Genomic DNA, 55,021 nt, shown 5'->3' with positions numbered 1-55,021 from the left:
TGAGACAGGTTTTTTCGTTCACTTTCCCCCAATAATCCGCTTATATAGTTCCTAAACTCCCGTTTTTGGGCTTGATGCGTCAATATATCATCAAAGCGTTTGCACCATCTATTAAAGCAAGGGGGCATGGCGGCGGGAGTTGTCTCTTTCATTTATCACACCATAACGTGAAATGGTTGCCATGTCTGTATTATACCTTTTTAGAGTCTTGTTTTTCGTTTAAGCACCGTTATTAGTAATTTTAGCCTCCAGTAAACGGTCTAGCACTTGAAATAGGAACACCTTACCGCAGCGAGTGATCGCGATCGCGTACTTATAGCAGGATCGACAATAGCGATATAAGAAGTCTAATTTAGGCAGGGATAGGGCAATGGTGCGATTAAAGGTGTGGCAGTGGGTTGTATTGGCAATGCCGAGTGCAGCTCATTTCCGAATTCGCTCAAGTTCCTCTCGTAAAACTCGCCGTAGCGTTTCCTCCAACGGTTCGCGACACTGTTGAATGTGCTGGCGAAGTACATCGTTGATTAATGTCTGATAGTTTCCTCCACCTGCTAGATGAACTTGCTCGCGAAACCATGCCAAAACATCATCATCTAATCGGATGGTAATACGGGTTTTCCCTGGCGGTGTTGGCTCGATTGCTCCCCGCTTCCCCTGACTAAAATCATACTCAGCTTCCATCAGTTATTCCTCCTCATATTGCTTTCGCTCATGGCGTGTAGCTTTGCGGGCAGAAATCAATCGAATCTTATTGTCACGCCATGTTAAACAACAACTAAAACTCGACCGAAGGCATCTATACCATCTGTGATAAATCGCTTGTTAAATCACCAACAATGGTCGAACACCCTGATTTGTGATGTTATCCCACATTACGGGGTCTCGCATCAGCGAAAGTTAGATCGACAATAACGGTATAAGCAGTCGAATCGAGACAGGTTTGGAACAATGGTGCAATTAAAGGTGTGGCAGTGGGTGGTGTTAGCAACGCCGATCGCAACGATCGTTGGTTTCTTGCTGATATCGGCAGGGTTGCAGATTCACGAGTGGCGGATTAATTGGATCTGGGGCGTGTTTACCGTCGTATTTGTGGGTTGGCGTTGGCTGCTGGTGAAGTGGACTCGACCGGCGATCGCGCAAATAGAATCTGTCATGGCGGAGGTTAGCGCCGAACTAGAATCTGGTACAGGCGACACTGTAGGGCTACCAGGGGGAAATGATGCTGTAAATCAAGCTGAAGTCGCCTATCAAGAGATCCTGAAAGCAGCACAGAGCGATCGCCCGATTTGGGAAGACTGGCAAACTTTTTGGCAGCGATGCCAGGATCTTGTTAGCGCAATCGCTCATGTCTACAATCCTGAAGTAAAGTATCCCCTGCTCAACATTCACGTTACCCAAGCTTACGGACTGATTCGGGGAACGGTGGACGATCTGGACGGGTGGATACAGAAGTTATCTCCTGCCCTCGATCGGGTCACGATTGGGCAAGCATACGAGGCATACGGAGTTTACCGCAAGCTGGAACCATCGGCTCGGAAACTCTGGCAAGCCTGGAATTGGGCACAGTGGTTCTTGAATCCGGTGGTGGCGGTAGCAAAACAAGTTACTCAGCGTTCCAGTAACCAGGCAAATCAGGAATTGCTGGGGAATTTGAGCCAGATGCTTCGGGAAGCGGCTCTGCGGAACTTATGTCGGCAAGCGATCGCTCTCTATGGAGGAACGACTACACTGCCAGAGTCAGAATCCTCTGTTTCCACACCGACACTACCCAAGGCAAAGACGCAAACCCTCCGAGACATCCTGGCTCAAACAGAACCCGTCGAAGCGGTTGAGCAAAAACCTGTCAATATTCTGCTAGTGGGACGAACCGGATCTGGAAAAAGCAGCTTGATTAATACGCTATTTCAAGCAGATCGAGCCGCTGTGGATGTGTTGCCCAGCACCGATAAAATTCAGAATTACCACTGGCAGAGCCAATTAGGGGAAACCCTGACGCTTTGGGATACGCCGGGTTACGAACAAGTGAACCGGGCGGATTTACGAGAACTGGTACTGGATTATGCCACCAATGCAGATTTGCTGCTCTTAGTCACTCCTGCCCTCGATCCGGCACTGCAAATGGATGTGGACTTTCTTAAAGATATGAAGGCAGAAGTTGCAGACTTGAGCGCGATCGCCATCGTCACTCAGGTGGATCGTCTGCGCCCCATCCGCGAGTGGGAACCTCCCTACAACTGGCAAGCAGGCGATCGCCCAAAGGAAAACGCGATTCGGGAAGCGACCGAGTATCGGGCGAAGCTTCTAGGCAACTTCTGCGATTTGGTTCTACCTGTCGTTACAAGTGACACGAAAACGGGTCGAACTGCGTGGGGAATGGACGCACTCTCATTAGCGCTGGTAGATGCGATCGCACCTACCAAGCAACTCCGCCTTGCCCGTTTTTTGCGGAACTTGGATGCTCGTACTGTCGCTGCTGCCAAAATCATCGACCGCTACACCTTTCAGATGACAACGACACAGGGACTGGCTGCACTACTCAAAAGTCCCGTTCTCCAGTTCATTGCGACGCTGACAACCGGACGACCAAATCTAGCATACGTGCTGGCAGACCAAATTCCCGTGGAGCAATTGCCCGTTGTGATTGGCAAACTCCAGATGGCGTATGATTTGTTCTCCCTCTTGAATCCAGGCGAAAACCCGATCAACTTTGACTTGCTCTCCCTTTGGCCTCTACTACTGGAAAACCCCTCTTCACCAGAACGCAATGCCTGGGCATTTGGTCACGCTTTAGTGGAATATTGGACTCAAAATCTGACAGTTGAACAATTCCGGGAACGGTTTGAGTTCTATCTCAAGCAAATTTGAGCCGATGCCTCTTTATCTGCTCTAGGCTTCTTAGCGAATTTTAAGCAGGCTATCAGACTTAATTCAGGGCGAACCAACAGGTCGGCGCTAGGCTAACGCCTCGCTTCGCATGAGCGTGATCGCGCATCCTAAAGATAGAGCCAAATAAACTCTTTCAAGGTTGAACTGGCTCGCCTCACACCAACAACTGAATGATGCAGCATGAAAAAACGTTATCTTTTAAAAGCTGGCGCTGTAATTGTAGGCGCGGCATGGTTATCACGCAATCTAATTGGGAAATCGGGAGATATGGCAGCTTCAAACAATAACTTTGAAATCAACAAAACCGAGGAAGAATGGCGTGAAATTTTGACGCCCGAACAGTTTAACGTCCTGCGTAAACACGGTACCGAACGTGCTGGAACTAGCCCGCTTGATAAGCAATACGGTAAAGGAATTTATGCGTGTGCGGCGTGTGACTTACCGCTGTTTACCTCTGAAACGAAATTCGACAGCCATACTGGTTGGCCCAGTTTTTATGCTCCCATTGAAGGGGGAATCGGCACCTCCACAGACAAGACGCTTTTTATGACTAGAGTTGAAGTCCATTGCCATCGTTGCGGTGGGCATTTAGGGCATGTATTTAACGATGGGCCACGCCCGACTGGCAAACGCTACTGCATGAATGGTGCCGCGCTTAAATTTGTTCAAGGCTAGCGATCGCTCCTATTTGACTGCATCGTTTGGCAGGTGTTCTAGTGAAGCTGGCGAATAGAATTCGCGCCTACATACACAAAACCTGCCTCCGCAGGTTTCAAAAGTCCGCGCAGGCGGACTTCGTTTGTATAGCCGCGATTTCTAATCGCCAAGGCTGCTATTTAACAATTACAAACGATAGAACTCAGTTGCTAATGGGAATACTTAGTTTGATGGGTTATTTATGGAGAATAATCATGAAATCCCTTCAAACAACCGTTTTCTCTACAATTGCCACCTTAATAAGTGGAATTTTTTTACCCTTACAGTCTCAAGCAACTGTTCCGTTGCAACAGCAGCTTGTAGCTCAAGCCAGCATTGAAGATATAATTCGCGATCTAGATGGCAACGCATATATCTTGGGTGCCGATAAACAGGAGCTTGGTGTGGTTTCAAGCAACCAGTATGCCACCGAGTCAATTTGCAACCAGTACGGAAAATATGGTAGCCGCTATTCTTCAACAAGTGTATGGAATGAATATGGAAAGTATGGTAGCCCTTATTCCACTATTGGTGCTTATAATCCTCGTGGACATAAACCTCCCTTAATCGTGTTTGAAGGAGGGGCATTTATTTTGAGTAAGAATCTTAACCTGGATAACCGAATAGATCCAGACTATCTGTTCGCTGTTCTATGCAGGTAGTAGAAGACATAACCCTTTTTCTCAAGGAAAGGGCGCACAGCCGTGCGCCCCTACAGTTAGTTCAAGGAGAAGGTACAAGCTTGTACATCTTGCCAAAGCTTGAAGAGGAAGAATCAAGTAGGTGAAGCTCCTAGTTCGCCATTTAACAATAAATCTGCTTGACCACAGCGACGAAACTACCTGCTATTTACGACTCTTTAATATTGTTGCCATTGGTAGGAAAAGCGAGAATTCATAATCAATTAAGGGAACGAAACCGTATTTCAGATAAAATTGCTTTGACTCATCATCCAGAGCATCAACTCTAACTGCAAAAATCCCTACTTCATCTGCAAGGCGAACTGCTTTACTAAGAGCATCCATTAGTAATCTTTTTCCCAATCCTCTCCCTTGCATTGAGGTGTCAACGGCAAGTTGTCCGATTAACATAGCGGGAACAGGATAACGGGGTAATCTTTTTCTTAGTTGCTCTGGAAGCGAGTCAAACGTAATGCTAGACATACTGATGGTGTAATAGCCAACAACTTCATTACCATCTTCTTTGGGAATAGCAACAAAGGTTTTGGCAATGCCTTTTCTATCGTTTTGTCCAGCGTATTGCTTCAGGTAATCGTTTAACTTGGGAACTCCGCAGTCGAAAGCATCCTTTCTTACACTGCTATCGAGAGGGTGAAAAATCCATTCCACAAAGTATTACTTTTCGTACTCCTGATATTCACACATCGCCGATTTTAAAGCTTCGTTCGGTTCAGGCGGATTCTCTAGTATCGACAAAAAGAGATCCCGATCTCTATCTGACAAAACCAGTGTTTCATGAAAGGCAATGTCCTTTCTGGCAGCATCAAGTGAGTGGCAAAGCACATAAGAACTTACACTGAGTCCCATCAGTGCAGCTGCCTTTTCAAGCGTCTTTTTTTGCTCTTGGCTCAGTCTCAAATCAATTCTGCTTTCTTTCGTATTGCTGCTGGCTGACATAACTAATGTTTAATCAATCTCAGTGTGGTATCCCGCTATGACATACCAATAGTTTGATGTATTATCCGGCAAATGTCCACACAAATACTAAGAAAAAGGGTGGGTTTTTCGACCCACCCCAAAAGTGATTTGATTACCTCAAGGAGGAGGTGCAAGCTTGTGCATCTTGCCAAAGCTTGAAGAGGAAGAATTCAGCGCGATCGCTCATTGCAGTCACAAAAACGCCCTCTCCATTTTTCGAGCCTCCGTCCACCCAGCTACCGTGCAGGCTGACTTCGACGTACTCGGCATCGCAAGCACACAAGCCAATAATTTCCGAACCTTCCTGCTGCGCTTCCTCTACCAACCGTCCGATTTCTGGCAAGCTAGCCGGAAGTAAGAAGGAAGCGGTGCTGGGTTCGACTGAGATGGGGGTACCCACTCGCAGCGCTAAAATTACCCGCCGTGTCACCCACTCTTCCAGAGATTGAGCCAGACACTCCAAGTAAAAGCCGTTTTCTGTGTAAGTTAATTTCAGCATTGCTTGGTGTCTCCTTACAAATCCAGGTGATCGTGCTGTTCGCGCCAGAACTGTTCGGCAAAGGCAACAGCAGGGTGCATGGGGGCTTTAGGCTGGGTGCGAAGGGGCATTCCCGCTTGAGTCGGGGTGCGATCGCCTTTGCGTTGGTTGCACCTTTCGCAGGCGATAACTACGTTGTCCCAGGTGTGTTTCCCGCCCTTTGATAAGGGAAGGACGTGATCGATCGTCAACTGTTTCGTGTTACCGCAGTATTGGCAGGTGTGGTGGTCTCTCCGCAGCAATTCCCGACGGTTCACTGGGGGAACCTTCCAAACTCGCTCTGCACTCGTGATGGTGAGGCGAATTTGTTCTGGCACCTCGATCACCACGCTGGGCGATCGCACTTGCCAGCCAGGTGCATCGCTAAACTGCAAAGGTTCGGCTTTCCCACCGATCAACAGAGCGATCGCTCGCTTAATATTGACCCGGCTTATGGGCAAGTAGTTCTGGGAAAATACGACTACCGACCTACCTAACACGTCAGTTGCGCTCGTCACGACTTGGCTCCTCATACAATTAACCCCCGCCTCTGGTAATTAGAAGCGGGGGTTGGAAAAACTTTTTGAGTCTTCTCGTCCTATGTTGGTACGGCTACTTTTAGCCTGTACCTCCCGCTTTGTTTGTTTAGTTTGAGTTCTGCAAACCGCAGACTCCCACCATTATTGCGATCCAAAATTTGATCGATCTCCGTACCTCGTCTCTGACAACCATATCCACCCATAAAAAGAAACTCCACGCCCGCGCCGGCTGATTCCCAACTCGTTAAGGAGTCGGAATCGCTGGCTGAGATGGAGAAAGCAGGTATATGTGTCACAGGAAGGCTTCTTGAACGGTTTAACTTGAATCTGGCTTTCAATATACTACACTTGTATTACTAATCTGTCCACAAATTTTAGGAGAAAAAATCATGCGTACCCTACCTCGCACCTCAACCACTGAAATGGAAGTCACCAGCATACGCTTGGAGAGAGAACTGAAGGAAGAACTCAAAGAACTCGCAGGTCATCAGGGATATCAAGCTTTGATTCGAGATATCCTCTGGAACTACGTGCAGCAGAAATCCGATGATTATAAACCTCAATTCTCTAGGTCTGATATCCTCTCTAGCGTCCCCGCTACAGCGCAGCAAGAACAACGCTGTGTACTGACAGGTAAGTTTATTCGACCGCAAGAGCCAATGTTATTAGGATTTACCAATCATGGCGATCTAGTTCCCTTAAGTGTTGAGAGTTTGTCATCGAGATAGGCTTTTGGTGTCTTCAAATTAGCGTCAGCGCAGCATAAACAAAAGCGATCGCACTTTATCCCAGTAAAAGGTAAAAAGTGCGATCGCTCTCCAGCTAATGACGAATGGCTAATTGTTCGTGGCTATCTGCTGCTTAGACATCCTGTTCGCTTAAATCGCGGGTCATGTGGTCAAAGGGCTGATCTACAAATGCTGTATTTGCAACTCCAGCCGCAACCACTTGTTCTTTCACAATGTCCTTCATGATTTGGATGCCCATTACGGTCGGGCCAATCGGCACTCCCAAAGAGTTGTAAGTTTCCCGAAGACCTTGCAGCACCCGCTCATCCAGCACATTCGTATCACCTGCAACCAACGCATAGCTGGCATAGCGCAGGTAATAGTCCATATCCCGCAGACAAGCAGCATAGCGACGAGTCGTATATGCATTTCCGCCTGGTCGAATCAGTTCGGGCAGTTCTTCAAACAGCCGTGACCCCGCCTGCTTCACAATCGAAGCTGCATTGGAGTTAATCACAGCAGCCGCTTGGACTCGTGCTGTGCCGGTTTCAAAATAAGATTTCAGGGAATCTACGGCATTGCGATCCAGGTAACGACCCGTAACATCGTAATTTTTAATCAGGTTTGTGACTGCGTCGCGCATGAAATTGCTCTCCCAACAACAAGCTATATAGATAATTTTCTATTGTTTAGTGTGCTGTTGCATACCCAGTTTCTAGGGTGTAGTTTACAACAACAAACACTTTCATTAGCATATATCCATCTCCACAAGCATCTCCACATTGTTGAGAGCGATCGCAGCAATTTTTAGCGGGCAATTTTTTCTGGGATGCTGCTGTAAGCCTTCTGACGCATCTGGTTGCCATCCCGTGACCGACCCGTAGAGCCAGCTTTTCGACGGCTCACCGGCTTCAACCAACAAACTCCTCTCATGGGCACTGGCAGTAATGTCAGCTCTTCTGGATATCGCGGCTGCGGATCGTTGAGCAACCAAATAGGCGGCACCATCATCGGGTCATATTCAGCAATAATATCAACCACCCCAGGACGCTGCTTTAGCTCCACTCTCGTCCCAGGACGATACTCAAATGCCTCTTGTTCGTCAAAATCTTGATCAAAATCCGTATTTAAATTAAACATCATGCTTCCCCCCGCACAAAAGTAGCCAAAGCTACTGATTAGTAAAATTGTTGCCGCCTATAAGATTTTTTTGTAAATCTCGCTACAATTTTTAACTTTTTCTCGCTTTAAGTCAAACGGCAACTGCCTTATTCTGTATAGCTGAATACAAAATCTCCTGGCACCTATCCCTAGGATGATCCAGTACATCGATGCCTTACGTCTTGAAAAAAGGCTGAAGACTGTTAGCGTAGCGGCGCGTAAGCGCCAACTGGGAATTGAGTGGGAGAGTTCTTGAGATGGGCAAAAGAGGAGACAAAAGATTTTCAGCCAGGAAAGTTGTACTTCTGGATCGGGAAGTCTCACCTGAAAATGCTTGCTTTCAATCCAGGTTCTCCCCCTCTTGACTTGACGATTCACCAACCCTGATGATCGCTCTTACTGTTTTTTCTGCTTTCCAGACTGAGCCAGCTTAGAAAATAAGGAGTCCGTCGTAATGTTCCAGACCCCGCAAGAATTTTTGACTTACGTCAAAGAAAAAAACATCCAGATCATTGACCTCAAGTTCATCGATATGCCGGGTATCTGGCAGCATTTGTCGATGTATCACGACCAAATTGACGAAAGTAGCTTTACCGAGGGCGTACCCTTCGATGGCTCTAGTATCCGGGGTTGGAAAGCCATCAACGAATCAGACATGGCAATGGTGCTAGATCCGACAACTGCCTGGATCGACCCATTTATGGCAGAGCCGACCTTAAGCGTCGTCTGTAGCATTATCGAACCCCGGACGGGCCAACCTTACAGCCGCGACCCCCGCACCATTGCTCAGAAGGCAGTAGACTACCTAATTTCTACCGGCATTGGCGATACAGCCTTCATTGGCCCGGAAGCTGAGTTCTTCATCTTTGATGATGTCCGCTTTGACCAAAACCAGCATGAAGGCTATTACCACGTAGACTCCGTCGAGGGACGTTGGAATTCTGGGAAAAAAGAAGAGGGTGGCAACCTCGGTTATAAACCCCGCTACAAAGAGGGTTATTTCCCAGTCGCGCCGACGGATACCTCCCAAGATATGCGGACAGAAATGCTGCTGACGATGGCGAAGTGCGGGGTGCCGATTGAAAAGCACCACCACGAAGTTGCTACCGGCGGACAGTGCGAACTGGGTTTCCGCTTCGCAACTTTGGTGCAAGCTGCTGACTATCTGATGACTTACAAGTACGTCATCAAGAACGTTGCCAAGAAATATGGCAAAACAGTCACCTTCATGCCGAAGCCACTGTTTAACGACAACGGTTCTGGGATGCATACCCACCAGTCGATTTGGAAGGATGGGCAGCCGCTATTCGCAGGCGATAAGTATGCTGGCTTAAGCCAAATGGCGTTGCACTACATCGGTGGCATCCTCAAGCACGCACCGGCGCTGTTGGCTTTGACCAATCCCACAACCAATTCTTACAAGCGCTTGGTGCCCGGTTTTGAAGCACCCGTGAACTTGGCTTACTCCCAAGGAAACCGTTCTGCCTCGATTCGGATTCCGCTATCTGGTACCAATCCTAAAGCGAAGCGCTTAGAGTTCCGTTGTCCGGATGCGACTTCTAACCCCTACTTGGCGTTTGCTGCCATGCTCTGTGCGGGTCTAGATGGTATCAAAAACCAAATTGACCCCGGTGAATCCCTGGATAAGGATATTTACGACCTAACCCCAGAGGAACTGGCGAATGTTCCTTCCACCCCAGGATCGCTCGAAGGTGCCCTGGAGGCGTTGGAAAACGATCACGCTTTCTTGACCGAGACGGGCGTGTTCACCCCAGACTTCATCCAGACTTGGATTTCATACAAGCTCGATAACGAAGTCAACCCGATGCGGCTGCGCCCCCATCCCTACGAGTTCGCTCTCTACTATGATTGCTAATTTCTTTTCTCGCTCATGGGAAGGCAAATTGTGTAGGAACAAAACTTGACGTTTTTGCTAAGCATTCCTGCCAAATCTAGAGCTTGCCTTTCTTAAAGCGTTCTAAGCTGTGGGGTGGGGTATCCCCTTCCTGGAAAACAACTCATCCCTAGCCCGCCACCCATAAGGGTGGCGCTTTTTCTTGTCCCACTGGAGACAGATGGCAGTTGTCGAAACTGAGTTAACATAAGAAATATGTCTTAACAAAAAGACATATAACCGCGCAGCATTTTCATAGTCGTACTCAGTTTTCAGCACCCATCGTTAGCCTCTATGCAGTCAACCTCAAACCTTGACCCAGCAACTACTATTACTGAGACTCTAACCAAGCTGACCTACCAGACTTTTCAGCAAGGCAAAAATTACTTTGGTTTAGCTCATAAAATATTAAATTCGCAGTTGCTGAATTTAATTTCTCCTCAGGTAGAGGTGAAAACTAAGCCGATTTCCCCAGAGCTTATACAAAAACTGAAACAAAGGCACGATCAGATTATTGAAGCCGATTGGCAGGATGCTGAGCGAGGTGTATATCCCGCTAGCTTACTGTTTGATAACTCATGGAGCGATTTTTTCCGCTATTATCCAATGGTTTGGCTGGATACGCTGCAAATACATCAGCGGATTAAACAGAAGCGATATCAAGAATTTTCGCCAAACATTTCCACGGATGGTTATCCAAGCTACTACTTGCAAAACTTCCATCACCAAACTGATGGTTACTTAAGTGACTGGTCAGCAAATCTCTATGATTTGCAAGTAGAAATTCTTTTTGGTGGTACGGCAGATGCGATGCGGCGGCGGATTCTCGCGCCACTGAAACAAGGGTTGAAAGCGTTTGATTCTATTCCACCCAGACAAGTTCGCATTCTCGATGTGGCGAGTGGAACGGGTCGCACTTTGAAATTAATTCGGGGTGCTTTGCCTGAAGCATCTCTGTTTGGAATCGATTTGTCACCTGCTTACTTGCGGAAGGCGAATCAGATGTTATCTGAAAATCCGGGAGAATTGCCCCAACTCCTCCAAGCGAATGCTGAGAAAATACCCTACGTGGATGAGCATTTCCATGCGGTTACTTGCGTGTTTCTCTTCCATGAGCTTCCGGCAGCGGTGCGTCAGCAGGTGATCGAGCAGTGCTACCGAGTCACAAAACCGGGTGGAGTCTTTATTATCTGCGACTCGATTCAGGTCAGCGATGCTCCAGACTTGATGCAAGTGATGGAAAACTTCTCAGCAACATTCCACGAGCCGTACTACAACCACTACATCACCGATGATTTGGTGAAACGGTTGGAGAAAGAAGGCTTTGAGAATATTTCGAGTGAAGTTCACTTTATGAGCAAGTATTTGATTGCTCATAAGCCGGTTTCTGAAAAGACAACGGCTTTAGATGGAGAACAAAGCGATCGCCAACTTATGGTTTGAAACACGGTGTCGAGAAGCAATAGACGGCATCGAGGCTAAGGCTCGTTACTAGGATGGATAGAGCTGTCCTAGTAACGAGAATCAGAAGAAGCGGCTGAAGGCGATCGCTGTATAGGCGATAATTAAACAACTTAACACTTGAAAATAAAAAACTAATCTTTAGAGGTGTCCTCCAAATGTGCCTCTAGGCGATAGAGTTGGTCTAGGCAAACCGCAAAACGATAAGCAGAAGGTATTATGACCACCAACCAGCCTGCTGTGGAAAGTGTTTCCACCCAAGGACTGTCAACAGAGGATCTCGTTACCAATGAGCTGATTGAGGATGCAACGGTAGTCAACTATGTTGATGTAATTCAAACCGTTATCTCCAGCTTGGATCAGGACGATACGGCAATGGTAAGCCGTGGCGAAGACAGCAGCTATCTTTGGAAATTTAAGTACGGTAGCGTTGAGGTGTTTGTGCAACTCACGGGGATTACCGAGGAGGATACTTTCACCGTTTGGTCTTATGTTCTCAAGCTACCTGCGACGAACGAACCGCTGTTGATGCGGAAACTCTTGGAAATGAATTGGTCGGACACGTTTGAATCGCGTTTTGGCATTGTGGAGAACCAAGTGGCAGTGCTGACATCTCGCACTGTCGCCGAGCTTTCTCCTGGAGAAATTTCCCGCGCTGTCACCGTTGTCGCGACGATTGCAGATAATAACGACGAAGCTTTACAAGCTGAATTTGGTAGTTAGTTATTGGTCATTGGTCATTAATTTTAGGCAAATGACAAATGACCAATAACTGCTACTGGCGTTTGATTCCGCTGCTGGAAGCGTCAGGTCGCGTCCAGATGGCAATCGACCGATGGTTACTGGAGCAGCACCATCTGGGTTTGCATCCTCCAGCTTTACGGTTTTATACCTGGTCTCCACTGGCAATTTCGTTGGGATATCATCAACACCGCTTACCTGCATCTTGGCAGCAGATGGCTGCGGCGGGTGTAGTGGATTTGGTGCGGCGTCCGACTGGCGGACGAGGGGTGCTGCACCAGGGCGATTTGACCTACATGGTGGTAACGTCAGGACTCGCTGGCAGTCGCATCCAAGCGTACCAGGAAATTTGTGAGTTTTTGATTCAGGGATGGCGATCGCTCGGTCTAGAATTGCACTACGGGTCGGCAGGACGGGGTTACATTCATAACCCCAATTGTTTTGGCACCGCGACGGGTGCCGATTTAGTTTTAGCGGATGGTTCTAAATTAATTGGGAGTGCCCAGATGAGGCGAGGCAATACCATCTTGCAGCACGGGTCGATACGTTTGTCACCAGATGCGACGCTGTTTGAACAGGTGTTTGGCGAGGCGGTAACGCCGGTTAAGCTAGGGATTAACCAGCCGGGAGAGGCGCTAGTTCCAACAGTTGTAGAAGCCTTAACGGTAGCAGCTAGCGATTGTTTTGGTATTGAGATGCTAGTGCAGCCTTTGTCAGAAGAGGAGTGGCAGGAAATTTTAGCGCAGCCAGAATTAACAATTCGCTCACAGAATCAAGATAGATAGTGCTAATGCAACTAACTCTAAGGTCGGATAACTCGGTGCATATCTAGAACTGGCGGGGCAATTTCAGTCTGCGTTAACAGATTGTGAACTTGTCCTCGGTGGTGGGTCTGGTGATTAAAAAAGTGTGCGATCAACAAATCAACTGGATCGATATAAATATTTCCTTGGTTATTGCGGTACTTGATCGTACCGCTCAAGAATTCGTCGTTTAAACTAGCTGCGAAGGCTTCAATACGCTCATCTTCTGATACACGCGCTTTGGTAAGCTTGTCGAAATCCTCATAGAGAATTGCGTCAAGTCCAGTTGAGGGGACTTCTTTGCCCTCAAACCGCGATAACCAGATGCGATCGCCTACCATGATGTGATTAAGCGTCCCGTGAATACTTTTAAAGAAGGCGGGTCTGGTACGTTTACGTTCTACATCGTCCAAACGAGTGCAAACTTCATAAAGTCTACGATTTGCCAGCGTGTTGTAGCGTGCGAGCATCTGGAAGTGCTGTATAAGCATATTCAGACTCGTTTTCTAGTGTCAATTAATCAGTGGTTGATTTTGCGATCGCTTGTAACTGCAAACTCGGCGGATAGGTGCCCTCTGCCTTAACCCGCTTGATTTCTACTTCCGTAATCAGTAAATTCAGCTTCGATGCAACAGCGCGGACAACATCGCCCCGGTCGATAATACCGGCGACTGTCCCAGCCGGTGAGAGGACAGTAATCCAATTTAACTGCTTGGCTTCCATGCAGTTAATTACTTCTACCAAAGGCATTTTCTCTTCAACAGTGGCAATTTCCGTCAGGGGATGCACAATACTATGCAGATTTTGCGTTTCCCACAGACTGCGCTCTACGAAATGCAAATCTTCAACAGAGACTAAACCGCGATAGCGACCTTCACTCGCCGCAAAGTAAACCGGAAAGTGGGAAGCTTCCAAAATGTACTCATCGGCAAACTGGCGCAAGGTCTTGTTCGCATCCACCACCCGAAATTCTTGGGTCATGGCGTCTTTCGCCACGATCTGGAGCAAGGATTCTTGGAGGGTGGTCATCTGGTCGTAGGAACGGGCGTTGCGAATCCCAAACCAGCCGAGTAAGGCAATCCAGAAGCCACTGAACCACTGATCCTTGAACGTAATAATCGCCAATCCCACGGCGATCGCGCCCCAACCTAAAATTAAACCGCTTTTGGCTGCCCAACGGACGCCCTGAAAGCGGTCTCCGGTGAACTTCCACACGGCTGCTTTCACAACTTGTCCGCCATCTAAGGGGAGACCAGGAATCAGGTTGAATAAAGCCAAGACTAGGTTAATCTTTGCTAAGTCTAATGCCATGACCTGCACGATACCGGAGATTGGCAGTCCATGAGCCACTAAGTAAAATAGCGAGTACAGCACTAGGCTGACCGCAGGGCCAGCGATCGCGACTTGAAAGGCTGCGCCTGGGGTTTTGGATTCCCGGTCAATCGCCGCAATCCCGCCAAAGAGAAATAAAGTAATCGAATTTACTTCAATCCCTTGCGATCGCGCGACTAAACTGTGACCCAATTCGTGCAGTAAAACCGAACCAAACAGCAATAAAGCCATTAATAATCCCGCACCCCCGCCGAGGACTGGACCCAAGACGGGTGAGAAATCCAGGGCATTCGCAAAGGCGATCAAAGCTAAAATAAAAAACCACGAATAATCTATAAATAGCGGAATTCCGAATAGAGAGCCAACTCGCCAAGCTGCCTGCATCAAACTTTCCCATCTAAATCCTTGCACTTACCAGGATATACGACGGCTCTTGTAGAAGCATGAATGATGGAAAATGAAGCGTGAAGTAGGAGAGTGAGCCTTGCCGACCTTTGGGGTAATTGGTGAGCAGCGCCCACTCTACTAACTTCACTGAAAAGACAGTTATTATCGAGCGAGGGCTTCTAAAGGAGACCCGTATTGGTCAGTCCTAAGATGGCACCTGTTCCCAGGATGTGTCCAAAACTCAAACCCGCAATAAATTGAGCGGCGCTAAAGTTCTTACCAAAACCGGGCAGTGGGAAAGGCAGTTTAGGGCCAACTCCCGGCTTTTGGACAGCGTTGCGGGCCAGAAAAAGACCCAGAATGTTGAAAGCAGTCATGACAATGAATACACCAGGGCCGATTGTTGGTGTTGAAGGAACTGTCTGCTGCAATGCTGCAAGTAAACTTAAGTCAATCAATTTCTTTTCTCCTGCTTTGATAAAATCAGCAACGAAGGGATTATAAAACGCGGAGGGAACTGTTGATTCTTCCTGATGGATGAGCTAAATTTTTAAGTCACCCAAAGCAGAAACAATGGCCTTTTAAAGGGCGCCTGCGTTGGTTAATCCGAGGATGACGCCTGTTCCAATAATGTGACCGAAGCTCATTGTCGCTAGGAGTTCAGGCACTGTAAAATTGCGTAACAAAGCGGGTTTAGCCAGGGGCAGGTCTGGCCCTACTCCTGGCTTCTGGATAGCGAAGCGACCGATGGCGATCGCCAACAGGTTGCACAGAATCATCACCAATCCGACCATTGGAGTCCACGATGGGGTCGCGGGAACGGTAGATTGTACAGCGGCGAGTATTGTCAAGTGAATCAAGTTCTTGTCTCCTGCTTGGACACAAATATCAAAACCCAAAGTATTATAGAAACCTCTTAGTAAAAAGTCGGAATTTGTTTTAACAGTTAACAGTTATATTAATTTTTGATACAAATCGAAAAAATTTAATGCGAGTCAAGATTTGCGGGATTACCAAACCAGATCAGGGGCAAGCGATCGCGCAACTGGGAGCAACCGCCCTAGGATTTATTTGCGTGTCCTCCTCCCCGCGCTACGTCAGTGCAGTTCAAATCCGCTCCGTGATGGAACGCTTACCCCCTGACGTTGAGCGGATTGGTGTCTTTGCCAACACAACGCTGGAAGAAATCTATCAATGTGTCGCCGTCGCTAACTTGACAGGCGTGCAGTTACATGGCGGAGAAACACCAGAATTTTGCCGTCAGTTGCGCCAATTGCTGCCCAGCGTGGAAATCATCAAAGCGCTGAGAGTGAAAACTCTAGAGGATTTAACTCAGGCGGATATCTATGCAGAGTGTGCGAATACCTTGTTGCTGGACGCCTATCATCCCCAAATGTTGGGAGGTACTGGCAAAACGTTGGACTGGAAGAACCTCCAACAGTTCAATCCTAGCTGTCCCTGGTTGCTTGCCGGTGGCTTGACACCAGACAATATTTTGGACGCGATCGCTCAATTGCATCCTAGCGGGATTGATTTATCGAGTGGTGTCGAGCGATCGCCGGGAGATAAAGATTTAAATCGAGTTGCGGATTTATTTGAGAAACTGCGGGGAACACGGTTCAAGTTGTAGGCAGCTTCGCCCTTTTGGCACGATCGCCTCCTGCTAATGGGCGAACAGGTAGAACGAGAGCAAACCAATCCAGTTAGTTTACCCGACTGTGCGAAGTGACAAGCACTTTCTTAAAAGTACTTTGGAGATGTAGAACACCAACAAATCCAAAGGAATCCACATCATGCTTGCTAACGAATCCAATCAAACCTTCACCAATCAAGCTCAGTTTAATAAACTCGTTCTAGGGTTAGGTAGCTCTGGATCGGCAGTTAGAGAATTACAACAAATATTAACGGAAAGGTGCGCTTATTTCGGAGCTATTCACGGAATTTTTAATCAAGAAGTAGAATATGCCGTCATTGTTTTTCAGAATTGGGTTTTCCTCAAAGAAGATGGTATTGTCGGGCCGCTGACTTGGCAAGCACTTTATACAGGCGCTCCGGTTAATATGCCTATGCTGAAGCGCGGAGCTAAAGGTGAAGCGGTAATTACACTTCAACAGGTACTATTTGTAGCTGGTGACTTTAATGATGAAATTAACGGCGTATTTGGGCCGCGCACCGATGCTGCTGTTAGATTCTTCCAAAAACGCAACGGTTTATTAGTAGATGGAATTGTTGGTGAAAAGACTTGGTATGCTCTTTCTCAAGTGCGCCAGCAAATGGGGGGATGCTGATTGTAAAGCCATTTTGTTCTCTTGTTTGCAACATCTAGACTTCTTAGCCTCCCAATTTATCGGGGGGTGGCGGAATTGTTAATGTAGCGCTTTATGAACCAAATGGTATAAAAACCCGATCCATTAACCGTTATAGGGACACGGCCTTGCCGTGTCCCTACTTTAAGAAATTAGGAGTTTTTCTCTTGATTAGGAGCGAAATCTCCCTGCTGTTACTGCCAACAACGCTTAAAAGAAAGCGGGTTGGTGACGAATTAAATTAAGGAACTCTTCACGAGTTTTTTGCTCGTCCTGAAATACGCCGACCATCGCACTGGTAACAGTCCAAGAACCGGGCTTCTGGACGCCTCGCATTACCATACACATATGGGTAGCTTCCATGACAACAGCGACTCCCTTCGGCTCAAGAATCGTCTGCACCGCTTCAGCAATCTGGCGCGTCAGCCGTTCCTGTACCTGCAAGCGGCGAGAATACATCTCAACAATCCGAGCAAGCTTGCTAAGACCTACCACTTTTTGGTTAGGGATATAGGCGACGTGCGCCTTACCCATAAATGGCAGCATATGGTGTTCGCAGAGGCTAAAGACATTGATATCCCGGACAAGAACCATCTCGTTGTGACCCTCATCAAAGATAGCTCCGTTGACAAGGTCTTCTAGCGACTGAGTATAGCCACTGGTAAGAAAGCGCATTGCTTCTGCTACTCGCTTAGGCGTTTTGAGTAAGCCTTCCCGTTCCGGGTCTTCACCCACTCCCAGTAGCAACGTCCTTACAGCACTCATCATCTCATCGTTGAGTTCTTCCGGAGGCGGCTGCAAATTGGGTTCTCTACCATTCATTGTGTTGCGGTCAGGTCGCGGCGGAGCAATTTTGGCGCTCAAATCGCCTGATGGGTTAGAGCCATTAGAACCGTGGGAAGAAGCAGTAGTCATGATTCAGTCTTTGTTAAGGTTTGGAGTGGTTAACGGAGTGATGAGTTCGTTAGGGATTTTTTGAGACTGTTGAGTGATGAATTTAGGTTTAATTCATCATTCAAAACTTACAACTCATAAAACGCCAGCGTTCGGCATTAAGGTTAATTCCTCAATCACTGCCTGTTCTGGCACTAGAGCCATATGCAGAATCGATTGGGCAACGATTTCTGGTGTTAACATGGCTGAACGGTTCAGTTCGACTTGAACCGTTTCTGTGTCCCAAATTGGGGTATTGACAGCACCTGGAGAGATCGTCACAACGCGAATGCCTTTGGCTCGTTCTTCTGCTGCCAGGGTTTTCGATAAGGCAATCAGAGCCGCTTTGCTAACGTTGTAGGCACCCCAGCCAGGAAAAGGTTGCTGACCGGCAATAGATGCCACATTAATAATTATCCCAGAGCCGCGATCGCGCATCGAGGGCAAAATTCCCTGGATACACTGAAACGCGCTGGTGAGATTTAGGTCAATCACTTGTTGCCATTCGGATAAAGGTGTTGACATAATCTCGCCGGTGTAGCCCATCCCGGCATTGTTCACCAGAACATCAATCGAGCCAAAGGAGTCAGCGATCGCGGCGACCTTTTCTCTTACCTGCTCAATATCGGCTAGATCCAGGGCATACGCTTTCGCTGTCACCCCGGTCTTCCGAGCAGCTTCAGCGACAGCCTCTAATTTAGACTCAGAGCGGCTGACTAAAGCCACATGGAATCCTGCTTTCGCAAATGCCAAAGCTGTCGCCTTGCCAATCCCACTACTGGCCCCGGTAATCAAGGCACGCCGTTCGATTGGAGAAGTCATCAATTCTTCCCGTATTTTTTGATTAGGTAGCCATCAGCTCTTTGCTTACTTTTCCTACTTGGTTTGGCTACCCTGTAGGAAAGCAAAATAAGCTCAAGCGATCGCCTAGGGGAACGCTTACTACGTACAGTTCTCATTTTTTGAGTCGTTGTCTACGATCGATTCGCTATCGCCGTTAATTGCTTGCCAGCTCAGCGCTAATTTCTTAAAAGACAACTCCTCTCAACTGAGAACTTGTAATAATTTGTTACCTTGTTGATTATACCACTCGTCACAGCGTCTTCTAAGGTAAACCCCCGCTAGGCAGAGATTTCCGTATAAACGCCAATACTCCGAAACTTTTGATAACGTAGCTCCCGCCGCTGTTGAGAGGTCATCTGGGAGAGTTCTTCTAAGTTTTGCAACAGAGCGTCTTTTAAGATGGCAGCTGCCTTTAGCGGCTCGCCATGAGCGCCGCCAACAGGTTCGGGCAACAGAACATCGAGAATGCCTAAGTTTTTCAAATCCCAAGCCGTAATTTTTAGTGCTGTGGCTGCTTGGGGAGCTTTAGAAGCATCTTTCCACAAAATTGCTGCACAAGCTTCGGGGGTCGCAACGGTATAAACGGCGTGTTCAAACATTAATAGTCGGTCGCCGACGCCAATTCCCAACGCACCGCCAGAACCACCTTCCCCGATAACGGTGCAGAGGATCGGGACATCCAGGCGGAACATCTCCCGCAAATTATAGGCGATCGCTTCTCCCTGCCCCCGTTGCTCGGCTTCCACACCCGCCCAGGCTCCCGGCGTATCGATAAACGTGAGAATCGGCATTCCAAAGCGATTGGCGTGTTCCATTAACCGCAGCGCCTTGCGGTAGCCGCCTGGAGCAGGCATCCCAAAATTCCGGGCGACATTATCCTTAGTATCGCGGCCCTTTTGATGACCCAGCATCACAACGGGACGCCCACCCAGACGAGCTACGCCGCCGACTAACGCTGGGTCGTCATTCCCACCGCGATCGCCGTGTAGTTCCATCCATTCATCGCTCATTGCCTGGATGTAGTCTAATGTACTGGGACGCCGAGGATGCCGAGCCAGTTGCAGCCGCTGGGACGGGGATAAACTATTGAAAATCTCCTCACGAAGTTGCACTGCTCGTGCCTCCAACTGACGAATCTGATCGGAGACATCGACGTCCTGATCTTCTGCAAGTTCGCGAATTTGGTCAATTCGTGCCTCTAGTTCGGACAGAGGCTTTTCAAAATCTAGAAGTAACGGCTTGCGCTCAGAAGAAGTTGACATAGTTCCTAGTCAGCGATCGGTGGTCAGTAGTGCAGCGACGAGCATAGGGGGGTCGCCCGTACAATGCTCAGTAGTCAGTCAGTTGTCAGTAGTCAGCCGTCAGGAGTTAGGAGTCAAAGAAAGAAGTAACACTAGACAAAAAATAACTAGCCTTTTTCTATCAACTGACTCCTGACTCCTGACTCCTGACTAATAAGTCAACAAAGGTCGGAATCCATGCCTCACGGAGGATTCACCGATTTGCTCCATCTTCTCCACGGTAATTTGATTGCGTCCCCAAGAAAAGTTGGTGTGCCACTTTTCAAATTCCAATAGCATCGATTCGGCAAAACAGGCGAATAACTGGCGTCCCGGAGCTTCCATCAAATTGACGATTTTCATAATCCGCCAGTCAATATCCAGGGAATGCTCAACAATCCCCCCATTGACGACATAGACGCCCGGATGCTGAATTTTTGTTGACAGGTTTTTCGGGTAGCCCCCATCAATCAGCAAACAAGGTTTTTTCAAAACCGTGGGATCAATTTCCATCCCTTTGGGCATACTGGCTACCCAAACTACAATATCAGCCAAAGGCAGCGCCTCTTCCAATCCCATGATTTTGCCTCTGCCGAGTTCCGCCTGCAAAGCTTGCAATCGCTCTTGCTTCCGGGCAATCAGCAACAGTTCTGGCACTTCAGTTCGAGCATCTAGCCAACGACAGACAGCGCTGCCAATATCGCCTGTAGCTCCACAAACCGCCACAGTTGCTTTACTGAGATCGATGCCCAGCTCTTTCGACACTTCTTCCAATTGGCGACAGATAATGTAAGCCGTATGGGTATTGCCGGTAGTGAACCGCTCAAATTCCAGTTTGATATTGCGAACCTGCTTACTTTCATGCAGGTTGAATTCTTCAAAAATAATCGAGGAAAAGCCGCCCAGCGCACTAATGTTAATGCCATGTTTTTGAGCATGAGCCATTGCGTTGAGAACTTTCCGGACTGCTGTCTTACCTCTCCCACTGGCCAGCATTTCTGGTACAAAGCAAGATTCCACATACCGACCTTCGATTTTTTGCCCGGTAATGCTGGTGACAGTGATGTGATCGACGATTTGAGGCGGAGCGCTACACCAAAAATCTAGCCCTTGATCGGCATATTCTGGGTAGCCAAGCTCTCTAGCCACAGATTGAGCGTGTTGCAAATTAGTAAGGTGACCGATTAAACCAAACATGAATGGTTCTAACTACGCCTCTGGATAGGAAAGGAAGGTGGAAGGGAAAAAATAGTTAAATACTCTTAACAATAGTACAAAAAATTGCCGCTCTTCTGAGCGGCAGGTTGATTTACATTGATAAATGGCTGTTTTCTTGCCTTCTAGCGAGCGGAAAGCTCGGATCAGACATTTACAAGCGCGGGTTTTTGTTCGGTTGAGGCTGGCGTAGCGATCGGATCGTAGCCGAGCTGTTGGGTAATCCGTTCTCTGGCTAAAAGGCGGTACTCCCAAAAATGCTCTCCAGCGGCACATAAGCCAAGATACATATTTAGGAATTGAGGCTTTTGGCGTAAAATCAGCCAAAGCTGTCGCCAAAATTGACCGCGAATTTCAGGTCGCCGAATGCCCTGATGCCAAATTAACTGGGCGACTAGCCGCAGTCCTTTGCCAGCGGGGAAGTACATATTTTGCGTTCTTCCTGGCGGTGGAACGATGTTGAGGCATTGATTAAAACAGCGTCTGAGATAGTTCTGGGGTTCGTACATTGTCCAGAAGCCTTCTACATACTCTCTGGCAATGTCTGCTAGAGGTCGGCTGGGCGTAAAATTCATCAAGGAATTCTGATCGCCAACTTCGGTGATGCCAACTCCTTCTAATAAACGCTGCTCTTTTTGGAGCCGAGTCCACAAAGCCGTATTCGGCAAGGCCTGCAAAATGCCGAGCATGGGTTGAGGAATACTGGTTTCTTCGACAAAGGCTTGAATGCGATCGCCAGCACCCGCGCGTTCTCCATCGAAGCCGAGAATAAATCCTGCATAAATTAGCATTCCGGCTTCGTTGATCTTGCGACACGCTTCTAAAAGCGGGTTGCGGGTATTTTGAAGCTTTCGAGTGACTTGCAGGCTGTCTTGATCTGGGGTTTCAATACCGAGAAAGACGGCGTAAAAACCGGCTTTTTTCATCAACTGTAGTAGTTCATCATCCTCTGCTAAATTAACAGAGGCTTCCGTCATGAAGGTGAAGGGATAGTTGTGTTCCTGCATCCAAGGAATCAATTCTCGTAGCAAGCGCTTGACGTTGCGCTGATTGCCAATAAAATTGTCATCGACGATGAATAGGGAACCCCGCCAGCCTAAGTCATAGAGGCTTTGCAACTCTGCCAACACTTGAGCCGGTTCTTTGGTACGCGGTTTGCGACCGTAGAGGCTGATAATGTCGCAGAATTCGCAGTTAAACGGGCAACCGCGAGAAAACTGAATTGCCATCATCAAGTAGGCATCTCGCTTCAGTAAATCAAAGCGAGGAAGGGGACTTAGGGTGACATCCGGCTTTTCGATGGAGCGAAAAACACCTTTTTCTTGACCCTGAGCGATCGCTTGCAGAAAGTCCGGTACTGTTAATTCCCCTTCATCCAAAATTAGATAATGTGCTCCAGAGGCGAGAGCGTCTTCAGGAACGGACGTTGGATAAGGCCCTCCAACTGCCACTTTTTTTCCTAACTCGACAGCCTTTTTGATCAGGAAGTGAAAATCTTCTCGTTGTGCCAGCATTGCCGATAGAACAACGATGTCGCACCACTCCCAATCGGCCTCCGTCTCAGTCTTCACATTGCGGTCATAAAACTTAATTTCCCAATCTTTTGGCAACAGTGCTGCAACTGTAATAATTCCCAAAGGAGGGATCACTGCTTTGAGTCCAGCGATTTCCATAAAACGGTCATATGACCAGAAAGACTGGGGAAAAGTGGGGGAGAGTAAAAGCGCCTTCATTGACTCCGTCCTCAAATAGATGACTTGGTTTCAGGCAATTCCCCACTCTTACTCTGCACTACCTGACTTGACATCCCCCACAAGTTATACTAGGCAACTATGCAGCGGCAAGCCCGTAGGCTGACATCCGCATGATATCGCGGGTAGTAAAGCCAATATTGCTCAGCGCTTCGCCGTATTGAATCATGAAGTCTTCAACTAAAGATTCTTTGTCCATTCCCAGAATACTGGCATCCTTTTCGACTTCGTTGAGCATCCGCCAGACGATGGGAAGGTTCTGACGATTAGCTGCTTCAAATTCTGCTTTGGATTCCTCGAAATGGTTTTTCAGCCAAACTTCGCCGTAGTTGAGATGGCTGTATTCATCTTTAACAACACCCTCAGTAATTTTACGGGCGAAGTCATCAGCAACGGGGATATAGATGTTGTAAGCAGCGATCGCAAAGCATTCGATAATTAATGCTTGAATCAGCAAACAGGTCACAATCCCGCCTTCTGCTGCCGCATCTTGGAAATTTTGGTGCAGTCCGGAGAAGAACTTGCGAGCAAATTCTATATCTGGCGTCACTTCGAGATTCCGCCCGCAGGCTTCAAATCCTTTCTTGTGACGACTCTCCATTTTGGATAAACGGATCAACTGCTCCTTATCTTCTGGTAGCAATTCTGCTAACTTGATGTAATTCTCATGAGCCTCTTGTTCGCCTTCAATCACAATCGCATTGATGCGGCTGTAAGCGTCCTTGTAGGTTTCACTGTGGAAGTCAATTTCTTGGCTGGTTTCAAGCGACGGCATAAATCTCCTGTCTGCTCCTCACGAATAGGTCGATCCTAGACCGACCTAAATTTCTGTGGAATAGTAACGTAACTTAATCTAATAATTGTACTGTACCTATCCTGGAGCCAAACGGGATCAGTCAATTTAAGTAAGTATTCATGCCTAAGAAAAATCCACAGGGTCGATTGTCAGTCACTCAGCTTTCCCAGTTTGCAATCCCGCTGTTGCTGTTGCTGGGCGCTTGTGTCGTGCTACTACCGCTTGGCATCGTCTTCCTTACCTCTTTTGACGAAGTGGGTGCGACACCTGGAGGAAGCTTCTTTCCATCTCACCCCGGCTTTGCCAATTACCGCGAAGCTTGGAGGCGCGGTAACTTTTTATTAGCGTTTGCCAATTCAACCCTAGTGGCGCTAGCTGTAACTGGGTTTCAGACGATCACCGCTGCACTCGCCGGTTATGCGTTGGCGCGGCTGAAGTTTGAGGGGCGTCAGGCAATTCTGCTGATTGTTTTGGCTACGCTGGTAATTCCCTTTCAACTGTTGGTAATTCCAATTTTTTTGGTTTTAAAGTGGGGACACTTGATCAACACTTACTGGGCGCTGATTTTACCTACGGCGGCGAATGGATTTGGGATTTTTCTGTTGCGCCAGTATTTTCAAACCATTCCAGTGGAGTTGGAGGAAGCAGCGGCGCTGGATGGGGCAAACCGCCTACAAATTCTGTGGCGGGTGATGCTACCGTTGTCTCGTCCGGCATTGGTGACGCTGTTTCTATTCACCTTTATTGGGGAATGGAACGATTTGTTTAAGCCCCTGATTTTTACAACGCGACCGGAATTGAGGACGGTGCAGCTAGCGTTGGCAGAGTTTCAGGAGCAATTTACAAATAATTGGCCTTTGCTGATGGCGGCTGTTGCGATCGCTACCGTACCTGTCGTGTTACTTTTTCTCGTCGGACAGCGTCAGTTCATTCGGGGGATTGCGGCGACGGGGATTAAGAATTAATCTGACGCTTGCAGGGGATGTCTTCTATATCCCTACAAGATATTGTGCATATATCCTGTCAATCTTGTTACAGTTTGTCACAATCAGGAATATGCAGAAACTCGGTATATTTTTAATTGTTTTCTCTTTCCTGCCTTGGGTGGCAATCCTCTTAGTGGTGCCCTTGCTACCGCTAGCGATCGCCCAAAAAGCCCTAATAGTTCCGATTCTTGCGGTTGTGGGAGAAATTGCCTTTTGGGTGGGTTTAGTGCTAGTCGGAAAAGAAGCCGCAACCAAATATCGGGCTTACTTAAATCCGGGCGCAATTTGGAGGAAAGTTAAAAAATTGATCCGCCCCAAGAAAAGATCGAATTGACCTATCTTGGGATATTTCTGGAGAAACGCGATTAATCGCCTCTGAAGAGAGCGTTTTAGGCGTTATCTGCGATGACTTTGAGGCGAATCGTGCGATCGCCTTCATCATCCAAACTCACCTCCACAACTTCACCCGCAAGGCGTTCCAAACAAGAAAGGAGCGATCGCAAATGAGGGCTACTTGCACCAGTATCTACATACAGCCTATCGGTCAGACTGCCCAGCCGCTTCCAGGTCATGTAAAATTTGGCAATCGTCTGTTCCAGTTGCGCCGCCTGCTTCACCATATCGGCGGCGGTATTTAGACAACCCAGACGCAAAGCTTCCTCTAATGCCATTTCCACGTCAATAGAGGTGCGCTCAATTGCCTGGACTTGGGCGGCGGCGTCTAGGTATTTAGATAAATTCCGGGCATCCGATGTTACCTGTTTAACCGTATCGACATCCGGGTTCCCGGCGACTTCCTCTTTCAGGGCGCTGATGTGAGATTCTGGTAATTTCTCCATTTCCCGCACCAGAGGAGACAGAAATCGAGGGGGAAGAGAACCCGCGGCTGCCTTTTCCTTGACTTCATCAGGTAGCAATTCTGAATTCATCGCTGTCCATTCGTCGGAGAGTTGCCGCACTTCGCGCCTGGTAATGCGATCGCCTTTATTTGCCGCATCTGTCACCAGTTGTTGGATTTCTGGAGAAGCCTTAGAGGTTTCGATGAAGGCGCGTTTGCTGAAGCTACGAATCGCATCCGGGTCAAGATGTCCCTCCTCTAAGAGGGTATCAGCACTATTTGCCAGTTGAATTAAGGAATATGCCTGACTTTTACTGATTTCCCGTTCTTTCAGCCAATTGAGAAATCCGGTACCGCGTCCGTCACCGCCTTGTTTCTCTCGATCGCGCACGATTCGCAAAATCCGCCCCCGCCAGATTTCTGTCTGCAAGTCGAAGCGATCGCACACCAGCCAAGCATTGTCTACCAGCTTCTGAAACTCAAACTCTGGAATCTGCTCATCCTCTGGATTGGGCAGATCGAAATTTAGATCGACTGGGTTCTGAAGGGCAGCAGCCAGTTCGCTGGGAGATTCGGGTGATTGCACCATTAGTAGCGCTCTATGGGGGTCGATCGCCTTATTATGACACAACCCGTAGCCGCAGACTCTCTAGCACAAAAGCGCGATCGCTGCAACGTTAAAATATAAGCCAAGTCTTACAGAGGTAAATATGTCAACTATCACCGACATCGGGACATTAATTGTGCGTACTCCAGAAACCTGTGGAGGTCGTCCGCGAATTGCAGCGAGGAGAGTTTCTGTTTAAGCAATCGCCCTAATCCAACCAGAGCAACAGCATATTTTAAGTGCAGGTTGCTTGCAGCAAAATTCGCTCAATTGCTACCGTTGCATCTGTGGCTAAGATTCTGGCGTTTGTTTTGATTCTTCAACCGGAGGTGTAGGGGAAGCTTGAGAAATCACGGTAGCGCCTCGATATTTTAATCCCGATGTCGGTTGAGACACCGGCATATTTTCTGTTTTGCGGACTTTACAAACCTGACCCCGGTATTTTCCTGTAACTTCAACTTCTGCTACTTCAACAGTTGAAGAGGTGGATTCGTAGTTAATCCCGCGATAGCTGAGTTGAGTCTTGTCGTCTTCCTGAAATTCAGGTTGAGGCTCAATCTTAGGCTCAGATTGCGTGTCAAATTGAGCATCGACTACAGGCTGACATTGCTGCAAAAGTCGTCTTGCGCTTAGCAGTACGACCAATAGCAGCAATACCTGAATTTGCCAAGGCGCTACAACCAAACTTACAAATAAACCAACAAGAGAAATTGCGGCGGCGAGATAGGAAATTTCGTCAGCAGAATTTTGAAGGATATAAACAGCTAGCAAGGTAATCGCTAGCGGCATGATGAAAGACAAGGACATATTTATCACTTCTGAAGTTACCTCTGAAACTAGAGTGCGAAGTGTATTTAAAAATATAAGCGAATTATTACTAATCAGCCTACTACTGGTGGATTAATTTGGCTCATCCTTTTGGTTGAACAGTTGAATCCTAAATCGGTCGTATTTAAGAACTGGCTGAGGTTCCAAGCAGAGAAGAAACTATCATAACTGGCGGGAAAGCGATCGCAACCTAACAATACGGCGACACATCTCTCTCATCGCTTGCCTTTGGCGACGGCGCGGACTTTGTTTATATAAGCTAGTAGGTGCGGGATCTCCCTGCACCTAGTGGAGTTTGGAATTAAATGGACAACACTTAGGGTAACTTTACTGCTAAAAACGATACAAAGATTCTGAATTTAGAAAATCTGTATCGCGCATAAACTCAAGAATCTCGGACGCGATCGCATCTGCGTGACTTCCCGCCGCATCATGACCGCAGTCGGGGATAATCTTAAACTTAGAGCTGGGCATACAGGCATGAAGTTTTTTGCCATCAGCAACTGGGAACCATTGATCTTGATCGCCCCAAAGAATTAGAGTCGGACAGGCGATCGCACTCAGGTTATCTTGGACGTTACGAATTAAATTCGGTTCATTCTTTACCAAACGCTGAATTTCTTGCGCTGCGTGTTGTAAATCCTCGGCAGTTTTTGTCAAAGCATTCGGAAATTCGACATACGGATAAGTAATCCAGTAAACTTCTTCGGGTGTAATTCGTGTCCAATCCACTACAACTTCCCGACGCCCGAAGGCTACAATTTGCCACAGTAGCGGTGCAAATAGTTGAGTCACGCGCAAGTGATCCGCTATCTTAACTAAATCTAACGGCAAATCTGCTAATAACTGCATCCCCCAAAATGGCAATCGTTTGAGGAAAATCGGTACATTAATTACAACTAATCGATCGAACAAATCTGGATGCGCTTGGGCGGTGGCGAGGGTCACTAATGCCCCCAAAGATAGGGCTACCACAACAGCCGGTTCATCGCATAACGCTCGCACGATCTGCTCTAGTTCGAGCGATTGATGACCGAGTATTTCCGGGTGTGATGGCATCTCGGAAAAACCGTGTCCTTTCGCATCGAAACAGATAACGCGAAAATGTTGTGACAATGGCTCAATCGCGTAACGCCAATTGTAGCTCCAGCTCGCCATTCCATGCACTAAAAATAGCGGTTTACCTGTACCTTTTTCGCCATAAGCAATTTTTACAGGATTCCCGTTAGCATCAGAAATGGTTATCGTTTGACGCCCGTTTGGAAATGTGGCTTCCCACCAGTCTTTCTTACTCATCTGTTGTACAATTCCCTTGAGAATCGAATTCAAGGGTTAGCCAATAAACTTTGCTTGCAAGGAATTAAAAATATCAGATTGGAAAGGAGAAACGAATTAAAGTTTTTAATTTTTAATTTTTATTTAGTTATCGTTTGCCACAGCAGATTCAGGATAAAAAGACTGAAAGCAGCAATGCAAATCACAAAGAGCATCAACCCACCCAACAGCAGAATGATAAACCACCAATCTGCCTTTTGACTCTGCCGAGGAGAAGCGAGATGAGCTTCTAGAAGCATCATGTTTTTAGCATTCGCTTTCCAGGTAGCGTCAAAGAAATCCCCCAACACCGGCACAGTGCCAACTAAAGTCTCAAAAATAATATTTAGCACCATCCGCACCAAAGCTTCGCGCGGTAGTCCCAGCAGCGCTGCCTCCAGCACGATATAGCCTGACAAGGCACTTCCTAGTATATCTCCGCCTCCAGGGAGCAGTCCAAGTAGAGGATCGATGCCCACGCGGTAGGAAGTTCCCGGAATCGCGATCGCATTATCCAGAATATAAGTAAGCGATCGCAGGCGCTTAATTCTAGCTGACTTGGCGTCCGTCGATCTTATAGGAGGCTTGGGAGGAGGCTGAGACATCAGAATCGATAATGGGGTAGTGAGTAGCGGATAGGGAAAAAATCGTTACCACCTACTACTGACGGACAAGGAACAAAGCTTCGTCTTGCTATTGGAACGTCTTGCTGTTGGCATTAGTGTTCAACACCTCAAACCCATCCCTTCTGGAGGTGTGGAAGACATTTCTTGCTCCATATCCGTTAGCGTTGTCAGCGTTGAGCTAGGAGTCGCAACTTGTTCGATTTGAGTCAACAGGGTTTGCGCTTGTGTCTCTCCCTGATCAGCCAGTTGCTCTAGGTAGAGCTTGAGTTCGTCGGCAAGGGCAGTGGGAAGGTACATGGCTACCACTCCATCTTCCGGTGTGAGCTTCTTTTATGCATCATAGCTTCGTCGGGCACTAGAATTCAGCCCCGATTCTTGCAAGTTAACAACTTGCAAGTTAAATGTTTAAACTAACCTAAAATTTCTCCTCCTTTTAAGCTTCAATCTTCTATTCCCAAAGACGGTTGACATCTATCAGTGTGTTTGATAGCACCTATCTATAGGTTGAGATTGTTTAATAGACGACAGACAGCTTAGAAGAACTCGCTAGAATTAAGAACAGAGGAGGTTCAAAATTTCCCCTCTTTTCACTGTTTCATTTGATCGTGTTGAGTTTGCAATTATCTTTTTATGGAATTAAGTAGCCAGTCCTCTAACTCTTCTGACCAACCTCCTCCGCAAAGGTGGGCAGAGTTACTAGGAACTGCAATTGCTTTGTTGACCTTGACCTTACCTGTGTTTGCGATCGCTCACTACTCTCCAAGCGGCGCTCAAAGCTTGCAGCAGCAAACCAGCTATTCAATCCCGATACCCGAAGACTGACCTTCAAGATACAACAAATGGATATCGCGTAATCCTGGAATCTGGGTAAACAGAAGATTCTGTGTTGACCTTCTTCCCGTAGAATGCTCACAAGGGCTATCTGAAAGGATGAAGGATGAAGGAGGAATATTCTGATTCCTCCTTCAACAACGGGTGCGATTCGTAGCGGCTGTAAAGTAACTACGTTAAGCCTCTACAGCCTTCAAACTGAACATCAGGGCACCCCCAATACTTTGTGTTGCTTGGAGAAACTGGAGAAACGTTTTGGATTTAACACGCATTCCTGCTCAACCCAAACCAGGTCTCATTAACGTTCTGGTTGAAATTACCGCTGGTAGCAAAAATAAGTACGAGTACGATAAGGACTTACAAGCCTTTGCCCTAGATCGGGTGCTTTATTCTTCGGTGCAGTACCCCTATGACTACGGCTTCGTACCCAACACCCTAGCAGATGATGGCGATCCCCTGGATGGCATGGTGTTAATGGAAGAGCCAACATTTCCAGGGTGTGTTATTCAAGCGCGACCTATCGGAATGTTAGAGATGATTGACGGGGGAGATCGGGACGAAAAAATTCTGTGCGTTCCCGACAAAGATCCGCGCTATGCCCAAGTCAAATCTCTCAAAGACCTTGCGCCACACCGACTAGACGAAATCGCAGAATTTTTCAAGACCTACAAGAACTTAGAGAAAAAGGTCACAGAAATTCTGGGTTGGCAAGATGTCGATAAAGTGATGCCGCTGGTGGAACAATGTATTAAAGCTGGCAGCAAAGGGTAGGTCTACGAGCGCTAGGTGAGCGAACTAGGAAAAAATTGAGGGATGAAGTGGTTTGAGAACGTTAGAATCAGCTTTAGCTGAGAAAACTTTTCATGCGCCGAACCCTAGTGCTGATAGATACAACATGAGGAAAGTGCAGGCATAGCAGGAGAAGCAATCAGCGCCTTGCACTTTCTCAATGGTGTTAATTACCTTTCTTGTATGCAGCGATCGCTTCTTCTATCAAAAATTCATAGTTGCACGCTTACTAGGGCAAATCTTGACTATGTAGGGAGTATCAGTATTGATAGAACCCTGTTGGATGCCGCAGGTATACTACCTTATGAACAGGTACAAGTCGTGAATGTCTCGAATGGAGAGCGCTTGATTACTTATGCAATCGCGGCACCGGCAAATTCAGGGGCAGTCGAACTCAATGGTGCGGCGGCTCGTTTGGGCATGAAGGGCGATCGCTTAATCATCATGACCTACGGGCAATTTAGCCCAGAAGAACTGAAAACTTATCAACCTAAAGTTGTCCTCGTAGACGGACAAAATCGGTTAATAGAAGTCCGCCGCTACGACGATCTGCTAAGCGTGCAGCTAACTTCTTGAGCGAATATATGTCTTCAAAAGAACCAGCGGCACCAAATCCTCAAATCTCCAATCCCACAGCAAGTCAGTCAACCCAAGCTGACGCAGAGTTTGTGGTGCAGTTTTGGGGTGTGCGGGGCAAAATTGCCGCCGCTGGCAAGGAGACGCTTCGCTACGGCGGCAATACTCCCTGTGTGGAAATGCGGGTAGGCTCCAAACGATTAATTTTTGATGGCGGCACCGGCTTGCGGTTACTGGGTAATCAATTACTGCGTCAAATGCCGGTGGAAGCTTACGTATTCTTTACCGACTCCCAAAGCGATCGCATTCAAGGCGTTCCTTTTTTCGTTCCTGCCTTTATTAAGGGCAATTGTTTTCATATTTATGGGGCAGCAGGATCTGATGGAGCATCGATTCAACAAAGTCTCAGCGACCAGATGACGCCTCCGAATTTTCCAGTCCCTATACAGGTGATGCAATCAGAACTACAGTTCTACGATCTAACTCCCGGCGAGACGCTCGCGGTAGACGATATCACGATTGAAACCTGTTTAACCAACAATTCCCTGCGGACAATAGGCTACCGAGTTACCTGGCAGGGACACACGGCTGTTTACGCTACGGGTGCAGACAACGATCCGAATGCCCTTGATGAAAATCTGCTGCACTTAGCCCGTGAAGCCGATTTACTCATTTGCAATGCGACTTCCCCGGAACTAGACCAAGGTTTGGGGGCAAACGGTGAGTCTTCTCATGCAGGTGACTTTGCGATTCAACCCTGCGAAAATCCCTTCTGGCAAACCTGCGTTAAAGCCGCTGATGCGGCTAACGTCAAAAAATTGGTGATGTTTAGCTACGAACCAGACTACAGCGATGACTTTCTCGACCAAGTAGAAGGACAAATCCAGTCGGCGTTTCCGAATGGATTACTCGCCCGTGAAGGAATGATTTTAGCCGTTGAGTAATCGGTCATGAGAGTGTAGAGTTTTGAGCCACAAAAGAGTTCTCTAATTCAAAATTCAAAACTTTTTTCTGGTAATCAGAGTTTTTATCCCTCTTTTGTTACTTTAGGAAAAGAGGAATGAGTGAAAAAAGAGTTCTTAAATTCAAAACTCAAAACTCAAAACTCAAAACTATTTTCCTAATCCTCCTTCTACCGACTGCTGAAGACTGAAGAACTTAAAGAAGAAATCACCTGACTAATATCCTGTAGTTTCTGGGCAACTTGACCGCTACCCAATAAAGTTTCTGCCTGAGTTAAACCGGATGATAAATCTGGGGCGAGACCGCAATGCCACAGGTAAAAACCACCGTTCCAGATGGCTGCTTGCATAAGTTCGCTCTTGTTACCTTGCAGCACTGCTTGCATTTCTTGTACCAATTCAGTTGCGGAGTCTAGGGCGACTTCCTTTCCCTCAAAGCCGTAGTCACGGGGATGAAGCAGGAGGCGTTGCGGAGACGAACCGGGTTGCCAAGTTCCAATAATCGCCGTGCGATCGCGCGGTAAATCGCAGCTACCTTCTAATCCTTTCACCGCTGTGAAATACTGGGGGTTGCCTCGCAATGCCGAAGAGTCTTGAAACATCCCTTCCGTGGGAGGATGGACAAACCCCGCCACAACGTGAGCTTCCCCTGCATAGGGACACCACATTAACTCCATCGTTGCAAGGGGTGGACGTTTGCCAATTTGGTCGCGGTAGGGAACCAGTCCTGCCGCTTGGGGGAAATGCTTGGGCAAATAAACAAATCCGAGTTGGGTTGCCTCAAACACCTGCTGGACGACAGGGAGGGATAACTCAGCCCAATTGACACCCAACGCCTGCCAAATCTCAATCAGTGGCAAGCCTTCCTTGGTAGGCATCCGGTCGCCCCCGTGCATCACCACCGCCTGTCCAGCGGTTGCCAAGATTAAAGCTGTCAGTGGCGTTATGGGTGCCGTGCGCGATCGCCCATCGTAGGGCGTCCCCAGAACGATAACCGGGCGTTCTGAGCCGATGGGTTGCAGTTTTGGCCCTAGTGCGTCGTAGGCGTCTAGCATCCCTGCCAATTCTTCGCCGGTGGGACGCTTAATCCGATGGGCGATCATAAATGCTCCAATCTGCGCTGGTGTTGCTTCCTGTAGGAGCATCATCCGTGTCGCTTCCTCAGCTTCGGAGCGACTTATATTTTCGCCCGTATGGACGCCACTACCCACTTTTCGCAGAATTTCCCTGAACTCATTACTCATAGTATTTTGTCGTAGTCAATCGTTATCAGTTTTTGCGAATGGCTAATTCCCAAAAGATTTTTTGCAATAGCCATTAACCATTAGTTAACAGGTATAGAAGCATCCGAACAGATTATTGTGTTGCCCATCGCTCCTGCAAATTGCATCGGGACTAACTCGCGTACCATCTGGCAAAAGTGCTGAATGGGGGGAATCAGCAAGCGATCGCGCGTTGTTACCATCACTACCTGACGAGACAAGCTGGGATCTGCCAGCGAGTCGGCTAAGTTTGGCGTCCCTGGCGCGGGTGTGGAATCAATGACTCGAATCGCCAGCGTTGCATCCTGGCGCGCATCTACCAAAGCTGACTGGGGCAAAAGGGCAATCAATTCTCCTTGCCGCACGACACCGCGAAAGGCATCAAGCGTATTTAACTCCATCACCGCCTGAAGATTAGCGCCTTGCCGCAAAAATCGCTCTTGTACCAAGCGTTGCATCCCGTACCCATCCTTAAATACCACTTGCGGGTAGTGAACGAGTTCTGACCAGGGCACCTGTTGGTACTTAGTCAGAGGATGATTTGCCGCCATCAAGATTTCGATGCGTTCATTGTATAAGACATCGACCACCATATCCGGGCTAGCCGTTAAAAAGCGGTTATTCATCACGATCGCGACATCAACCATTCCGTCTCGCAAGACTTTGAGAGCGCGATCGCTTCCAAGCGAAGTTACCCGCAGCTGCACCGCCGGGTAATCTCGGCAAAACTGCTGCAACACGGACGGCAAGTATTGGGCGCAAACCGAGTGAATCGCCGCTACACAGAGTTCGGGTTGCTTTCCTGCCAACAAGTCTGCTAATTCTTGCGTGGCTTGTTGCCACTCTTGACAAATTTTGCGGGCGCGGGGCAAAAAGCGTTCGCCTCCGACTGTTAGCTTTGCCTGAGCCGTGCGATGAAACAGGGAAATACCGAGATCCGTTTCCAGAGACTGGATTTGCCTGCTAATAGTGGACTGAGTGAACCCACACTTTCGCGCCGCTTGCTGAAAACTGCCGGTTTCAGCAACTGCTAGAAAGGCTTGCAACTGCTCTAGTCGCATGATATGTAGCCTAAATTACATTTAAAGCCGATGAAATGAATTTAGCGGATTTGCTTAACTGTTTTGGTAGGGCTTGATACAGCAGCTTAGTCAGGGTGGCACAAGCGGGTCTTACCATAGCATGAACGGGAAAACCCTTGGAAATAAATACGATATACGCCAATCGTATACTCAGCGAAGCGATCGCCTACGGCATCGCATCAAAATGAGTGATGAAAAAGATACCCCTTAGCAGTCTCTGATGAATCAGCATGAAGAAACAAACCTCGCTCCTAGTCGCCAGCCGAAACCACCACAACTTGCAACTGATCGCACAACTTTTGATTCAGGAAGGATATCCAATCCTCACCGCTGACAGCTTGGAGGAGTTTGAGCAAGCTTTGAGACATTCTGCACAAATCAGTCTCGCTATCGTAGATATCTCTAGTCTAGACAGTCGGATTTGCGAATGGCTGCGGCACGAGGCAATCCCCATTCTGATGCTTTCTAACCAGTCTGGCTCAACGGACTGGCAGTTTACACTGATCGCTGGTGCTGCCGATCATCGGATCAAACCCATCGGTAAAACAGAACTACTGACGCGAGTTAGTTCGATTTTGAAACACAGAGCTAAATTTGAGCTTGAGAAAGCCCGCGACAACCGGCTATTAAAAGCGGCACCCGATTTACAGAAGTCTAACCCAAAGGTAGATGACCTAGTTTTTAGAGACGCGCTGACAGGAATTGCGAATCGCCATCATTTTGAAGAAATTTTAGAACGGGAATGGAGACGTGCAGCAAGAGAGGCAAGGTTTCTGTCGTTGATTATGATTAATCTTGATTTTTTTAAAGATTTTAAGGATACCTACGGACTTCAGCGAGGCGATTATTGTCTGAGAGAAGTTGCAAAAGCTTTAAGTGCTGCTGTGAAAAGATGTGGAGACGTTGTCGCCCGATATGGGGGTGAAGAATTTGTGACACTTCTCCCCGATACCAATCGCTCTGGGGCGATTGTCGTGGCAGAGGCAATGCGTTTAAATGTGGCAGATGTAAACATTTCCTACGTGAATTCTCCGATTGGCGACCGAGTAACTATCAGTTTAGGGGTTGCCACGTTAATTCCTGAGAGAAATTCCACCCCACAAGCCTTGATTGCTGAGGCGCAAAAGATGCTATCTGTAGCAAAAGAGGAAGGAAGCGATCGCTTCAAAATTTATCCGATTTCAGGCTAACCGCAAGATCCAAATAACTGAATATTGAGCCATTGTGAGCCATATCACGGCACTTATGACTGAATTACGATAGCACTAGAGAGAACCCAAAACAAAGGGGGAAATTTGAAGGAGCGACCGTTTATTTTGGCGGCAGAGCGAAACCCGTGCTACCTGGAACTTGTGGCTCAATTCCTCGGCAAAGAAGGGGATTGTGTCAAAAGTGCTAACCTTTTAGAGGCACTCGATCTAGCCCTATGCCAGTCAAAAGCAATCGGTTTGGCGCTGGTGGACATAGACGGTTTTTACCGGCGTGTTTGGAAATGCTGCGAACGAATTCGGGATCGGCAAATACCCTTTCTACTACTCTTGCCTAAGCAAAGTGTCGCGATTGAGCAGCAAAACCTAGCTCACGGAATGCAAAGTACATTAGTTAAACCGCTAGTCGTCAAAAAGTTCCTAGTGATCGTTCGCAGTCTACTAAGAGATTAAGTATGAGCCGGATTTTGTTGCTTGTAGAGCAAAAAGAAAACCGCCGCCTGCTCTCAGAGTGGCTTGCTGGGGATCACGAAGTATTGCTACCTGACGAAAAAGAGACGGGGAGCCGAGGAGCTAAGGAGCAGGAACACAACAGAGAAATTTTACTCAATCCTCAGTCCTGTAGAAATGGGATAAATTGGCGTCTTCTCAGTTCTCAGCCGGAACGGGGTTTCCCCACCCTGGCTGCGCTGCTCAGCACTCAGCACGGGCAGGGTACTGTTCTACCCTTACCGCTTAGCCCTCAGTCTTTAATCCTGAACACAGCTTTTGACCTATGCGTCTTAGATAGCGTGGCTCTAAAGCAGTTTTGGGAAGAGGTGCAAGCTAGAAAAGCCACTGAATTACCAGTTTTTCTGCCATTTTTGTTGATCGTTCCTCGTCAGGATGTGGGGTTGATGACTCGACACCCGTGGAAGAGTGTTGATGAGTTAGTCACAATCCCCATCGAGAAGATGGAGTTGCAGACGCGGGTGAAGATGTTGTTGCGGACGCGACAACTCTCGTGGGATCTCAAACAGCGCAATGCTGAGTTAAAGGAGACAAATGAGCGATCGCAACAGGAAATAGTCAAGCATCAGCAAGCAGAAGCCCAACTCCGACAAAGCGAAGAAAAATTCCGGCAATTTCTAGAAGCAGCACCAGACGCGATCGCGATTGTTGGCGCAAGCGATCGCATCGTTCTCGTTAACACTCAAATTGAGAAAATGTTTGGCTATGAGCGCGATGAATTGCTTGGCAATACTCTGGAGATGTTGCTACCCGATTACATCCGGCGCGTACACGATCGAGAACGCACTGATTCCTGTTGTGAACCTCAAGTCCCACCGATGGGAGTGGGGTTTGAGCTATTTGCCCGACGCAAGGATGGCACTGAGTTCCCCGTAGATGTCAGCCTCAGCCACATCGAAACCCCGCAAGGATTTCTCGTTACTAGCATTATTCGCAACATCACCGTTCGCAAGCAAGCAGAAGAAGAAATTCACAAGGCGTTGGAACAAGAGCGACAATTGGGTGAATTGAAATCTCGCTTTGTGTCAATGGTTTCCCACGAATTTCGCAATCCGCTGACCTCAATTTCTCTTTCTGCCCATATGTTAGAACATTGCTCTAATGAATGGTCTCAGGAGAAAAAAAGCAAATATTTGCTGCGGATTAAAGACATCGTTAGAAATATGACCGACCTGTTAGAAGATGTGCTTTTAATCGGCAGAGCAGATGCCGGAAAATCAGAATTTAATCCAGTCCCCCTCGATCTAACAGAATTCTGCCGCAATTTGGTAGAAGAAATCCAACTGAGTGCTAGCAATCAGCACGAGATAAATTTTGTCAGTAATCAAACGCCATTCAAACTTGAAAATTTCAATACTGATAATTACTCTCTTCAAGGTTCTAATCTGGAATGTTTGACCGTCACTGAAAACGAATTTGAGACAATCGTTTCTATAGATGAAAAATTGCTGCGACAAATCTTGAATAATTTGTTATCAAATGCAATTAAATATTCCCCCCAAGGCGGCATTGTTCAGTTTGAATTGAATTGCCAGCATGGTGAGGCAACTTTTCAAATTCGAGATGAAGGGATTGGCATTCCTCCAGCAGATTTAGCGCGACTCTTTGAAACATTTCATCGAGCCAAAAATGTTGGCAAAATTCCTGGAACTGGCTTAGGGCTGGCGATTGTAAAAAGGTGCGTAGAAATACACGGAGGCAAGATAGCGGTGGATAGCCAAGTTGGGTTAGGAACAACTTTTACCGTAACGCTTCCGTGTTAATAGTGAATAGCTAATAGCGAGTGGCTATTAACTATTCACTGTCCATTCTTTTAAAGCGATCGCTACCCCTTCTTTTAATTCTGGGGTGATATTTTCGGTGGTAGCGAGTTGCTGTAATTGCTGGTAAGCAATGGGAAATTTTTTGAGAGCAGCGATCGCGTGCAGTTTTACCCCTGCATCAGGATCTGCTAACAGTTCAATTAACTGGTTGATCGCAATGGCATCTCCTAACTGTCCCCATGCCATTGCCACCGCTTGTTTAACCTTGGGATCTTGAGCAGTTGAGCTTTCTGATTCAAGTGCTGTCAGCAGGATTTTAGCAGATGTTGGGACTAATTTTGGAGAATCCACTCGCCCCAAAACGGTGACAATTTCCTGCCATAGCACCGGAGACTCAATAGAAAGAGCTTGTTGCAAATACTCCAAGGCGGCTGCTGTTTGGGGGAGCGATCGCACGATGTCTACTTGCAAGCTAAGCGGTGTATTCGGGGATGAGAGTACCTGAAACAAGGCAGCGGCGGCTTCATCTGTTCCCAGTCGTCCTAATGCGATCGCACTATGCTGACAAACTTCCAAATTAAAGTCAAATAGCAGGGGTTGTAGCTGAGTTACTAGATTCAATTGTTCTAGCAAATCAGAGCGCATCCCCAAGCCAATTACCGCTTCTTTTCTCACTTGTGCGGCGGGATCTTGCAAGGCATCCATCAATACTGGTGGAATCCGGCTGTCGTGAAAGCTACCCAGTGCTTCAATCGCAGCGGCTCGAATCGCAGATTGGGGATCTTGAACCACGTTCAGGAGAGGCGCAATCGTTTCCGAACGGCGGATCTGAGCAAGCGATCGCACGGCTAACAGCCGTGTCTCTGACTCTGCTAATAGTTCGCTCAAAGCCTCTACAGCCGGAGATCCGATATTCGCTAAAGCAGCCGCTGCTGACACGGTGAGTTCTTCCTCCTCAGATGTTTTCAGCAGCTCTACTAAGGCGGTGATGACAGCAGGATTGTCAAATTCGCCCAGGATGCGACCCGCAAACCAGCGCTCCTCCAAGTCGGCGTCTTCGTCTTTCAGGATCGAAATCAAAGGGGCGATCGCGCCTTTCCCTAGTTTGGGTAACACCTTCGCCACTTCCCACCGTTCCTGAAAATCCCCTGCGTCAAGTACATCTAAAGCCAGATTCAGTAATTGCTCTAAGTAAAGCGAGTTAGAATCTTCTCCTGTTAACGGCTCTCCCTGCCTTCCCTCTTCTTTGTTAAGTGGCAGTTGCTGCAAGCATTGGTTTAGCAATGACCAGTTTTTTTGCTGTGCGGCAACAGTAGCCTGCTCTAAAATACTTATTAACATCATTTAAATCACTTTTACTCAATTTTAACCCGACACCCTTGACCCACACTAACTAACTTTGTTTCCTGGCTTGTTTTCTAAACGTAGACGGCTTTAAGCTTCACAAGCCAGTTTACCGACCTAGGTGGCGATACTAAATTTGCTGATAAATCAGTATAGAGGCTGTGCGTGCTTTATTTTGAATAATAGAAACTTTTCTCAATCAACTCTTACCCCAGATTAAAATGTAAAGCAAGCATTGATTTAATGCATTAAGTTCATTTTTAAATGCTCCTATTACTTAAAAAATAAATTCCAGCTTTTACCTCTATAGCCGTCCTATTTGAGTTGTAAGATTCCAACGGTTCAGATTCCTGAGCTTTAGGAAAAGTTGGGAATCTCGCATTTTGGAGCTATTTAAAATTACTATAGTTTTATGAAATTTCTACCCCTCTTTACAATCAATATGGCAATAAATTTTTTCTCGTTCGCAGCGCCTCAAAGTCGGCAACTCAACATTTCGGACGAGACAAACTGATGCTAAACACGATAGAAATGCGCTGGTTTTATCCCAGCAAAATCCCCATAGAGATTGAACGCTGGTTCAATCAAGATAGCCTCGGTGGACAGATAAAGTCACCAGAAGACCGAGAAGATTGGTATTTATACTTACCTAACAGTGATTACCTAGGTATCAAACTGCGGCAAGGAAAGCTGGAAATCAAGTGGCGTCAAGCCGAATTAAAAGTGCTGCGTTTTGGGGATTTGGTAGAGGGGAAAGCAGGGAAATGGGCGAAGTGGACTTGTGAAGATCCCATCTCAAAATGCTTTATTCCCGCAGAGGTGGTGGGAAAAGAGTCGTGGCTGAGTGTGAAGAAGAAGCGATCGCAGCGTGTTTACCAAGATTGTACTGTTGAACTCACTCAGCTACAGATTAATGGCAAGGATTGGTGGAGTCTAGCTTTTGAAGCGACAGGCGAGGATGACAAGTCGATGGATAATCTTCAAGCGGTAGCCAGCCAAGTATTTCAAACTTATCGCGGAGCGGGATTGCGATCGCAGGATTCTTATGCCTATCCCCAGTGGCTTTGCTCAGCAATTATACATAAGTAATATCACTTAGCTCTAGCGACTTCTACCAAGCTTCCAGACTTTCACCTCCGCAAATTTCCGGAACCGTTCTAAGCCATCTGGAAGTACCTGAACAGCACTTCGAGGCGTAATCTATGTCAACCAAACTACGCATCGTCACATTCAACCTAGAGAACCTGGACGACAAGCCTGGAGAAACGCCCACACTGGATGAGCGCATCGCCGTGATGCGTCCTCAACTGGTTAGGCTGAATGCCGATATTTTATGCCTCCAAGAAGCTAACGGACAAGAGCAACCGGGACAACCTCGACGGCTGCTGGCTTTGAAGAAACTTTTAGAAGGAACGCCCTACACAAACTATCAACAAGTATCCACAACGATAGCGAACGGGGAGCAAGTCTTTGATGAGCGCAACTTGGTAATTCTCAGTCGCTTCGAGATTATCGAATACCAGCAATACAAGCACAAATTCGCCCCTGCCCCTTTCTACCAAAAGGTGACAGCAAACCCACCTGAAACAGAAGCAGAAAAAATCACCTGGGAACGCCCCATCCTGCACGCCAAGGTTCAACTACCTGACAATCAAGTTCTCAACGTCATTAATGTCCACCTAAAATCTAAACTACCAGCGGACATTCTCGGACAGAAGATAAACAACTCCACCTGGAAGACTGCTTCTGGCTGGGCTGAAGGTTTCTTCGTTGCTTCCATGAAGCGAGTTGGACAAGCTTTGGAAACGCGGATACTGATAGATCAATTGTTCGATGCCAATGAGGACGCCCTCATCGTCGTTTGTGGCGATTTCAATGCCGAAGTTGATGAAGTGCCTCTGGAAGCGATTCGCGGAGATGTAGAGAATACTGGCAATGGCAAGCTAATCAAGCGTGTTATGGTGCCCTGCGAACGAAGCATACCTGAGCCTGCCCGGTTCTCCTTGTTACATCGTGGCAAAGGCAGGATGTTAGACCATGTGCTGGTATCTCGGATGCTGCTGGCACACTACAAAGGTTCGGAAATTCACAACGAATTGCTGCACGACGAGTCAATTGCTTTTGCCACAGATAAGCAGTTTCCAGAATCAGATCACGCACCAGTTATTGCAGAATTTGAGTTGCCCTAACTCAAGCATTCAAGTTTCGCATCAGTTGATATTTAGCCAAACTTTGGAAAAAGTTTGGCTAATAACTAATGACCAATGACTCTGACTCATAACTTTTTACATAGGAGACACATTCATGATTGACATCTATCAAAGAATATGGGAAAGCGACAAAAACGGGTGTTCTGTTAGCCCTCGTCAGGATGTTGACAGTTGGGAAAACCCGCAGGCAGACATTCTCTTGGACGTGCAGGTGCAGGCAGAGGGTAAGCGTAACATCGACCTAGCTACCCGACCTTTGTTTCATAAGGTGAACGAAGAAAAGTTCGATTTGCCTACCTATGCCAGTTTTATCAAGTTATTGAACAACTACGTGGCAAATTACCGTACCCAGGAGATCGTAAATGAAGAAGAAAAAAGAGAAATAGATAATTTTATTGATACAGTTTTGCCTACAGAACCAATTAAAATCGCACGCGAATATATCAATAAAGAGCTAGGCGAAAACCTTTCAGAACAACAATTCCGAACCAAACTGCAACAAATCTGGTTTGAATTATTCACCAATTACTATAAAGGCAAGTCAACTCATTTCTGCTCAGGTTTTGAACACGTTTTTGTCGGAGAAGCCAAATTTGACGCTAACTTCAGAATTACCAGAGATAGAACACCAACTCTGGGCGAAATTTCCGGCTATCACTCCTGGATAAAATTTTATAAGGACGAGAAAGTTCGGGATGTCAACTTCCTTGGTTATAAATTTGATTTGCAAGGCAACCAAGGCCCTGACAATCCTAATGTTGTCACTTTACAGATGTTATGGAATCTTACCGACATGAATGGTAAGGTGATTGCTCAGTTGTTCAAGAAGAAAGGCGGATTCTTTGTTGGGCCGAGTCCTGAGTGTGAAATTGCGATGGGAACAGTCGCCTACTACGAAAGCATTCACAACAAGTTTAAAAAAGACGATCGGCGATTTACTACTATTAACGGCGCTAATTACAATATAGTGCTGTATCGGAGTATTACTCAAGAGGGCAGTCGTGGAGAATTCATTCGCTCGTTCTACCCAGAATTTCTCGGCAGTGACGGTAAACAAGAACCGGAAATTGATGATACGGTAGTTGTGCCAGTAGATGAAATCAAAAATGACGGTGCCGTCCTCATCGTAGCAGCGTTACCTAATCCACAAGGTGCCGATGGCGCAAGGGATGAGTGGGTTGAATTAAAGAATGTAACTAACGAATCAATTGACTTGACGGGTTGGGAAATGCGGGATAAATCTGCTCGACCTGAGCCACTCAGAGGCACCCTGGCACCTAACGAAATCAAGCGCTTTTTTGTCAGTCGGTCAAGTCCTAATTCGATGCAACTTACCAACAAAGCTGGATTTATTTCTGTATTCAATCAACAGTTCGACCTAGTGGCAGCAGTCAACTATTCGCGTGCCAACAATGGTGAAATTTTACGCTTTGACTGAAGGAAAACCGATTAGCAATTCAGGTAGATATCTAGACAATTGAGTAATCTACTTAGCCCAAACACCACGATTCCCTGGCAGCAATGTCGGGGATTTCTTGTAGTGTCAAGATTTGAGTAAAGCGATCGCACTTGTCTTTACGTGCAGATAGAAAATTTAAATGTCTGCTCGTGGTGGAATCTTTGGTAGAAGATTGATGAGAGAAAGGATAGGCGAGCTGCATAAAGACAACATCTTGGAGTCGTTAACGCGACAAATGGCAGTAAGCTATTTTACGGCGTTCGTGGCGATTCAACATGGCAACGATTAACGATAACTACCTCAAACTCAAAGCTGGCTACCTGTTTCCCGAAATTGCGCGACGGGTGAATGCCTTCGCAGAGGCAAATGCTGACGCAAAAATTATACGGCTGGGGATTGGCGATGTCACCGAACCCCTACCAGAAGCGTGTCGCACGGCGATGATTAAAGCCGTTGAAGATATGGGCGATCGCGGTTCCTTCAAAGGCTATGGCCCAGAGCAGGGTTATGCTTGGTTGCGGGAGAAAATTGCGGCGCATGACTTCCAGGCGCGTGGATGCGAGGTTGATGCTTCCGAAATCTTCATCTCTGACGGTTCTAAGTGCGACACGGGTAACATTCTCGATATCTTTGGCGACGATAACGCGATCGCTGTCACCGATCCGGTTTATCCCGTGTATGTAGACACCAACGTGATGGCGGGACACACTGGCGCTGCTAACGATAAAGGCGAGTTTGGCGGCTTGGTGTACATACCTATCACCGCAGAGAACAATTTCACCGCCGAGATTCCTTCGCAGAAAGTTGACTTAATTTATCTCTGCTTCCCCAATAATCCTACGGGAGCAACTGCCACAAAGGAACACCTGAAAGCGTGGGTAGACTATGCGAAAGCTCATGGCTCGATCATTTTCTTCGATGCGGCTTACGAAGCATTTATAACCGATCCAGCACTTCCCCATTCAATTTACGAGATTGAAGGTGCAAGAGATTGTGCGATCGAGTTTCGCTCGTTTTCCAAGAATGCAGGCTTTACCGGAACCCGCTGTGCGTTGACGGTTGTGCCGAAAACCCTTAAAGCCAAAGCCGCCGATGGTTCCGATGTGGAACTGTGGAAGCTGTGGAACCGCCGCCAGTCTACCAAGTTTAATGGCGTGTCCTACATCGTGCAACGCGGAGCAGAGGCGGTTTACTCCGAGGAAGGACAAGCGCAAACTAAGGCTCTAGTTAGCTTCTACATGGAAAACGCCAAAATTATCCGCGAACAACTGACAGCAGCCGGATTAGCGGTTTATGGTGGCGTAAATGCGCCTTACGTTTGGGTGAAAACGCCCAATGGTTTATCAAGTTGGGATTTCTTCGATAAGTTGCTGCAAACCTGCAATGTTGTCGGTACTCCTGGTTCTGGTTTCGGTGCTGCGGGTGAAGGTTACTTCCGCATTTCGGCATTTAATAGCCGAGAAAATGTGAATGAGGCAATGAAGCGGATTACCGAGAAGTTTAAAGTGTAGGCAAGAGAAGCCGCGCTTGTGGGGCATAAGTTACGCGATCGCTTTTGAGCATCAATTCTCGCTGCCTTGGTTAAACTCAATCTATAAGTCTCAAAGGTTGCGGTGGGCAATACCTATCGCAACCCTAGCTTTAACCGCTAAGTAACAAGCAATCTTACGAATCTTGATGGCTACCACTACCCAACGGCTCACACTGCAAGACTTCCTGAAGCTGCCGAATATTGAGGAGTCGCCAGCTTGGGAGTTAATGGACGGACAAATAAATCAAAAATCTATGCCCACAGCTTTCCACAGCATCTTGCAGAAACGGCTGACGGCTGCAATTGACCAAGCGGATTCACCCTATGAAGCTTTTCCAGAGCTACGCTGCATCTTAAGTAGTAATTCTGTTGTTCCTGATATTACCGTTATTCACCAAGACCGAGTCCCTTCTGAGAATATCGCTGTTGAAGGTGCCCCTGATTGGATGATTGAGATTCTCTCACCCGATCAAAGCACCACTAAATTGATTGCTAAAATTCAAACTTGCCTGCAAGAAGGAACTCAATTAGGGTGGCTTATCGATCCGACAGAACGAGTGATTATTGTGCTGTGGTCAGATGCTCGGATGGCATTGCTGAGAGATAGCGATCGCTTGCCTGTCCCCCAAGATATCCCATTAGAATTGACAGTTGAGCACGTATTTGGCTGGTTACGGCGGGTAAGTTGAGGATAGGTAACGATCAGTCTCAATGGTTTTGGTAGGTAAGGCTCACCCTGCGTAGCTATATTTGCATTCAGCATAAATGGGAGTAACCTCAAATGGTACAAACACCCGCTAAACCTCTTACTTTAGAAGAGTTTTTGGCTCTACCAGAAACTGAACCCGCCAGCGAGTACGTTGATAGTCAGATTATTCAAAAGCCAATGCCGCAGGGAGAACATAGTACGCTCCAAGGTGAACTAATTATTGCTGTTAATGCTGTTGTTAAGCCCCAAAAACTTGCACGAGCATTTCCAGAACTGCGGTGTACGTTTGGTGGACGGTCAATCGTACCAGATGTAGCAGTATTTACCTGGGAGAGAATTCCCCGCAAGGAAAATGGCGGTGTAGCAAATGTATTTCAAGTAGCTCCTGATTGGATAATTGAAATCTTATCTCCAGACCAAAGTGCTACGAAAGTCACAAAAAAAATCCTGCATTCTCTCAGATATGAAACACAAATGGGTTGGCTAATTGACCCAAACGAACAAACTATATTTGTTTATCAACCCAAGCAAGAACCAGAGGTGTTTGACGAGCCAGAACAGCAACTTCCCGTCCCTTCATTTGCTAGCGAACTCCGCTTGACGGTAGGCGAAATATTTGGCTGGCTGTTAGAATAACTGATTATGGGAGTCTATTCTATAGACTACTGCCGTATTTCAAAATTTCACAGTTGGAAAATGTAGAAGGGGCAATGAAGGGAATTACAGAATAATTTAGCCCCAAGCGTGCTCGTTATCTGTCCAATGTTAGCAAAATACTCTCTTGGCACTTTGCCCACAAGCATTAACAAATCCCGCGTCAAAAGTAGCTCCGACAATTCCGCCAATTATAGGTACGAATTTCATAAGGTTAATCACTCCCTTCTCTCCAGCTTTTGTAATTAACCGGAATCCAACTTTTTTGTTAATTTCAATTAGAACTTTTCCAGGAATCTGATTAATTATATTTTTAGCAACTTTAGTTCCTATCGCGATACCTGCTGTACGTAGAACTTCTTCTCCAGCTTCCCCGATCAAAGATAGCAGTACCATAGTCCTTACTTGATCCGAGTTGATATCGTACCCAGGAAGTTTTGCAATTGCAGCAGTATTTGCTCCTAATGCATAAGATATCGCTAAACTAGCTGGGATACTTAATGGTAATGTAGCAATTCCTCCTAAGCCAGTTATAAATCCTGTTCCAGCAGCAGAAGTAGTACGCCATGCAATTACAGAGTTAATTGCATCTTCTACACTACTAGCTTTTGCTAAGTGATTTTGTGCTACTTGTTCTGCGGAAGGAAGAAAACCGAAGCCTTTAATTCTAATATTGGCAATCCATTGCAGGAGCTGCTCTATTTCTGAATTCATACTATTTTTATTTTTGAGTTAATTCTTGTTGCACATAGTGTATTTTAAAGGTAAACTCTTAGACCACCGTAATATTACCGAGGTTGATTTCTTGATAACTGGTCAACATTCATAATTCATAGAAAAGGAAGGCAAACAGCGGACTCTCACAATATTCAAGTGGATACCGATGTTATGCAGTGAGTCTTGAATGGAGTTAGCGGCAAATTCGATAAGTGCGAGCGCTTCCGCACGACAAACCTAACCGTTTAACTTCTCATTCTTAACCAGTCAAAAATTTGCTCTGCGGTCAATTCCAGGTCAATGCCGTCTAAAACAGCTAAGCGATCGCTTCCTTGACATAATTCTGGTTGTTGGTTAGGTAGGAAAATTAGTACAGAGCGATCGCTCGGATCGATTAGCCATCCAAGCCGGGAACCATGCTTGAGACAGTGCAAAATATTACCCGTTACTCGATTTGAACTTTGTTCTGGAGATAAAATCTCAATCGTCCAATCTGGAGCAATTAATACATCATCTACAGGTTCGCCGTCATCATCAAATTCAATTCGGTTCCAGCGAAGAACGGCAATATCAGGAACAACTGACCGTCCTCCAAATGTACACCGTAGTTCCGGAAAAGCATAGGCAATCCGCTGTTCCTCAACAACGTCATTGATTGTACCCGTTAACTTTCCCTGAACCCTGGAGTGGCGAGTTTTAGGCATTGGTTTCTGAATCACCTCACCATTGATATACTCTTTGGCAGGCTTGGTCTCTGGGAGTTTCAAAAACTCTTCTAAGGTGAGGGATTTAGAGGGTATTTGTACCATTGCGGCAGCCTCCAAGAGCAGAATCAGACAAGCTTTACCTTTTATTCTAGGTTTCCCATCAAGTCTAAAGTACCAGAGGAGCCAGAATAAGCGATCGCTCTCACAAATTCATGGAAAAATGCGATCGCAAACTATATCAGGGGGTAGAGCTTGGTGTGGCGGGGTGGTCTACCTTAAGGTTCTATCCAGTTCATGAGAAATTTCTTAGCCTGAACATATAGCCCACTCGTGCATAGAAAAAAAATTTGTATGACAACCGACGTTTCTACTGACATCAACAAGAACAAAGGTATTAATGGATCGCTCTTGACGGGCGCTCTTTTGATTATTCTGGGGATAGTTGCGATCGCTGTACCGAATGTCTCGACAATTGTCGCTGAGACTTGGATTGCTTTGATCCTAGCTAGCGCGGGAGCGACCAAGGCGGTCTATGCCTTTCAAACTCGCGAGCAAGGCGGTTTCATTTGGAAACTCCTGTTGAGCGCCCTCTACATTGCCACAGGCGTGATGCTATTTTTCTACCCCTTAACAGGTGTCTTGACGCTGACTCTGTTGCTAGGTAGCTTTTTGCTGACAGAAGGTGTATTCAACCTGATCCTGGCATTCCGGGTGCGTCCGCAACAGAATTGGACATGGGTATTGACAGACGGCATCATTACGCTAGTGTTGGGCGCAATGATTTGGTTCCAGTGGCCCTTCAATGCCCCTTGGTTGATTGGAACGCTAGTAGGTGTCAGCGTTCTGTTTACAGGAGTTTCGCGCGTGATGCTATCGCTGAATAAGCGTTCTGCCTTGAATGAATCTAACCAAGCTGCTTAAGTTTCAAGCGCTGTGGTCTGGTGTAAGGCGGGTAATCTCTTAAGCAAATTGCCCGCAAGTTCCCTAGAAGCGATCGCATCCTGATGGCGATCGCTTTTATCTCAGGAAAAGTGCGATCGCGTCCTTAATTAAAATAATTACTCAAGCGAATCCTGATACAAAGTTTGCAATAAATTTTCTAACTTCTCTTCAGGACAGCACTCAATCAACGCTTCAAAAACTTCTAACAATTTTGCAGCACTTTCTCCCAAAGTGGGACTCAATCCCCAAACATCTTGTACCCAATCTTTAGGACGTTCATCTTCAAAAATTAAGCGTTCTAGAAGTTGCTTTGATTCTGTCTTGGAGGTAGGCATCGGGTTTCGCTGATGGGTAAAAATATCATCAAAATCTCTCCATCATTAAACAGCATATAAGTGATTTGCTCGCCCGCATAGCATGAGCGGGCAGTACCAATCTACTGCTCAGATGATTTCAGTTTGTGCGCCGTTCTCAAAATTTGTCCAGCTAAGATAGCCGCACCGAAGCCATTATCAATATTCACTACGCCCACCCCTGCTGCACAAGAGTTTAGCATTGTCAGGAGTGGCGCAAGTCCGCCGAAACTCGCACCATAGCCGACACTGGTGGGAACTGCAATCACGGGACAATCAGCCAAACCAGCGACGACGCTGGGTAAAGCACCTTCCATCCCGGCAACGACGATTAGCACATTCGCCGATTCAATGACGTGACGGTTACTTAACAGGCGGTGGATACCCGCGACGCCGACATCCCAGAGGCGCTGCACCTGGAAGCCACAAAGTTCTGCTGTAACCGCTGCTTCCTCAGCGACGGATAAATCGGCAGTACCGGCACAGAGGATGGCAATTGTGCCCGAATACTGGGGTTCTAGAGTGGCAGGAGAAATGGCACAGATTCGCGCCGAAGCGTAATATTGGAGACCTGCCACTTTTTCCTGCAACTGGGCATAGACTGCCGGTTCAATCCGCGTTGCCATGACGACAGGGTTGCGCGATCGCATCGCCTCCATAATCCCCGCAATCTGTTCGGGTGTTTTTCCTGGCCCCCAAATCACCTCTGGAAAACCCGTTCGCAAGGTGCGGTGATGGTCAATTTTGGCAAAATCGCCCACGGGTTCAAAGGCAAAATGCTTGAGTTTTTCTAACGCCGCTTCTGGGCTAACGTCACCAGCGGCAACCGCTGCTAATAAGGATTGCAAAGCTTCAGGTTGAGTCACGACTTTAAATTAAGGATAGAAAATGCAAAAACAAGAATTGGCGATGTAAATTTTGCCGTTAATCGGTTACTTTCAGCTCATAAACATTCCAGAGGGCACCGCCGAGAGAAGAGTATTTGATGCCGGTAACGCGATCGCGCACGGCTGACATTGACAGCGGGTTGACTAGATAAATCATCGGCAAATATTCCTGCGTAATCCGCTGCGTTTCGGCATAGATAGCTTTGCGCTTGATCTCATCCAATTCTTGGGCAGCTTTAATGTACAGATGCCCAATTTCCGCCTCCCAAGCAGCCACCTCTCGACCCTGAATCGGCTTTGACCCCGATACGGCATCCTGATTGAAGCTGTGTAATCCGCCATCTGGCAACCAGACATTCGCACCATTATGGGGTTCAATGCCCCCGGTAAAGCCGAGCAAATAACATTCCCAATCTAAAGTGTTTGCGAGTTTATCTACAAGCGTGTTGAAGGCAATTGGGGTAAAATCTACTTGAATGCCAATTTTGCTCAAACTTTGCTTAATTTGCGCTCCCAGTGACACGCGGGTTTGATTTTCAGCATTCGTTATTAATGTAAACTGCACCCGATTTCCATCAGCGTCTAACAACTGACCTTGATTATTATATTTAAACCCTGCGCTTAATAGTAATTTCTTAGATTTTTCGGGATTATATTCGTATACTTTCAGACCTTCTGCCGAAGTTATATAGTAAGAGCTTTGTACAGAAATTGGTGAATTTTGCATTTCACCCAGACCGCGCAAAGTGTTGTTAATCATCGCTTGCCGATCGATGGCATAAGCAACCGCTTGTCTGAATGATAGATTATTGAACCAGCGAGATTTAACTGGATCGATCAAAGGGCGTCCGTTCCGGCGTCCTTTATTTAGATTAAAAGAAATAAAAGTCGTGCCCGATCGCGGTCCACCTGTATAAACTGTAAATTTTCCGCGCTTTTCTTCTTGCTTTAAAAGTGGAAAATCTTCTGGACGCAATCGCCCCCACCCGTCAGTCGTATCTAAACCATTAGAGCGGAACTGAAGCAGCTGAGTATCCATATTTTCCGTAATTTGCCACACGATCCGATCGATGTAAGGCAACTGATTGCCTTGTACATCTCGTCGCCAGTAATACGGGTTACGCCGAAATACGACCCGTTCGCTAGTGGTGTAACTTTCTATTTTATAAGGGCCATTAACAATTATTTCCGCTGGATTGGTATCCACTCCCCAGATAGACATCAACCTGGGTTTTCCCTCTGAGTTTTTCGACTTTACCGCGTCCTCAAGGGCGTGTTTTGGCAAAATCACGATCGCATCGTTTTTTGAGCCAGTTGTAGTTCGCAAAAAAGGAGCAAACGGTTCTGGCAGAATAAATTCAACCCGCCGTGCATCTAGCTTTCTGACTTGCGGAAAAGCACCAGATGTGCCAATTTTTAGGCTATCTCTGGCATCGGTAAGAATCTCTTTATTAAGAACCACATCTTCATACGTGAAGACAACATCATCCGCTGTCAGTGGCTGACCATCCGACCATTTCAATCCTTCTCGGAGGGTAAAAACGATTCGCCGTTTATCCTCTGATATTTCCCAAGATTCAGCTAATGCAGGCTCAATTTCACCCGTAACGCTATTTTCAGACGTTAATCCTTCGTAAGTGAATAGAAAAACATGGGGAAATTCTTGATTAAGTACCCAATTAAAAGTTTTGGGATCGCTTAATGTAGCTGTCACCAACTGGGATACTTTCTCAGATGCCTGCGTTTTGAGTAAAGTCGGGTGACAGCCGAATAAAGCAAAAGGAAAAAGCAAAAAGTAAAAAGATAGAAAAAGAGGAAGCAGGAAATTACTCTTTTCCTTCCCTTTACCTAATTGTTTTTTGCCTTGTTTACGGAATGTTTTTGTTTTCTGCGACTTTGAGTTCATAAAGATTCCAGAAGGCTCCACCAAGGGCAGAGAATTTAACGCCCTGAACGCGATCGCGCACTGCCTCCATTGAAAGCGGATTTACCAGATAAATAAAGGGTAAATTTTCCTGGGTAATGCGTTGGCTTTCGACATATATTTCTCGCCGCTTACTTTCATCAAGTTCGCTGGCACCTTTAATGTAAAGGTTTTCGATTGCCAATTCCCAGTCATCAACCTCCCAACCCTTCAGCGGAGGTTCTCCAGCTTGCGGTCCTAGGTTAAAAGTGTGTAAACCCCCTTTAGTTGTCCAAGTGTTTGCCCCACCATTTGGCTCAATGCCGCCACCGCCAATTTTGCCAATATAGCTATCCCATTTCCGTTGGGTATAAACTTTTTCAATCAACGTATTGAAGTTAATCGCATTAAAGTCTACCTGAATCCCAACTGCGCCAAGGTCTTCTTTAATCTGAGCACCGATAGCCTCCCGCAGCTTATTCCCTGAATTGGTCAGCATACTAAAACGAACTCGATTGCCATCTGCATCGAAAAGTTGACCCTGTGGGTTATATTTAAATCCAGCTTTTCGCAGCAATTCTTTCGCCTTTTCTGGATTATAGTCGTAGACTTTGAGACCTTGCTCTGGGGATAAATAGTAAGGACTTTGCTTATAAATCGGTGAGTTTTGCGGTTCTCCCAGCCCTCGATAGAGATTGTTCAGCATTTTCTGACGGTCGATGGCGTGAGCAACCGCTTGGCGAAACTCAAGCTTATTGAACCAGCGAGACTTAATTGGGTCTACGAGGGGCTGATTTTGAGAATTTTTGGCTTTATTTAAATTGAAAACCAAAAAAGTCGTGCTGAGTTCTGGGCCACCCGTGTAAATTTTAAATTTTCCCCGATTTTCTTCTTGCTTAAGGAGAGAATAATATTCCGGCGCGATCCCCAGAGTATCTAAACCGCCAGAACGATATTGGATAAAAGATGTGTCGGTATTTTCGACAATTTGCCAGACAATACGATCGATGTATGGCTGTTGATTACCCTGAGTATCCTTGCGCCAGTAATAGGGATTTCGTCGAAATGTCACCCGCTCGCTAGTTTGATAGTTTTCTAGCTGATACATTCCATTGACAATAATTTTTTTGGGATCGGTGTCGATTCCCCAGCTAGACAGAAACTTGGGTTTTCCATCTGAATCTGTAGTGACAATGGATTCTCGCAGCGCATGAGCAGGTAAAATTGCAAGTCCGGTGTAGCGCAAAAACGGGGCAAAAGGTTCTGGAACTGTAAATTCAACCCGTCGTTCATCAAGTTTACGGACAGTGGGCAGCAGGCGATCTTTGCCAATCTTTAGAATGTCTCTAATATCAGTAGGAATTTTTTCGTTGAAATAGAGTTCATTGTAAGTAAAGATGACATCATCAACGGTCAGTGGTTGACCATCAGACCATTTCAAGCCCTCCCGCATGGTAAAAACAATTCGCTTTTTGTCTGGGGCGACTTCCCAAGATTCAGCTAAGGCGGGTTCAAGTTCACCATTGCCGTTTTCAGTAATTAACCCTTCGTAAATTAAGCTAAAAACGTTGGGTGATTCTTGACTTAGAACATAGTTAAAAGTTTTGGGATCTTGCAGAATACTGTCCACCAACTGCGGCACCTGAGCGGCTTTTGTATTGAATTGATTCAGGCTACAGCTATGGAGCGCGATCGCGCTTATCATCGCCAGCATGACAGCGAACAAACGACGCCAGATTAGGGGAATAGTAGCAGATAATTTCATAATGATTGTCTGTACGAGTATTAATTAAAACTTACTGAGACTCTAACCAACCGAGGAAATCCTGTGTGCGGCTAAAATATTTATCCGCGCCAGCATCACGCAAAGCGGCTTGAACTTCCGGCGGATTAAATTCTTTAACATTGGCGCTGAGGAACACTTTCCTATCTGTGGTATGCAGCCGTGCATGATTAAGAATGCAGTGCAAAATCAAGTTATCCGTTGGGTCTTTGTTGATAAAACGTGTATCTAAGCTTGCCTGAAGCATATCGCCAGTTAAGGGAATTATCTCTGCCTTGGTGTTGAGACGATCGAGGGCTTGGAAAAGACGAGTTTCGACATCGTTTAGTAGCGCCTCATTCTCAATCAGCGACTGTTCTAAATGTGAAAGGAGAGACTGGGCGTGGGATGAGGTGACATCTCGTCGTAACTGGCTGATTTGAATATTCAGTTCATTCATAAAACGATTGCGGCGCTTTACTTCATCCTCTAATGCAGAGAGAGCTTCCATACAGCAAATGCTTGGTATCGCTATCTGGACTGATGCGGTCGGATTCTCTAGCAAAGTATTCGCTTGGGAGTCGCGTCCTGTGGCAATGCTCATCAGGAAATTAGTCTCAACGTAAAGTATCACCAAGAAGCGCCACCTTCAAAGTAAGTCTCTGCATCTTCCAGCGCCTGCAACAAACCGATATCTGCCAATTCCTCTGATGCTGGCGGCTTTTCCGATTTCCAGTGATAAGCTAAGTCGCGCACCCAAGCTTGCACGAGCGTCGCCAAGTATCGCTCAAAGATCCGTTTGCTGCTAAATTCGGGGTCGTAATGATTAAGTATGGCTGCCGTTTTCAGTTCGCTAATGGGTTCCGATAAATTAGCACCGTCCCATTGAAAAATCTCGATGTTTTCAATATCAGCCAGCATAGCGAAGGGAATTTTCACGTTTGCAGCTTGCAACTGAGATTTGAGTTGTGCAAGCGCCGATAGATTAGCTTTACTACTTTGGGGTTGAGTAGCTTTGACTTCAACTAATAGAACGGTTTGCCCTTCACGACTGCGGACAATAATATCAGGACGATAATGCAAAGAGCGATCGCCCTGAGCAAGTTCAAATCTTCCAGCTTCCATTGCCTTAATGCTCCCAGCGTGTTGAGAGTCTCTGTCTTATCCGTTTCTCGTTCATTCCTATCCTAGACATTTTCAACCTTTTGACTCGATAGCTTTGAGCCAAGTTAATCAGAAGCTACCAGTAAGGCTACAGCATAAGCTGCGATTCCCTCTTCGCGCCCAACTGAGTCTAACTTTTCATTTGTAGTGGCTTTGATGCCTACTTGATCGGGTTTTAATTCTAGGACATCGGATAAGCGATCGCGCATCTTATCAATATGCGGCTTCAGTTTCGGACGTTCCGCCACAACTACTGAGTCAATATTCTCAATTTGCCAACCTCGTTCCCGAATTAGCTGATGCACCTGCTTGAGCAGTTCCAGACTATCAGCCCCTGCCCACTGGGGATCTGTCGGGGGAAAATAATGACCAATATCGCCTAAACTCAGGGCACCGAGCATCGCATCCATAATCGCATGAGTCAGCACATCGGCATCGCTGTGCCCCAGCAATCCTAATTCATGCTCAATCTTCACTCCTCCCAGAATTAAAGGACGCCCAGTAACTAAGCGGTGAATATCGTAACCGTTTCCGATGCGAATCTTAGCCATTTATCCGTTTTCAGCAAAA

Annotated in this window: 61 protein-coding genes and 3 pseudogenes; 27 read left to right on the top strand and 37 right to left on the bottom strand. The window is 46.8% G+C overall.

Annotation, left to right across the window (positions count from 1 at the left end):
- The 3 genes and pseudogenes from NC997_RS01515 to NC997_RS01505 all read right to left on the bottom strand — a co-directional run.
- Positions 1 to 152, bottom strand: a pseudogene (locus NC997_RS01515) (IS701 family transposase); the annotation flags it as partial.
- Positions 153 to 423: 271 nt separating this feature from the next.
- Positions 424 to 681: a BrnA antitoxin family protein gene (locus tag NC997_RS01510; protein ID WP_190528768.1), complete on the bottom strand. Its 258-nt coding sequence runs from the start codon at positions 679 to 681 to the stop codon at positions 424 to 426.
- Positions 682 to 684: 3 nt separating this feature from the next.
- Positions 685 to 821: pseudogene (locus NC997_RS01505) on the bottom strand (BrnT family toxin); the annotation flags it as partial.
- A 127-nt stretch (positions 822 to 948) separates the two neighbouring features.
- Between NC997_RS01505 and NC997_RS01500 the strand changes: the two are divergent.
- The 3 genes from NC997_RS01500 to NC997_RS01490 all read left to right on the top strand — a co-directional run bounded on the left by NC997_RS01500 (position 949) and on the right by NC997_RS01490 (position 4,244).
- Positions 949 to 2,865: a GTPase family protein gene (locus NC997_RS01500; RefSeq protein ID WP_190528767.1), complete on the top strand. Its 1,917-nt coding sequence runs from the start codon at positions 949 to 951 to the stop codon at positions 2,863 to 2,865.
- Positions 2,866 to 3,066: 201 nt separating this feature from the next.
- Positions 3,067 to 3,561, top strand: coding sequence for a peptide-methionine (R)-S-oxide reductase MsrB (msrB, locus tag NC997_RS01495; protein ID WP_190528765.1), 495 nt, complete (start codon positions 3,067 to 3,069; stop codon positions 3,559 to 3,561).
- Between the two features lie 236 nt (positions 3,562 to 3,797).
- Positions 3,798 to 4,244 (top strand): hypothetical protein, encoded by a 447-nt coding sequence (locus tag NC997_RS01490; RefSeq protein ID WP_190528763.1) that lies wholly within the window; start codon positions 3,798 to 3,800, stop codon positions 4,242 to 4,244.
- 183 nt (positions 4,245 to 4,427) lie between these two features.
- On the opposite strand, the gene NC997_RS01485 is transcribed toward NC997_RS01490, so the two are convergent.
- From NC997_RS01485 to NC997_RS01470, 4 genes are all read right to left on the bottom strand, one after another.
- Complete coding sequence (locus NC997_RS01485) at positions 4,428 to 4,931, bottom strand: GNAT family N-acetyltransferase (protein WP_190430712.1); 504 nt, start codon at positions 4,929 to 4,931, stop codon at positions 4,428 to 4,430.
- A gap of 6 nt (positions 4,932 to 4,937) precedes the next feature.
- On the bottom strand, positions 4,938 to 5,219 hold the full coding sequence (locus tag NC997_RS01480) for a DUF1778 domain-containing protein (protein WP_190430711.1): 282 nt from the start codon (positions 5,217 to 5,219) through the stop codon (positions 4,938 to 4,940).
- Positions 5,220 to 5,352: 133 nt separating this feature from the next.
- A complete protein-coding gene (locus NC997_RS01475; RefSeq protein ID WP_190412376.1) occupies positions 5,353 to 5,739 on the bottom strand; it encodes an alr0857 family protein in 387 nt (128 codons plus the stop codon).
- Between the two features lie 14 nt (positions 5,740 to 5,753).
- Entirely contained in the window at positions 5,754 to 6,275 is a 522-nt protein-coding gene (locus NC997_RS01470) for an HNH endonuclease (RefSeq protein WP_190412857.1), read from the bottom strand.
- A 410-nt stretch (positions 6,276 to 6,685) separates the two neighbouring features.
- On the opposite strand from NC997_RS01470, the gene NC997_RS01465 reads away from it, so the two are divergent.
- The gene (locus NC997_RS01465) at positions 6,686 to 7,024 is read left to right on the top strand and encodes a hypothetical protein (RefSeq protein WP_190412375.1); all 339 of its coding nucleotides are present in this window, start codon (positions 6,686 to 6,688) and stop codon (positions 7,022 to 7,024) included.
- Positions 7,025 to 7,157: 133 nt separating this feature from the next.
- Here the strand turns inward: NC997_RS01465 and apcB are convergent, their stop codons facing one another.
- Positions 7,158 to 7,667: an allophycocyanin subunit beta gene (apcB, locus tag NC997_RS01460; RefSeq protein ID WP_190528761.1), complete on the bottom strand. Its 510-nt coding sequence runs from the start codon at positions 7,665 to 7,667 to the stop codon at positions 7,158 to 7,160.
- 164 nt (positions 7,668 to 7,831) lie between these two features.
- On the bottom strand, positions 7,832 to 8,167 hold the full coding sequence (locus NC997_RS01455; RefSeq protein WP_242030399.1) for a hypothetical protein: 336 nt from the start codon (positions 8,165 to 8,167) through the stop codon (positions 7,832 to 7,834).
- A 472-nt stretch (positions 8,168 to 8,639) separates the two neighbouring features.
- Between NC997_RS01455 and glnA the strand changes: the two genes are divergently transcribed.
- From glnA to NC997_RS01435, 4 genes are all read left to right on the top strand, one after another.
- Complete coding sequence (gene glnA / locus NC997_RS01450; protein ID WP_190412373.1) at positions 8,640 to 10,061, top strand: type I glutamate--ammonia ligase; 1,422 nt, start codon at positions 8,640 to 8,642, stop codon at positions 10,059 to 10,061.
- Positions 10,062 to 10,409: 348 nt separating this feature from the next.
- Positions 10,410 to 11,522 carry a methyltransferase domain-containing protein gene (locus tag NC997_RS01445; RefSeq protein WP_190528784.1) on the top strand — a complete coding sequence of 371 codons (1,113 nt, stop codon included), beginning with the start codon at positions 10,410 to 10,412 and terminating at the stop codon, positions 11,520 to 11,522.
- A 237-nt stretch (positions 11,523 to 11,759) separates the two neighbouring features.
- Positions 11,760 to 12,263 (top strand): YbjN domain-containing protein, encoded by a 504-nt coding sequence (locus NC997_RS01440; RefSeq protein WP_190430709.1) that lies wholly within the window; start codon positions 11,760 to 11,762, stop codon positions 12,261 to 12,263.
- A gap of 38 nt (positions 12,264 to 12,301) precedes the next feature.
- Positions 12,302 to 13,066 carry a biotin/lipoate A/B protein ligase family protein gene (locus tag NC997_RS01435; protein ID WP_190528759.1) on the top strand — a complete coding sequence of 255 codons (765 nt, stop codon included), beginning with the start codon at positions 12,302 to 12,304 and terminating at the stop codon, positions 13,064 to 13,066.
- A 17-nt stretch (positions 13,067 to 13,083) separates the two neighbouring features.
- On the opposite strand, the gene NC997_RS01430 is transcribed toward NC997_RS01435, so the two are convergent.
- The 4 genes from NC997_RS01430 to psaK (NC997_RS01415) form a co-directional block, all read right to left on the bottom strand.
- Entirely contained in the window at positions 13,084 to 13,575 is a 492-nt protein-coding gene (locus tag NC997_RS01430; RefSeq protein ID WP_190528756.1) for a DinB family protein, read from the bottom strand.
- Positions 13,576 to 13,600: 25 nt separating this feature from the next.
- Positions 13,601 to 14,800 carry a site-2 protease family protein gene (locus NC997_RS01425; RefSeq protein ID WP_190528754.1) on the bottom strand — a complete coding sequence of 400 codons (1,200 nt, stop codon included), beginning with the start codon at positions 14,798 to 14,800 and terminating at the stop codon, positions 13,601 to 13,603.
- A 182-nt stretch (positions 14,801 to 14,982) separates the two neighbouring features.
- Positions 14,983 to 15,261: a photosystem I reaction center subunit PsaK gene (gene psaK, locus NC997_RS01420; RefSeq protein ID WP_190412368.1), complete on the bottom strand. Its 279-nt coding sequence runs from the start codon at positions 15,259 to 15,261 to the stop codon at positions 14,983 to 14,985.
- A gap of 123 nt (positions 15,262 to 15,384) precedes the next feature.
- Complete coding sequence (gene psaK / locus NC997_RS01415; RefSeq protein ID WP_190412367.1) at positions 15,385 to 15,663, bottom strand: photosystem I reaction center subunit PsaK; 279 nt, start codon at positions 15,661 to 15,663, stop codon at positions 15,385 to 15,387.
- A 128-nt stretch (positions 15,664 to 15,791) separates the two neighbouring features.
- Here psaK (NC997_RS01415) and NC997_RS01410 point away from each other — a divergent pair, with 128 nt between their 5' ends.
- Both NC997_RS01410 and NC997_RS01405 read left to right on the top strand, forming a co-directional pair.
- Positions 15,792 to 16,433, top strand: coding sequence for a phosphoribosylanthranilate isomerase (locus tag NC997_RS01410; RefSeq protein ID WP_190412366.1), 642 nt, complete (start codon positions 15,792 to 15,794; stop codon positions 16,431 to 16,433).
- Between the two features lie 163 nt (positions 16,434 to 16,596).
- Positions 16,597 to 17,091, top strand: coding sequence for a peptidoglycan-binding protein (locus NC997_RS01405; RefSeq protein WP_190528752.1), 495 nt, complete (start codon positions 16,597 to 16,599; stop codon positions 17,089 to 17,091).
- A 228-nt stretch (positions 17,092 to 17,319) separates the two neighbouring features.
- On the opposite strand, the gene folE is transcribed toward NC997_RS01405, so the two are convergent.
- The 6 genes from folE to NC997_RS01375 all read right to left on the bottom strand — a co-directional run bounded on the left by folE (position 17,320) and on the right by NC997_RS01375 (position 23,906).
- Entirely contained in the window at positions 17,320 to 18,024 is a 705-nt protein-coding gene (folE, locus tag NC997_RS01400; protein WP_190412364.1) for a GTP cyclohydrolase I FolE, read from the bottom strand.
- A gap of 114 nt (positions 18,025 to 18,138) precedes the next feature.
- Positions 18,139 to 18,864, bottom strand: coding sequence for an SDR family oxidoreductase (locus NC997_RS01395; RefSeq protein WP_190528750.1), 726 nt, complete (start codon positions 18,862 to 18,864; stop codon positions 18,139 to 18,141).
- A gap of 299 nt (positions 18,865 to 19,163) precedes the next feature.
- Entirely contained in the window at positions 19,164 to 20,147 is a 984-nt protein-coding gene (accA, locus tag NC997_RS01390) for an acetyl-CoA carboxylase carboxyl transferase subunit alpha (protein WP_190412362.1), read from the bottom strand.
- A 189-nt stretch (positions 20,148 to 20,336) separates the two neighbouring features.
- Positions 20,337 to 21,362, bottom strand: a complete 1,026-nt coding sequence (locus NC997_RS01385; RefSeq protein ID WP_190412361.1) for a long-chain acyl-[acyl-carrier-protein] reductase — start codon at positions 21,360 to 21,362, stop codon at positions 20,337 to 20,339.
- 164 nt (positions 21,363 to 21,526) lie between these two features.
- Entirely contained in the window at positions 21,527 to 23,113 is a 1,587-nt protein-coding gene (locus NC997_RS01380) for a B12-binding domain-containing radical SAM protein (RefSeq protein ID WP_190412360.1), read from the bottom strand.
- 97 nt (positions 23,114 to 23,210) lie between these two features.
- Positions 23,211 to 23,906, bottom strand: a complete 696-nt coding sequence (locus NC997_RS01375) for an aldehyde oxygenase (deformylating) (RefSeq protein ID WP_190528748.1) — start codon at positions 23,904 to 23,906, stop codon at positions 23,211 to 23,213.
- Positions 23,907 to 24,046: 140 nt separating this feature from the next.
- On the opposite strand from NC997_RS01375, the gene NC997_RS01370 reads away from it, so the two are divergent.
- Positions 24,047 to 24,892, top strand: a complete 846-nt coding sequence (locus tag NC997_RS01370; RefSeq protein WP_190528746.1) for a carbohydrate ABC transporter permease — start codon at positions 24,047 to 24,049, stop codon at positions 24,890 to 24,892.
- A 91-nt stretch (positions 24,893 to 24,983) separates the two neighbouring features.
- Positions 24,984 to 25,247, top strand: a complete 264-nt coding sequence (locus NC997_RS01365; RefSeq protein WP_190412357.1) for a transporter suffix domain-containing protein — start codon at positions 24,984 to 24,986, stop codon at positions 25,245 to 25,247.
- Positions 25,248 to 25,302: 55 nt separating this feature from the next.
- Here the strand turns inward: NC997_RS01365 and NC997_RS01360 are convergent, their stop codons facing one another.
- On the bottom strand, positions 25,303 to 26,340 hold the full coding sequence (locus tag NC997_RS01360) for a hypothetical protein (protein ID WP_190528744.1): 1,038 nt from the start codon (positions 26,338 to 26,340) through the stop codon (positions 25,303 to 25,305).
- A gap of 121 nt (positions 26,341 to 26,461) precedes the next feature.
- Here NC997_RS01360 and NC997_RS01355 point away from each other — a divergent pair.
- A pseudogene (locus NC997_RS01355) lies at positions 26,462 to 26,554 on the top strand (DUF433 domain-containing protein); the annotation flags it as partial.
- A 95-nt stretch (positions 26,555 to 26,649) separates the two neighbouring features.
- Here the strand turns inward: NC997_RS01355 and NC997_RS01350 are convergent.
- From NC997_RS01350 to NC997_RS01335, 4 genes are all read right to left on the bottom strand, one after another.
- Complete coding sequence (locus tag NC997_RS01350) at positions 26,650 to 27,165, bottom strand: DUF4278 domain-containing protein (protein ID WP_190528742.1); 516 nt, start codon at positions 27,163 to 27,165, stop codon at positions 26,650 to 26,652.
- A 354-nt stretch (positions 27,166 to 27,519) separates the two neighbouring features.
- Positions 27,520 to 28,482 (bottom strand): alpha/beta hydrolase, encoded by a 963-nt coding sequence (locus tag NC997_RS01345; protein WP_190430697.1) that lies wholly within the window; start codon positions 28,480 to 28,482, stop codon positions 27,520 to 27,522.
- A gap of 119 nt (positions 28,483 to 28,601) precedes the next feature.
- Positions 28,602 to 29,105, bottom strand: coding sequence for a DUF4112 domain-containing protein (locus NC997_RS01340; RefSeq protein ID WP_190412352.1), 504 nt, complete (start codon positions 29,103 to 29,105; stop codon positions 28,602 to 28,604).
- A 120-nt stretch (positions 29,106 to 29,225) separates the two neighbouring features.
- Positions 29,226 to 29,423 carry a hypothetical protein gene (locus NC997_RS01335; protein ID WP_190528739.1) on the bottom strand — a complete coding sequence of 66 codons (198 nt, stop codon included), beginning with the start codon at positions 29,421 to 29,423 and terminating at the stop codon, positions 29,226 to 29,228.
- A 333-nt stretch (positions 29,424 to 29,756) separates the two neighbouring features.
- On the opposite strand from NC997_RS01335, the gene NC997_RS01330 reads away from it, so the two are divergent.
- From NC997_RS01330 to NC997_RS01315, 4 genes are all read left to right on the top strand, one after another.
- A complete protein-coding gene (locus NC997_RS01330) occupies positions 29,757 to 29,948 on the top strand; it encodes a hypothetical protein (protein ID WP_190412350.1) in 192 nt (63 codons plus the stop codon).
- Positions 29,949 to 30,212: 264 nt separating this feature from the next.
- Complete coding sequence (locus NC997_RS01325; protein WP_190412349.1) at positions 30,213 to 30,728, top strand: inorganic diphosphatase; 516 nt, start codon at positions 30,213 to 30,215, stop codon at positions 30,726 to 30,728.
- A gap of 201 nt (positions 30,729 to 30,929) precedes the next feature.
- A complete protein-coding gene (gene panD, locus NC997_RS01320) occupies positions 30,930 to 31,322 on the top strand; it encodes an aspartate 1-decarboxylase (protein ID WP_190412855.1) in 393 nt (130 codons plus the stop codon).
- 8 nt (positions 31,323 to 31,330) lie between these two features.
- Positions 31,331 to 32,266 (top strand): MBL fold metallo-hydrolase, encoded by a 936-nt coding sequence (locus NC997_RS01315; protein ID WP_190528737.1) that lies wholly within the window; start codon positions 31,331 to 31,333, stop codon positions 32,264 to 32,266.
- A gap of 188 nt (positions 32,267 to 32,454) precedes the next feature.
- On the opposite strand, the gene NC997_RS01310 is transcribed toward NC997_RS01315, so the two are convergent.
- Entirely contained in the window at positions 32,455 to 33,528 is a 1,074-nt protein-coding gene (locus NC997_RS01310) for an anthranilate phosphoribosyltransferase family protein (RefSeq protein WP_190528735.1), read from the bottom strand.
- An 80-nt stretch (positions 33,529 to 33,608) separates the two neighbouring features.
- Positions 33,609 to 34,607 (bottom strand): LysR family transcriptional regulator, encoded by a 999-nt coding sequence (locus NC997_RS01305; RefSeq protein WP_190528733.1) that lies wholly within the window; start codon positions 34,605 to 34,607, stop codon positions 33,609 to 33,611.
- Positions 34,608 to 34,858: 251 nt separating this feature from the next.
- Between NC997_RS01305 and NC997_RS01300 the strand changes: the two genes are divergently transcribed.
- The 3 genes from NC997_RS01300 to NC997_RS01290 all read left to right on the top strand — a co-directional run bounded on the left by NC997_RS01300 (position 34,859) and on the right by NC997_RS01290 (position 38,109).
- Positions 34,859 to 35,818, top strand: a complete 960-nt coding sequence (locus tag NC997_RS01300; RefSeq protein ID WP_190528731.1) for a diguanylate cyclase — start codon at positions 34,859 to 34,861, stop codon at positions 35,816 to 35,818.
- A gap of 105 nt (positions 35,819 to 35,923) precedes the next feature.
- Positions 35,924 to 36,289, top strand: a complete 366-nt coding sequence (locus NC997_RS01295) for a response regulator (RefSeq protein ID WP_190528729.1) — start codon at positions 35,924 to 35,926, stop codon at positions 36,287 to 36,289.
- A gap of 2 nt (positions 36,290 to 36,291) precedes the next feature.
- Positions 36,292 to 38,109, top strand: a complete 1,818-nt coding sequence (locus NC997_RS01290; RefSeq protein WP_190528726.1) for an ATP-binding protein — start codon at positions 36,292 to 36,294, stop codon at positions 38,107 to 38,109.
- A gap of 27 nt (positions 38,110 to 38,136) precedes the next feature.
- Here the strand turns inward: NC997_RS01290 and NC997_RS01285 are convergent, their stop codons facing one another.
- Complete coding sequence (locus tag NC997_RS01285) at positions 38,137 to 39,453, bottom strand: HEAT repeat domain-containing protein (protein WP_190528725.1); 1,317 nt, start codon at positions 39,451 to 39,453, stop codon at positions 38,137 to 38,139.
- 513 nt (positions 39,454 to 39,966) lie between these two features.
- On the opposite strand from NC997_RS01285, the gene NC997_RS01280 reads away from it, so the two are divergent.
- The 3 genes from NC997_RS01280 to NC997_RS01270 all read left to right on the top strand — a co-directional run bounded on the left by NC997_RS01280 (position 39,967) and on the right by NC997_RS01270 (position 43,101).
- On the top strand, positions 39,967 to 40,542 hold the full coding sequence (locus tag NC997_RS01280; protein ID WP_190528724.1) for a hypothetical protein: 576 nt from the start codon (positions 39,967 to 39,969) through the stop codon (positions 40,540 to 40,542).
- Between the two features lie 113 nt (positions 40,543 to 40,655).
- Positions 40,656 to 41,642, top strand: a complete 987-nt coding sequence (locus NC997_RS01275; RefSeq protein WP_190528723.1) for an endonuclease/exonuclease/phosphatase family protein — start codon at positions 40,656 to 40,658, stop codon at positions 41,640 to 41,642.
- A 115-nt stretch (positions 41,643 to 41,757) separates the two neighbouring features.
- Entirely contained in the window at positions 41,758 to 43,101 is a 1,344-nt protein-coding gene (locus NC997_RS01270) for a lamin tail domain-containing protein (RefSeq protein ID WP_190528722.1), read from the top strand.
- 52 nt (positions 43,102 to 43,153) lie between these two features.
- Here the strand turns inward: NC997_RS01270 and NC997_RS01265 are convergent, their stop codons facing one another.
- A complete protein-coding gene (locus NC997_RS01265) occupies positions 43,154 to 43,324 on the bottom strand; it encodes a hypothetical protein (protein WP_190528721.1) in 171 nt (56 codons plus the stop codon).
- Between the two features lie 73 nt (positions 43,325 to 43,397).
- Here NC997_RS01265 and NC997_RS01260 point away from each other — a divergent pair, with 73 nt between their 5' ends.
- The 3 genes from NC997_RS01260 (at position 43,398) to NC997_RS01250 (ending at position 45,998) form a co-directional block, all read left to right on the top strand.
- A complete protein-coding gene (locus NC997_RS01260; RefSeq protein WP_190528720.1) occupies positions 43,398 to 44,633 on the top strand; it encodes an LL-diaminopimelate aminotransferase in 1,236 nt (411 codons plus the stop codon).
- Positions 44,634 to 44,799: 166 nt separating this feature from the next.
- The gene (locus NC997_RS01255) at positions 44,800 to 45,342 is read left to right on the top strand and encodes a Uma2 family endonuclease (RefSeq protein WP_190528718.1); all 543 of its coding nucleotides are present in this window, start codon (positions 44,800 to 44,802) and stop codon (positions 45,340 to 45,342) included.
- Positions 45,343 to 45,434: 92 nt separating this feature from the next.
- Positions 45,435 to 45,998: a Uma2 family endonuclease gene (locus tag NC997_RS01250; RefSeq protein ID WP_190528716.1), complete on the top strand. Its 564-nt coding sequence runs from the start codon at positions 45,435 to 45,437 to the stop codon at positions 45,996 to 45,998.
- A gap of 129 nt (positions 45,999 to 46,127) precedes the next feature.
- Here NC997_RS01250 and NC997_RS01245 read toward each other — a convergent pair whose 3' ends face one another.
- Both NC997_RS01245 and NC997_RS01240 read right to left on the bottom strand, forming a co-directional pair.
- Positions 46,128 to 46,730, bottom strand: a complete 603-nt coding sequence (locus NC997_RS01245; protein ID WP_190528714.1) for an EcsC family protein — start codon at positions 46,728 to 46,730, stop codon at positions 46,128 to 46,130.
- Positions 46,731 to 46,978: 248 nt separating this feature from the next.
- On the bottom strand, positions 46,979 to 47,542 hold the full coding sequence (locus NC997_RS01240) for a Uma2 family endonuclease (RefSeq protein ID WP_190412337.1): 564 nt from the start codon (positions 47,540 to 47,542) through the stop codon (positions 46,979 to 46,981).
- A 249-nt stretch (positions 47,543 to 47,791) separates the two neighbouring features.
- Between NC997_RS01240 and NC997_RS01235 the strand changes: the two genes are divergently transcribed.
- The gene (locus NC997_RS01235; protein ID WP_190412336.1) at positions 47,792 to 48,361 is read left to right on the top strand and encodes an HdeD family acid-resistance protein; all 570 of its coding nucleotides are present in this window, start codon (positions 47,792 to 47,794) and stop codon (positions 48,359 to 48,361) included.
- Positions 48,362 to 48,498: 137 nt separating this feature from the next.
- Here NC997_RS01235 and NC997_RS01230 read toward each other — a convergent pair whose 3' ends face one another.
- The 7 genes from NC997_RS01230 to ispF form a co-directional block, all read right to left on the bottom strand.
- Positions 48,499 to 48,717, bottom strand: coding sequence for a hypothetical protein (locus NC997_RS01230; RefSeq protein ID WP_190434334.1), 219 nt, complete (start codon positions 48,715 to 48,717; stop codon positions 48,499 to 48,501).
- Positions 48,718 to 48,818: 101 nt separating this feature from the next.
- Positions 48,819 to 49,601, bottom strand: coding sequence for a nickel pincer cofactor biosynthesis protein LarB (gene larB, locus NC997_RS01225; RefSeq protein ID WP_190528712.1), 783 nt, complete (start codon positions 49,599 to 49,601; stop codon positions 48,819 to 48,821).
- Between the two features lie 58 nt (positions 49,602 to 49,659).
- On the bottom strand, positions 49,660 to 51,414 hold the full coding sequence (locus NC997_RS01220) for an ABC transporter substrate-binding protein (protein ID WP_348257752.1): 1,755 nt from the start codon (positions 51,412 to 51,414) through the stop codon (positions 49,660 to 49,662).
- A gap of 76 nt (positions 51,415 to 51,490) precedes the next feature.
- Positions 51,491 to 53,290, bottom strand: coding sequence for an ABC transporter substrate-binding protein (locus NC997_RS01215; protein WP_190528708.1), 1,800 nt, complete (start codon positions 53,288 to 53,290; stop codon positions 51,491 to 51,493).
- A 31-nt stretch (positions 53,291 to 53,321) separates the two neighbouring features.
- Positions 53,322 to 53,921, bottom strand: a complete 600-nt coding sequence (locus NC997_RS01210; protein ID WP_190428364.1) for a PIN domain-containing protein — start codon at positions 53,919 to 53,921, stop codon at positions 53,322 to 53,324.
- A complete protein-coding gene (locus NC997_RS01205) occupies positions 53,918 to 54,412 on the bottom strand; it encodes a type I restriction enzyme HsdR N-terminal domain-containing protein (protein ID WP_190528706.1) in 495 nt (164 codons plus the stop codon). Before NC997_RS01205 ends, NC997_RS01210 begins: the two co-directional genes overlap by 4 nt.
- A gap of 104 nt (positions 54,413 to 54,516) precedes the next feature.
- Positions 54,517 to 55,002 carry a 2-C-methyl-D-erythritol 2,4-cyclodiphosphate synthase gene (ispF, locus tag NC997_RS01200; protein ID WP_190528704.1) on the bottom strand — a complete coding sequence of 162 codons (486 nt, stop codon included), beginning with the start codon at positions 55,000 to 55,002 and terminating at the stop codon, positions 54,517 to 54,519.
- Positions 55,003 to 55,021 lie beyond the last annotated feature (19 nt).

It is taken from the genome of Trichocoleus sp. DQ-A2 (assembly GCF_039961915.1).
In the GTDB taxonomy this organism is placed as follows: domain Bacteria; phylum Cyanobacteriota; class Cyanobacteriia; order Cyanobacteriales; family FACHB-T130; genus FACHB-T130.
The sequence above is the reverse complement of the archived record's forward strand: the minus strand, read 5'-3'. Positions and strand labels throughout refer to the sequence as shown.

Bases quoted from the DNA above. Each gene is read 5' to 3' on its own strand.
- NC997_RS01510 (WP_190528768.1), bottom strand. From the start codon at position 681: ATGGAAGCTGAGTATGATTTTAGTCAGGGGAAGCGGGGAGCAATCGAG.
- NC997_RS01500 (WP_190528767.1), top strand. From the start codon at position 949: ATGGTGCAATTAAAGGTGTGGCAGTGGGTGGTGTTAGCAACGCCGATC.
- msrB (WP_190528765.1), top strand. From the start codon at position 3,067: ATGAAAAAACGTTATCTTTTAAAAGCTGGCGCTGTAATTGTAGGCGCG.
- NC997_RS01490 (WP_190528763.1), top strand. From the start codon at position 3,798: ATGAAATCCCTTCAAACAACCGTTTTCTCTACAATTGCCACCTTAATA.
- NC997_RS01480 (WP_190430711.1), bottom strand. From the start codon at position 5,219: ATGTCAGCCAGCAGCAATACGAAAGAAAGCAGAATTGATTTGAGACTG.
- NC997_RS01475 (WP_190412376.1), bottom strand. From the start codon at position 5,739: ATGCTGAAATTAACTTACACAGAAAACGGCTTTTACTTGGAGTGTCTG.
- NC997_RS01465 (WP_190412375.1), top strand. From the start codon at position 6,686: ATGCGTACCCTACCTCGCACCTCAACCACTGAAATGGAAGTCACCAGC.
- apcB (WP_190528761.1), bottom strand. From the start codon at position 7,667: ATGCGCGACGCAGTCACAAACCTGATTAAAAATTACGATGTTACGGGT.
- NC997_RS01455 (WP_242030399.1), bottom strand. From the start codon at position 8,167: ATGATGTTTAATTTAAATACGGATTTTGATCAAGATTTTGACGAACAA.
- glnA (WP_190412373.1), top strand. From the start codon at position 8,640: ATGTTCCAGACCCCGCAAGAATTTTTGACTTACGTCAAAGAAAAAAAC.
- NC997_RS01440 (WP_190430709.1), top strand. From the start codon at position 11,760: ATGACCACCAACCAGCCTGCTGTGGAAAGTGTTTCCACCCAAGGACTG.
- NC997_RS01435 (WP_190528759.1), top strand. From the start codon at position 12,302: ATGACCAATAACTGCTACTGGCGTTTGATTCCGCTGCTGGAAGCGTCA.
- NC997_RS01430 (WP_190528756.1), bottom strand. From the start codon at position 13,575: ATGCTTATACAGCACTTCCAGATGCTCGCACGCTACAACACGCTGGCA.
- NC997_RS01425 (WP_190528754.1), bottom strand. From the start codon at position 14,800: ATGCAGGCAGCTTGGCGAGTTGGCTCTCTATTCGGAATTCCGCTATTT.
- NC997_RS01410 (WP_190412366.1), top strand. From the start codon at position 15,792: ATGCGAGTCAAGATTTGCGGGATTACCAAACCAGATCAGGGGCAAGCG.
- NC997_RS01405 (WP_190528752.1), top strand. From the start codon at position 16,597: ATGCTTGCTAACGAATCCAATCAAACCTTCACCAATCAAGCTCAGTTT.
- folE (WP_190412364.1), bottom strand. From the start codon at position 18,024: ATGACTACTGCTTCTTCCCACGGTTCTAATGGCTCTAACCCATCAGGC.
- NC997_RS01395 (WP_190528750.1), bottom strand. From the start codon at position 18,864: ATGACTTCTCCAATCGAACGGCGTGCCTTGATTACCGGGGCCAGTAGT.
- accA (WP_190412362.1), bottom strand. From the start codon at position 20,147: ATGTCAACTTCTTCTGAGCGCAAGCCGTTACTTCTAGATTTTGAAAAG.
- NC997_RS01385 (WP_190412361.1), bottom strand. From the start codon at position 21,362: ATGTTTGGTTTAATCGGTCACCTTACTAATTTGCAACACGCTCAATCT.
- NC997_RS01380 (WP_190412360.1), bottom strand. From the start codon at position 23,113: ATGAAGGCGCTTTTACTCTCCCCCACTTTTCCCCAGTCTTTCTGGTCA.
- NC997_RS01375 (WP_190528748.1), bottom strand. From the start codon at position 23,906: ATGCCGTCGCTTGAAACCAGCCAAGAAATTGACTTCCACAGTGAAACC.
- NC997_RS01370 (WP_190528746.1), top strand. From the start codon at position 24,047: ATGCCTAAGAAAAATCCACAGGGTCGATTGTCAGTCACTCAGCTTTCC.
- NC997_RS01365 (WP_190412357.1), top strand. From the start codon at position 24,984: ATGCAGAAACTCGGTATATTTTTAATTGTTTTCTCTTTCCTGCCTTGG.
- NC997_RS01360 (WP_190528744.1), bottom strand. From the start codon at position 26,340: ATGGTGCAATCACCCGAATCTCCCAGCGAACTGGCTGCTGCCCTTCAG.
- NC997_RS01350 (WP_190528742.1), bottom strand. From the start codon at position 27,165: ATGTCCTTGTCTTTCATCATGCCGCTAGCGATTACCTTGCTAGCTGTT.
- NC997_RS01345 (WP_190430697.1), bottom strand. From the start codon at position 28,482: ATGAGTAAGAAAGACTGGTGGGAAGCCACATTTCCAAACGGGCGTCAA.
- NC997_RS01340 (WP_190412352.1), bottom strand. From the start codon at position 29,105: ATGTCTCAGCCTCCTCCCAAGCCTCCTATAAGATCGACGGACGCCAAG.
- NC997_RS01335 (WP_190528739.1), bottom strand. From the start codon at position 29,423: ATGTACCTTCCCACTGCCCTTGCCGACGAACTCAAGCTCTACCTAGAG.
- NC997_RS01330 (WP_190412350.1), top strand. From the start codon at position 29,757: ATGGAATTAAGTAGCCAGTCCTCTAACTCTTCTGACCAACCTCCTCCG.
- panD (WP_190412855.1), top strand. From the start codon at position 30,930: ATGCAGCGATCGCTTCTTCTATCAAAAATTCATAGTTGCACGCTTACT.
- NC997_RS01315 (WP_190528737.1), top strand. From the start codon at position 31,331: ATGTCTTCAAAAGAACCAGCGGCACCAAATCCTCAAATCTCCAATCCC.
- NC997_RS01310 (WP_190528735.1), bottom strand. From the start codon at position 33,528: ATGAGTAATGAGTTCAGGGAAATTCTGCGAAAAGTGGGTAGTGGCGTC.
- NC997_RS01305 (WP_190528733.1), bottom strand. From the start codon at position 34,607: ATGCGACTAGAGCAGTTGCAAGCCTTTCTAGCAGTTGCTGAAACCGGC.
- NC997_RS01300 (WP_190528731.1), top strand. From the start codon at position 34,859: ATGAAGAAACAAACCTCGCTCCTAGTCGCCAGCCGAAACCACCACAAC.
- NC997_RS01290 (WP_190528726.1), top strand. From the start codon at position 36,292: ATGAGCCGGATTTTGTTGCTTGTAGAGCAAAAAGAAAACCGCCGCCTG.
- NC997_RS01285 (WP_190528725.1), bottom strand. From the start codon at position 39,453: ATGATGTTAATAAGTATTTTAGAGCAGGCTACTGTTGCCGCACAGCAA.
- NC997_RS01280 (WP_190528724.1), top strand. From the start codon at position 39,967: ATGCTAAACACGATAGAAATGCGCTGGTTTTATCCCAGCAAAATCCCC.
- NC997_RS01275 (WP_190528723.1), top strand. From the start codon at position 40,656: ATGTCAACCAAACTACGCATCGTCACATTCAACCTAGAGAACCTGGAC.
- NC997_RS01270 (WP_190528722.1), top strand. From the start codon at position 41,758: ATGATTGACATCTATCAAAGAATATGGGAAAGCGACAAAAACGGGTGT.
- NC997_RS01265 (WP_190528721.1), bottom strand. From the start codon at position 43,324: ATGCAGCTCGCCTATCCTTTCTCTCATCAATCTTCTACCAAAGATTCC.
- NC997_RS01260 (WP_190528720.1), top strand. From the start codon at position 43,398: ATGGCAACGATTAACGATAACTACCTCAAACTCAAAGCTGGCTACCTG.
- NC997_RS01255 (WP_190528718.1), top strand. From the start codon at position 44,800: ATGGCTACCACTACCCAACGGCTCACACTGCAAGACTTCCTGAAGCTG.
- NC997_RS01250 (WP_190528716.1), top strand. From the start codon at position 45,435: ATGGTACAAACACCCGCTAAACCTCTTACTTTAGAAGAGTTTTTGGCT.
- NC997_RS01245 (WP_190528714.1), bottom strand. From the start codon at position 46,730: ATGAATTCAGAAATAGAGCAGCTCCTGCAATGGATTGCCAATATTAGA.
- NC997_RS01240 (WP_190412337.1), bottom strand. From the start codon at position 47,542: ATGGTACAAATACCCTCTAAATCCCTCACCTTAGAAGAGTTTTTGAAA.
- NC997_RS01235 (WP_190412336.1), top strand. From the start codon at position 47,792: ATGACAACCGACGTTTCTACTGACATCAACAAGAACAAAGGTATTAAT.
- NC997_RS01230 (WP_190434334.1), bottom strand. From the start codon at position 48,717: ATGCCTACCTCCAAGACAGAATCAAAGCAACTTCTAGAACGCTTAATT.
- NC997_RS01215 (WP_190528708.1), bottom strand. From the start codon at position 53,290: ATGAAATTATCTGCTACTATTCCCCTAATCTGGCGTCGTTTGTTCGCT.
- NC997_RS01205 (WP_190528706.1), bottom strand. From the start codon at position 54,412: ATGGAAGCTGGAAGATTTGAACTTGCTCAGGGCGATCGCTCTTTGCAT.
- ispF (WP_190528704.1), bottom strand. From the start codon at position 55,002: ATGGCTAAGATTCGCATCGGAAACGGTTACGATATTCACCGCTTAGTT.